The organism is Acinetobacter sp. DMC2 (assembly GCF_056314305.1).
On sequence record NZ_JBQUYP010000005.1, the window covers coordinates 115344 to 173014 of the forward strand.

Here is a 57671-nt window from a genome sequence, read left to right on the forward strand (position 1 = left end):
TCATCTACATCTGCTTTTGGCAGTTGAGACTTAGCAATCCAGATATTAGCGCCAACCAAGTTTTCTGCTCCAGTGCGATCACTCACACCTTTCAAAGCAACAACTAGACCTTTGCCATGTGGTTTCCAACGTTTTACATCTATTGTTTGCCAACCTGCCTTGGTCTCAATGTACCAAGGCAGGTAGTCAAACATGTTGCTCATAGGTTCTGTATTTGAATACACCCAGAGCCACCCATTCAATCCATAAGCTGAACGTAACTGTCCAATCTGAATACGATCTTCGGGAACATTCTGTGTTGATGTCATGGGCTACCTACTACAAAAAAATTATGCAGTAGCTTTTTTAGCTTGAGCAGCTAAAGAAGCAACACGTTCAGAAGGTTGAGCACCTTGAGAAACCCAGTGAGCAAAACGGTCTGCGTCTAAACGAAGTTTTTCTGCTTGACCTTGTGCAGTCGGGTTAAAGAAACCGATACGCTCGATGAAACGACCATCACGTGCATTGCGGCTGTCAGTCACAACGATTTGATAGAATGGACGTTTTTTTGCGCCGCCACGTGCTAAACGAATAACAACCATGATAAAAGCCTTATAATTCTTACGGATTATCCCTGCGCCGACCATCGGCAACACTTCAAACCCCTTTCATAGAGGGCGACATTCTACGTGATTTTCGCCCTGAAAGAAAGATTATTTTTTGAGTTATCCGCAGTTTTGAATTTAAAATTACTGTAGCCAATTTGATGCGGCAGATAATGAACAATCAGTTGCACCTTTTGCCCAAAATTTTTGTCCTTGATCATTAAGACAAATGATCCCATCATCAGCTTGAGAAGTAGTGGCAATAGGGGTAGCAGTTAACACCCAGCTTGAATCAGTTATGCTGACAAAAGCTAAGTTATATAAGGCTTGGCCTTGTTGAGGACTTACATTAGAGCCATAAATCGAATTAATAGTCGCATTTGATGGGTAACGATTGTGAACCATTTTTTCTGATTCTAATTTTTGGGCAATATTCATCATTTCAGATTGAACAGCTGTACGATGCCCTTTACGTAAATATTGCAAATATGGAGGTGTCGCTATAGCTGCTAAAATTGCAATTATCGCTACCACAATCATGATTTCTATTAAAGTAAAACCATTCTTCATTGCCAATTCTCACTATTTGTTTCACATACATTGCAAGTGACTGTCCCACCACAGTCATTATCAACAGCCGCAGCTGTTAAACTTTGGCAACGCAAACCTGAATTCTTAGCAATAAAGTTAATATTTCTTGGATCTGTAGTTGTCGCTTTAATGACCCATGTTTGCCCATTCGCCGCACCATTCGTCAATAAATTTCCTGTCGTCGTATCATCACTAATTTCAATCGTATAACCGCCCCGTGGCAACGTTACAGATGTGGTGGTAAATCCTCTATAGGTAAAGTTCTTGGATTTATGCCGTTCCAATTGTTCTGCCAATTTTAGAATTTCACCTTTAGCAGCAGAAGCCGTCGCTCTACGGCTATAACTTTGATATGAAGGGATAGCAATCGAAGCAAAAATAGCGACAATCACGATGACAACCATGAGCTCAATCAAGGTAACACCCTGATTAAACCGCAGAATATAATATTTATTCATCAGTCATCCCTTAACGATAACGCTCATACCAACGCGTAGGAACTAAATGACTCGTACATTGCCACTGTCCAGTCCCTTGCTCATTACCAGACAGCTTTAATTTCCCACAACTATTAGTCGCAGGTGGGTTATCCTCCGTTGGCACAAATGTTACGCCACGAATACCGGAGCCAATAACATTTTCATTACATTCAGAAACTCCTACTGGACAGGTATTCCCCGTTTGTGTTTCAAACCCACTGTGATTCTCTTTATTTTGATCGATTGACCCATCAGAATTAAGGCAGGCGCCAAATGGTAAACAGAACGTCTGCTGGTCAGTTTCACCTACTACACGTGGTAAACATGGGTCTGCCGCTACAATGCCTGTTCCCTGCGGGTCATAAACAGGCACAATTAAAGTCCCCGTAACGGCCATAGGTTCTTCAAAAGCTTTTAGCCCTCCTTTAATACGGAAACTATTATTAGCTTTCTCTGTGCCATCGCTCATACTAGAAAGTGAGCGATACCAACCACTTTGCCCCACCCCAGTGTTTGGAAAGAAAATCTGTGCTACTCGTGTTTCCCCAGACCGTAAAATTTGTGGATTTTTTCGAAGCGTCGATCGAGTAATATCTTTTGTTTCAAGTTGGTTATCAGTTAAAGACATCAGATTCTTTTTGATAAAGTCTTTATCGATAATCCCATAGACATTGTTTACAGGTCTTCCGCTTAATGCGGTGCTCGGTGACATTCCCTCACGGCCTGTAAGGGGGTAAACATCTAACGGTGTACTGCGGTCCCCTGAAGCAATGCCTACAGTAATAAAAGTGTGGATACCATAATCGTGAATTGTCACTGTTGGCGGTTCATAAAAACGCGGCGCATTCCCAGCGGTATAATCATTCGAAGCATCATAAGTTGAGTCATTTGTTGCCAAATTGGCTAATCGAACAACTCGAATACCGAAACTGCTATAAGTTGAATTTGTTTTTGTCTGGTTATTATTAAGATCGATACGGAAAATTTGCCCGCCTAAATCACCAAAATATAAATGGTCGACTAAACCATCAGCATCTCGATCTAAGGTACTAATGCGACTAACAATACTGTGCTTCATATTAGAGTTATCTATATTAGAGCCTGTGTCACTCGTCCACCATAAGCGCTCCCCAGTTTTAGCATCAATAATATAAACAGCATTCCCTTTTGCTTTTCCATTCGTAAAGCAAGAATTGCTCAAGGTAATATTCGGGTTTTCATAACATTGGTCGTAGCCACCACCAACAATCATAACGCGTTTAATAACTCCGTTATAACGTATATTTGCAAGTACAGGTTTAGACCAACTCTGCCCCATGCGACTATAATCAGTTTGATCTGCTCCTACTCTAAACAGGAGCTGAGGTGAGACAGGATTTAAGACATTTAAGCCATAATAGCTGCTGCCCCCCATTCGCATGCCACCATAAATATTCATTTGCTTTGCAGTTACTTTTGATACTGCTGAGCTACCGCTTCCCGTTGTAGTAATACTATATGCAGGGTCAGATACCCAAGCCCCATCCATACCGTGAGCAGGAGCTGAGGCATCACTTTGGCCAACCACTAAAGCTTTTGATGCAATTGGATCATTTAATATATCAGCCGGAACGAAAGCCATTTGTTCTACACCAGTTGAGGCATCCACAATATGTAAACCACCTTCCATCGTTCCATAGAGAATGGATTGTTCACGCGCAGATGTTAAATTCCCATTTTCATCTAATGTTCCATTATAGGTAAGCTGTACCGGTAAAGAATGAATACTACCGCCCATCGATAAATAGGGTTCATTCGATGTAACTAATGACGAAGGTAAAGTCGTAGCGCTAATATCAGTTGAGTAACCTAGATAATTTAATATTTTTAATTTCAAGCCAATCGGGAAAGCTTTTAAAATATCTTGTCCAGTTGATGCATTAAATTTTCCTAAAACATAACTTGCTGTATTAGCCACACTATCAAAAGGATTAGTTCCTTCTGGGGGAGCAGCTGGAATTTTTAGCAAATTAGTTCCAGAAGTCGATATTTTCGTTAAGCTACCATCCGATGCGACGGCGGAAACATCGGTAAATAAATTGCGGATTTTAGTTTGTACTGCGTAATAATATTTTGTGATATTTCCTTCTTCATCACGTGTTTCATTTTGTCCAGCAATTGGTAAAGGAACTTTTGCATATGAACCGCCAAAAAAGACTTTACCTCCATCATTATAAGTAGAGCTATTCCAATAATCTTTTGTTCCAGTTCTAAAAGCCCCACTTGCGTTGTAAACCAGCCCACCAGCATTAGCTTCAAAAGCGCCCGCATTTGTTCCCGATAAAACAACATGGTATTTTTTTAGGTTGCCTCGCCAAGTTAAATAAGCATTTGCTGGATTTGGCTCAAAAGCACGTAAGTAACCATATTCCTGTAAATTTTTAGGATTTAGTGCATCATAAGGAACAGAGATAGCTCCTGTGGTTAAGGGTTCTAAAGGAACTTTTCCGATGTTAGTAATAAATGCGATAACGCTGTCTGTTACACCTTGCGCACTTTGGGTAGGGAAAAAACCTCCATTTCCATAACCAGGTGCAGTGACCGCATTTGTGGTCTGATTCGGCGAACAATTATCATCACTTCTACGGTCAGATTGGGTTCTCGAACTCAAACGACAGGCATTTTTTACATCAGAAGAACTTAAACTAGAAAAGTCACTACCAAAACCCACAAATGCTGTTTGAATAGAAACTCCAGCTGGGTTTTTTGTTTTATCAAATAGTCGTTTTGCAAACTCCCCCATACAGGCCCAACCAGAGTCTGCTGTCGTGTTAGATAAACCTCCAGAACAATTAAAATCAGTTCCAAAAGTACTGCCTAAGGCCGTCGACATTACAGTTGCAGAACGCGTATTTGTTGTATTGTTCGGCTCACCATCTGATAAAAAGTAAATACCTTGCCCATCACAACTCTGGCGATTGGCCACCGCAGGCAAAGGAGATTGGTAAATAGCATTTAAGTTAGAGGCATTTCTATCTACAACAATATTCGGATTGCTGGCTGTATCGTTTGATTTTGATTTTGGGATACCGCTGTCTGCATTTGCTATCGCATAATTAAAAGTGGTGTAGTAATAAGTATAAGAATAGGTCCAGTCCGATGAAGTATCATAGGCTGTTGCTGTATCTACACCTGGATTAGAGGTTGACCAACTACTCCAATAATTTGTAGAGCGACAAGGCTGCCATAGATTTGCTGTATCAATTTGTGAGTCACGATAACTAGTGCAATATGAGTATTCCGTTCTATTATCAGATTTTCGCACACGCTTTATATAACTATCTTTTCGGATAGCATAATTCGCCTCTGAATAGGTTGTTGTACCCATCAAATAAGCAGCAGCTTCTGCATAAGCATGTGCCGAAGGTGTTGACCCGCCAGCAGTTAAATTTGCAACGGCCTGTTTTAATTTATAACGCTGAGAACCCACTGTATTTAAAGTACTTGCATCTCCTAAAGGAGCAGCAGCCACTAAAACTTGCCCACTTCGGCTATCACCATTTGCAGAGAAATTTCCCAAGCCCACACGAGTATCATTTAAAATAGGGTTATTGCTGGCTAAAAAAGCATTCATACCATTTTTAAGCATGGCCAACCGGTTTTCACCATAACTATTGTTGGTCATACTTCCTGATGTATCTAACATCATCACAATGGTTTTTTTACCCGCTGTAGGTGAAGCATAAATTTGTAAATCACTCGCCTGCACGACAGAGCTTGCCACCAACCATGTAAAAGTGACCGAGCTTGAACAGATGGCATACCATAAATTATTTGGCTTAAAATTCTTCAATTTTAGTTTCACGATATTCCCCGTTATGAACCTGGTGCCGTAATTTGAGTTAATTTATTGGTATAGTTAAATTCTTGAACTTGGGTGCTAAAAGGCACGTTATGATTTGCCAAACATTCCGCCAATGTTTGTTTAGTCGCTAAGGCGGTATCAAAATTGTCGCTAATTTTTGCCGAACTCGTGCTTAAGCAGTCAGCTTGTAAAGTTTCAATAGAACTAGAGGTGTATGCTGGCAAAAAAGCTGTTGTAATCACTCGAATACGTTGAGTAGACAGCATACTTTTAGGTAGTTGAGTACCTTCGGAAGTATTTGTTCCTCGAGGTAAATTTGAACCAGGAATATCGTTTGTAGCGTCTGTTGGAATACTTACAGCAACTTGCGTAACGACCGCTTGACGATTACTTCCATAGTCACTTGTTAAATCACAGAAACCTGCGACTCCGCCATCTTCGACTACCGCATTATTGGCACTTCCTGCACGAAGTAAACTTGCACCTCTGGTCTGAGCAAAATTTGTTGCTGTAGAAACAGGCTTATAACAAAAGTTGTATTCTGCACCAGGGTTACTTTCGTGTTCTTTGAGCGCCGCCCCAATCACATTAGTAATATTAGTTAGGGTAGTAGGATTCATCTGTACAATGAGCTCTAAAGGCGTGTCAGATGACTGAAAATTTAATTGGCTAACTTGGCTATTGGTAGCAACTTTTAAAGATACAATAGCCACTCTTATTGCTAAAACACCTACAGAAATAACAACTAATAAAGTAATAAGTACAACAATAAGAGTTGCCCCTTTTTCCTTAGATCTACTTTTCTGAATTAAATGGGTCATAGACTTTCCCCCATCGCATTGCGTAGAGCAATTGTTACGTTATAAGTGCGACGTAAGAATCGAGTTGTATTATCAGAAGCATGTACAGTTTGATCTAACATAAAAAAAGACTGGGCAGGATCTATTGCTCTGTTTTGGGCATTATTCGTGGAACGGGCTAGTACAGATATTTGTATTGAAAGAATTCGCGGTGCCATTACAGATGGTGTGGCATCTCTGGCAGCCTGTGCAGCAGCTCGATACTGGGGAATCGTATAGTAAGCAAAATTGCCAGCCGCATTTTTTGCACCGAATAACACATGAAAATGGTCAATACGCGGCAATACGATTTGGCCGGCGTCACCCAAGCCAGTAATAGTGGTAGGTTGAGCTGCGGCGGCTACAGCAGAGGGAGTATTTGCATCACATGCAAGTGCATAATCTTGCTGGGAGGTACCATTACTATCAAGACGTAAGAAATAACGCTCTACAATTAAATCTCCTGCAAGGACATTCACACCTTCACAATTAGTCATATTCGTAGGCGCAATAAATTGGATAGTCAGTTGATCACTTTGCACAGCAGCATTTGAACTATTCTGTATATTTGAAAGACCTTTCCAGTGATTACTCACAGTACTTACCGTATCGCTTGCACCACGACTTAGTAATGTGTCAGCAATATAAGTATTTGTTCCAACATTAGGGACAAAATTAACAGTGTTATTATTAGTTGCTGTTGAGCCAGTTAGCACAACCCCGCCCCAAGGCGTCGTATCGGTTAATATTGGGTTGGTTACATTTCCATAATTTAGAAGGCGTATATCACGGGCAATATATTCCAAACCAAAAATACCACTATCTTGTATTTCAGCATTTGCTTTTTGTAGGTGACTTGATAAAAGTCCACCAATAAATAATTGAGTTGCTGCAGCTACTAAAATTAGGCCTAAAGCCAATGCAACCATAAGCTCAATTAATGTAAAGCCTCGTTGTTTCCAGGATACAAATGAGTGAGCCATTAATATGCCTCCATCATCAAACAATTTGAATTATTGGCATAAACACCATCTGTACTCATACAGCTCGACACATCCGCGGTAGTGACTCCCCCATTTGTTGTAATTACTGGAGAGGTTTTTCCCCAAAAAACGAACAGACATTGCCTCTGCTGGGTCATTGTGCTTGTAACCCCAGGGCAATTTGTCATTGTGATTTTCATGCCAAGTTGATCAGCATTTCTCGCTGCTTGATACGCATCAAATTGAGCAAGTTGAGAAGGCGTACAAGCGGCATTGAAACACAACGAAGGGGCTGCAGTAGTAGATGAATAATTGCTATAACTACGAACAAATGCAGGATATTGACTAGCTTGAGAACTATTTACGCGAATATTTTCTGCTAATCCTCTCATAATCATAATGGCTTGAGATTTACTTAATGCTTCTGAAGAAGCATCCATAGCCCGAATTTGCAAAGCGACATATCCTAAAATTCCTATCGCAAGTAAAATTAAGGCGACCAATACTTCTAATAAACCAACCCCAGCTTGAGTTTTTTGCTTAGAGCCCCGCATTAACATGTCTCCTCAGCTTTAAAAATTAATGTGCCAAGCTTCGTTAAAATAATAATTTTCTTTTTATTTATTTTTGAATTACAAATAGATAAAAGCGCATCTTGAGTAATATTAGTTACTACTCCATTTGCATTAAAAGTTAAAGTCGTCGCTGTTGATGAGCTCTGTGTACCATTAGCAGCGATACTTTTAAGCTCAAGAGTGCTATTGGAAGCAGCTTTCCAATTAAAAGAAGTCGGTGTATTTGAGGCTGTTGAATTCAGATTAATGGATACATCTTGTCGACCAAGTATTGCTTGGCTCTTTGATTCTGACAAAGTATTGATTAGGTCTCTTTGATTTTCATCTAGTCGTTTACTTTCTAATAAATTCGACATAGACGGTGCAGCCATCATCGCGATGATGGCCATTACTATAATCGTCACCATAAGCTCAACCAAGGTGAACCCGTCTTGCGGAATAATTCCCCTCATCCCCAGAACCCCAAATAAACTTAAGAATTTTTTATTTATTATTTAAATTTTACGGTTTAGATTTACAAAACAAATACAAAGCAGATGAAGGGTATAAAAAAACAGATAACTGTCATATCAACAATTATCTGTTTACTATTTTAAAATCAGTATGTTAAATAAGTCACACTTTATGCTTGAGTCACATGAATACGTAATTCTTTAGGAAGACTAAAAGTTATATTCTCTTCACGCCCATCTAATTCTTTAGGTGCTTGCGCGCCCCAGTCTTGTAAACGTTGAATTACTTGCTTAATTAGAATTTCTGGTGCTGAAGCACCCGCTGTCACACCAATTTTGCACGTATCATTGAACCATGACTGTTCTAACTGATCAGCATTATCTACAAGGTAAGCTGCCTTGCCCATACGCTCGGCAAGCTCGCGTAAACGATTTGAATTTGATGAGTTAGGTGAGCCTACAACCAATACCACATCACACTGTTCTGCTAAGTCACGTACAGCATCTTGTCTGTTTTGAGTGGCGTAGCAAATATCATCTTTACGCGGACCTTGAATATGAGGAAATTTTGCACGCAAAGCATCAATAACTTTAGCAGTATCATCAATAGATAAAGTTGTTTGAGTTACAAATGCAAGTTTTTCAGGATGTCTTACTGCAAGCGCAGCAACATCAGCTTCATCTTCAACTAGATAAATGTCACCACCTTTCAATTTGTCATATTGCCCCATTGTTCCTTCAACTTCAGGGTGCCCTTCATGACCAATTAAAATGGCTTCAGTACCTTCTCGTGCATATTTAGTCACTTCAATATGAACTTTAGTAACTAAAGGACAAGTTGCATCAAATACTTTTAAACCTCGGCGCTCCGCTTCTTGCTGAACAGCTTTTGAAACACCATGAGCACTGAAAATTACAATTGAGTCATCCGGAACCTGATCTAGTTCATCAACAAAAACCGCCCCTCTTTGACGTAAGTCATCAACAACAAATTTATTGTGTACAACTTCATGACGTACATAAATAGGAGGGTTAAAACATTCTAAAGCCCGATTGACGATTGCTATGGCTCGATCAACACCGGCACAAAAACCACGCGGATTAGCTAACACAATTTCCATAACAGCCTCAAAATTAATAAAACAGGGGAATTTCTCTTGAATATTTGCAATTAAAACTATTCAGTTTAAACGCACGGTACACTACAATAGCGAAGATATTTTATCATATCAGGAAAAATATCATGTCGGGTCTATTGTTTGTCGTTTCTGCTGCATCAGGAACGGGCAAAACATCTTTGGTGAAAGCCCTGCTTGACCGTGTGAGCAATTTACATGTTTCAGTCTCACATACTACCCGAGGTCAACGTCCCGGTGAATTAGATGGTGTTCACTATCACTTCACTACAAAAGATGAATTTCTAGACCAAGTCAACCATGACGGTTTTATTGAATACGCTGAAGTATTTGGTAATTACTATGGCACTTCTCAAGCAACTGTAAAACAACAGTTAGCTCAAGGACACGATGTTCTACTTGAAATTGATTGGCAAGGTGCAGAGCAAGTACGCAAACTTTTTCCTGAATCCAAGCAAATATTTATTTTACCGCCAACACAGTTTGACCTTCGTCAGCGTTTATCTAACCGCGGCACAGACTCAGTTGAAGTCATTGAACATCGTTTAAGCTGTGCAGTTGAAGATATGCAGCATTACACGAACTTTGATTACATCATTATTAATGATGACTTTAATAAAGCCTTACATGAGATTGAAGCTGTAATTACAGCAAACCGTCTAGTGCTCTCTCAGCAAGCGAAACGTTATCAAACATTAATTCAAGACTTGATTACTCCTCAACCAAAACAGGAATAACTTGAGTCTAGATCGAAAGCCTTTTATACTGTTTAGTCTGTTCAAATTCACCATTCCAAAACGAGAACTTTTATGGCACGCGTCACCGTTGAAGATTGTTTAGATCATGTAGACAACCGTTTTGAGCTTGTGCTCGTTGCAAGTAAACGTGCTCGTCAATTGGCACGTCAAGGCATGGAGCCAACTGTAGAATGGGATAACGACAAACCGACTGTAGTTTCTTTGCGCGAAATCGCGGCAGGGCACGTTACGAAAGAAATTCTTAAGCAACGTGAACAAGATTATCAAACTTCTAGTCTTGATCTTGCTCTTTCTACAAACAGCTTGAATTTAGAAGGTTTTTCTTTCTAATTAATTCTGTTTCATAAAAAAACCATCGTTTTTCTGCGGTGGTTTTTTATTTGGCTTTGTCTTGAATTTAAAGATATTGAAAAAAGCAATTATTTTCATTGAAAAAAAAATACACTTTTTCAAATGAAAAAATTGACAAGTTCCGCAATATGCTTTTCATTAAGAAGTAGATAGATTTAGTTTTTCAGTATTAGGAAAAAGGGTGATTTATGCCAGGCGAAGAGGTCAGCCAAGCCAAGCAACAGCTTAAATTGATTATCGACCCTTACTTATCGGTAAGTGAAGTCGAGAAAGTGCTTGCTGCCTGTGATTTTGCCGATCTAGCGCATACTGGCATTACACGTAAAAGTGGTGAACCCTACATTCTGCATCCAATTGCTGTCAGCTGTATTCTTGCGAACATGCGTTTAGATGTTGAAACCTTAATGGCAGCCCTTTTGCATGATGTTATTGAAGATACTCAATATACAAAAGAAGATATTACTGAAAAGTTTGGCCTGACAGTTGCCGAGCTGGTTGACGGCGTAACCAAACTTAGCCAATCAAGTGATAAAGAATATAACAAAGCCGCCTCATTCCGAAAAATCTTGCAAGCGACCCTACAGGACCCACGTGTCATTATTATTAAATTAGCTGACCGCTATCATAATATGACAACTTTAGGTGCTTTGCGTCCAGATAAACGTGCCCGTATTGCTCAAGAAACTCTTGATATCTTTGTGCCAATGGCAAGATTAGTCGGCATGAATGAAATGGGTGATAATCTAGAAAATCTTTGTTATCAAAATCTTGATCTTGATATGTTTGATAACGTGCAAAATGCACTACGTCAAACCAAACCAGAGCGATGTAAATATCAAAGTATCTGGGAACAAAACCTTGCTGAACTTCTTCATAATTATCATATTCAAGGCCGCATTAAAAAGAAAAATAACAATATCGAATTATTACGCCATTTCGTTAAAAATGAGATGGATTTACAAGAGCTTACCCATAGCCATGCTTTTGAAATCGTTTTACAATCAATTGCCGACTGTGACCGCCTAGTTGATGCTTTAAGAGAAAACTTTCAGGTCATTCAATATCAGGACCATATCCGTCGTCCGCTACCGGGTGGCAACCAGTCTTTATTAATTAAGCTCAAAGGCGAAAAAACTACACTATCTCTTACCATTCAAACTGAGCTTATGCGTAAAGCTGCTCGTTTTGGAGTAGTGCTTGGTGAAAATGCACCGCAAACTTGTCGTTCAGCCATTCAAGCTTCAATGCAAAATCTGAATACGCTGATCGATGGAGAATGTGCAAAAACGACCTTCAATGATTTATTAGATTACTTACATCAAGAAAAAATTTGGGTTTACACTCCACATGGCCAGCTCCATGAGTTACCACAAGGTGCTACCGTAGTTGATTTTGCTTATTCAGCCAGTTTATTTTTAGGAAACCATGCCGTTGGTGCAAAAGTAGATGGCGAGATTAAACCACTGTCGACACCATTAATCAGCGGTCAGGTTATTGAAGTGATTACGGATGTTTTAGCAACACCAAATCCAGACTGGTTAAGTTTCATTAATACGCAAAAAGCTCGCCGTGCTTTACAGCATGTCCTTAAAGATCAAGATATTGAAGAACAACGTTTAGTCGGTGCGCAAGCACTTTCTCGAGCACTGAAACTCTTTAACCGTTCGATTAACGATCTCTCTGAATCCGACTGGTTAGATTTACTTCAATGGCGCCACATTGATAATAAAAATACATTGTTTGAACAAATTGCAGTTGGCGACCTACTACCTCAACTTGTAGCTAATCACTTATTTGCTCATGACAAGCATCCACAAGTGGAAAATTCAGATCGACTCATTCAAAGCACCGAAGGTATCGATGTTAAATATGCGCATTGCTGTAATCCAGTTTTGGGCGACCCAATTCAAGGACATTTAACACGTCGTGGGTTAATTGTGCATCGTATCCGTTGCCATAACTTGCTACATGAACAACATCTACATCCTGAAAATATTATGCCGCTTCAATGGAAAGCAGATGACGTAGACGATGTTCGTTTTACAGCCTACCTCGCTATAGAAATGGCAATGAATGATGAGCAGGTATCAGACCTGATCTATCAATGTCGTAAAAATAATGCAGGGGTAGAAATGGTTCACTCAAATGAGCAAAGAACTTTCGTTAATATTGTAGTGAATAACCGTAAGCACATTGCAAAAGTCATCCGTGACTTACGCATGCATTATGGTTTTCCACGTATTGAGCGTTTGGATGCGCCTAATCCACAGATGGAAATTTCAAAAGTAAGCTAAGTCTTTACAAGGGCTATTGGTCAGATTTATGTTTCTTTAACAAAATCAAACTTTCCAAATCCGCTTAATCAATTAAATCGATGATACTTTTGTCCAAAGCGATCATCGATTATGATGAAATGAGATTTAATCAAGGAGAACCAAATGTCCCGCCAAGTAATTCATACTGAAAATGCCCCTGCTGCTATCGGCACATACTCTCAAGCCATTTTAGTAGATAATACATTATATCTTTCAGGGCAAATTGGTTTAGACCCATACAGTATGGAACTTGTAGAAGGTATTGAAGCTCAAATTCGCCGTGTATTTGATAATTTAAAAGCAGTTTGTGAAGCTGCCGGCGGTTCTCTAGCAGACATTGCCAAGCTCAATATTTTTCTAACTGATTTATCAAACTTCCAACTTGTAAACCAAATTATGGGTGAATATTTTGCGCAACCGTATCCTGCACGTGCAGCACTTGGTGTAGCAAGTTTACCAAAAGGTGCTTTAGTTGAAATGGATGGTATTGTAGTTATTAATCAATAAGATATAAAAATATATTGAATATTTTTTGTTAAATTATTAACTCTAAATCATGAACCACCTTTGTATAAAATCTGAACATAACTCAGATTTCCGCTCAGGTGGTATTTTTTTATCCAAATTCCCAATAATAATAAATGAGATTTTAAATGAATTTCATTGACAAACGATAATAATTATCAATAATATCAATTATCGCATTTATATTTGGGGATCACTCCCATGTACGTTTGCTTGTGTCGTGGCATTACCGATCAAGATATTAAAGACGCTGTTGAAAATGGCGCAGAAAGCTATCGCGAAATTCGTGATTTGCTTGATCTTGGTACTTGCTGTGGACGCTGTGCACCAGAAGCACGTGCTATTATTAATGAAGAATTAGCAGAAATCGCTGCTCGTATTTCTGTAGCTGCGTAAAAGATTTATAAAAATTTAATAGTATTTATTAGCTCCTCCACCGCTTTTTGCGGAACGTTAATAGTTCCTCATTCAAGCGGTTTTTTTTGGTTGGAAACTCTCCTTTCCTAATATTGTGTTGTTTTTGATTGCGATTTTCATTTGCTGTTCTATAAATTACTCGCCATATCACTGTTTGTTCACTAGAATGGTTTTATAGATTGCCTTAATTGAATTAAGGCAGAAATTGTTTTGGAGTAGCTACAATGAAAGGCAATCGTGATGTCATTAATCAGCTCAACCAAGTGCTGTATCATCATCTAACTGCAATTAATCAATATTTTTTACATTCACGCATGTTTAATGATTGGGGAATTGAGCAGCTTGGCTCTGCTGAATACAAAGAATCCATTCGTCAAATGAAGCATGCAGACAAAATTATTGAACGTATTTTATTCTTGGAAGGTTTACCTAATCTTCAGCACTTAGGCAAACTTTATATTGGTCAACATACAGAAGAAGTTCTGCAATGTGACATTCGTAAAGTGAAAGAAAATATAGAAGCGATTCAAAAAGCAGTTGCACTCGCTGAAACAGAACAAGACTATGTGACGCGTGATCTTGTTCAAGAAATTTTAGAAAAAGAAGAAGAATATTGGGACTGGTTAGATACCCAAATTGACCTTATCGTTAGCGTTGGCATTGAAAATTACATCCAGAGTCAGATGTAATTTCTCATAAAAAAATCCCCTTGCATGCAAGGGGATTTTTTTATTACTTTTCTTTTAATAACTCTGGTAGCGTTATTTTTTGCTTATAGAGATGCTTTAAAATTAATAATTGCTGCTCTGCTTGCTCTGGTTTTCCATTATAAGCCAGCAATTTTGCATTTTTACGTAAATTATATGGAGTTGCTTTATTCTTTACTGAGTTACCCCACTGGACTAGCTCAGCTTCAGATAATTTAGTTTTTGGATCAAGTTCAATCCATTTTAAACGCTCTTGAAACTGCGTTAAAACAAAAATTTTACTGCTTCCCATGAACTCTGCATTTGGTTTTTTATTCTTATAAAGTAAATTACTATTCAGAACATACACATTGTAATCACGTAAAATCGCAATAATAAGCAGTAAACTAGCTACACATATTAAGCGAAAAAGTTGCTTATTAAGTATAACTCCCTTGAGTACTGGAGTCTGCGCCTGAACGATACCGAGCAAGAAACCAGAGGTAAGTAAGAAATAAGCATAGCGCTGTGGGAACTCAAACATGGCATGAATAAACACCGCACATACCATCATAATCGCTATAATTGAGATGGTTTCTTTAGCCTGTTGATTTAACCAAAGGAACCAACACGCAAAGTAAGCAATAATTACAGCTGCTAATGGAATACCATTCCAAACAATTAAATCAAGCAGTACATTATGGGCACTATTAAACCATACATGTACGGTTCCATATTGAATACTATCGACTACAGCGACACTTGTCTGACTCCATCCATACCCTGCCCATGGCTGCTGTGCTATGGCATGTAATATTTGTATCCACATGCCTACACGCTCATGCCCCGAACCTGCACGAGCAACAAATGTACTTGTTTCGGTAATCTGTGTATTTGTAGAGAACTCAATGAATTGAGTAATATAAGGTAAGATGAATCCAGCAATTAAGAAAAATATTAAGCACCACAAGAAACCTTGAGCAAATCCAAATCTTTTTTGCTTTCTAAACTGCTTGATCACCCAATACATAAGTAAAAATGGAAAAACTATCCATGAGGTTCTGGATTGACTCAATGCAACTGTAAATAAAATAATGAGTGTTGAAGGTAGTAACAACCAGATTGTTACTTTATTCTTTTCATATAAATACAAACATCCTAATAATCCAATGATTAAAAAGGTTGCCATATTATTAGGTTGGCCAAAATTACCGTAAGGGCGATTACCCAGCAACTTAAGCACATAAGGAATATGAGACTCGATATTCAACCATTGGCAAATTGCAATAAAGCTAGTGACAAGCGATACAATAATTACAAGTAGGCTAAAACCAGAAAAGATTTGATCTCGCTTTTGTTGATCTAAAGACAGGTTATAACCAGCCAAAACCATAAACCAAAAACCTAACAGGTAAAATAAACTCAATAAGGCTGTGCTCAGATCAAAAACTAAACCAAAACCCCACTGCACTATTGGAATCAAAGTAAATGGCAGCAATAATAACTGTGCTCTAGGAATTTTAATATTTTGCTGAATTAGAGCGGCTAATACACATAATCCAGCCCCAAAAGTACTCACTTCACTCGAAAACATGACCCAAGGGCTGTAGTGAAATGGAGACAACCATGCAAAACCTAACAGGATTGCAGCGAGGAATAGGAAGAATACTTGCATAGTAAAAGGTTAGAGGTTAAAACTTGAAAGAATTATACATGGAAGAGAGTAGGAAGAATTCGCTTCCATTTATATCTTTCCGTTCCGTTTAGAAACTTGTTCATATCACAATAAACTTAAATGTTTTTTATCATTGGATTTATTTTATAAAACTTCGATACATACAATTTAGAGTAGCACCTATGTTCTAAAAGATACAAAAGAAAATATCTAATAATCAATAAAGATGAACTCAATTGAGTGCATTTTTTCTTGAACAGCAACTTATGACGCAGCATTTAATGCTATAAAAACACTACATGACTTCGCAGCATATTTTCCATCGACAGTTGTTTCACAAGTCTACCATCTTCTGCATGGTTTAATTGAACTTTTTTACCTTTGATCCCTGATTTACCAGTGTCACATTGCAGTAAGCCTTAAATGTTCTCCATCCGAATTTTCCAAAGAACTTTAAAATACAAAAATTCAGTTTTCACATAAGAATATAATTTTAGATTGGTTATGATTAACCAATCTAAAATTTAAAATAATTAACTAAAATTTAATTATTATCTAGATCCATTTCTAAAATTTTAAATCGACTATCACCATAATCTGAGCCTTATCAATATTCATTAATACCACCATATTCTGTGTTGTAGCCCGTAAAGGAAGCCATCCTTGAACGTTGGGGTATTTTGCAAGTAAATCATCAATTTCTTTCTTTTGGTTTTTTTTATATAATTCATTAATATTATGAATATTTTTTTTAATATTTACATGTTCATCTTTAAGTAAAATATATTTTTCAGGTTGTTGAATAAATGAAATAGCTTTAGCCTTTTCTTTATGTAAATTCATTTCATTAAGATTCATTGTTTTGACCGCAGCAATTTCAGGTCCAAACATAGGTATTTTTTGAAACTTAGGTAGAGCCTTCCCCATATCATCCTTAATAATTTCAACTCTTTGAACCAAATCAATATTACCTTGATTATATACAAGCCAAACAGGTCTACCTTGTGATAAGTTATAAAATCCAAATAAAAATGCGACAATTTGGAAAAAAATTATCACTGACAAATCAAATCTCAATGTTTTTTTTTCAACCTTATAAATAATAAAACATAAGATTGGCCCAATAATTAAATCTATTATCACTATCATTATTACAATATTAGTAACACCTAAAGCCTGAGCTAATGGATATGGATACCATATCTTAAAAACCAAAAAAAGTAATAATAGAGCACTAACCAAAGAACAAGAAAAATGAACCAAAAAAAATTTTAATCGACTAGACATATAAACCTTAAATATTTCATAATTTAAAATTGACGCTATAAAAACAAAACCAGCTTAATAGCTGGTTTTGTTTATTTCTAGTTCCAAATTATGGACAAGATGCTGGACGATATTTTGATAAAACAGTTGTAGAACAAGACCATGTACCATCAACCGCACGCGTCCAAGTTAAAGTGTTTTGGTTCGCTGTCTGTAAATCACCCGCTGCACCGTTACCAAATGTAGCAACAATTGTGTTAGCTGCAGCCGTAACTAATGGTGAAGTAACCTGCGCTACACCTGTACCTGCAGCAACTGCTGTAGAACCATCCTGTTTAGCTCCGGTCTGAAGGTTAGAACCAGTTGCATCTAATTGGCACTCATTACCAGCCTGACCAAGTGTTAACTTGCCATTCAACAAACAGTTATCAACTGCTGTTTTCATGTTACCTGCTTCACCCATAACACGTGTTACTTGTGAACGTGCAATATAATTTTGATAAGAAGGAATCGCAATTGCCGCCAAAATACCGATAATCGCAACCACGATCATGAGTTCAATTAATGTAAAACCTTTTTGTGCATTCATAGCCTTTTCCCCAAAGATTGTATGTATGTTTTTATATAAGCCTTTTCAGCTATCAACTATATAGCAGCAACCATGCCAACTTTTATTTTACTTATAAAACAAAAACTTATATTAATTTTAAAATTTACTTAATCTAAAGTCACTGTAAATAACTGACAAAAATCGTCACATAACTTTTGGTTATCACAGATCACATATCAAAAAAAGTAAACAAAACTTATCAAACTTTATATTTTTTTTGTGAGCAAATTCTCTTTAAAAAATAAATAAATAGGTGACATTTTTTGTCAGCCACCTTAAGAAATAAAATTTTAAAATTATGAGATATAGAACTTTTAGAAAATAACTTAATTAATAATAATTGGAGCATTTCCCAATTCATTGGATTGATCTGGCATATTTTCATCATAAAAATGTGACAATACCTCTCCAATTTGCTGCACACCCATCACGACAGCTTGTTGATATTGTTTTTGTTTAAGTTTTTGAACGATAGACTCACAAATCTGCTGCCAGACCTGATCGTTAGTCGCATTTCTAATACCACGGTCAAATATAACTTCTACAGTACGTTCACATAAATTTAGGTATAACAATACGCCGCTATTTAATGCAGTATCCCAAACGCCCAACTCTGCAAATAGCTGCTGTGCTCTTAAACGCGTGTTTTGTCTATAGGCTTGTGAACATGGAATATGGCCTTCAATTACCACCTGTATCTCACCAACATGTCCATGTTCTGCTCGCTGTACAGCATCTGCGATAGCTTGCTTATCTTGTTTTGAAAAATAACGGCTACTGGCCGGAAAATAACATAAATGTTTAAACCAACGTTTTAGACTTGGCTCTACAGATTCCTCAATTTTTGGTTGAGTAATAATTTGTGTTGTTTCTGATGTTGTTACCATGAGCCTGAAGCACCTCCACCGCCAAAACGACCTCCGCCGCCACCATAGCCTCCGCCACCTCCGCCGAAGCCTCCTCCACGTCCACCGCCACCAGAACCACTTAAAATGGCCTGTAAAATAAGTTGGGCAATTGATGTAATAAGTAAAAAGAAAATACCAAAACCAAGTAGTAAGCTAGTGACTAGCCCCGCCCCATTTACAAATCCTGCTACCGCAGCAGCAACTCCTGCTGTAGATGCACTAAGCGGACGACCAACAATAAACGAACCCACAATTCCAGCAACAAGAATAAATAAAGCGATTGTCAGCGTTGTCTGCTTGGCTTGCTGTTCTTCTGCAGCTTGATGCTGACGTTCTTTTAAATCTTGGGCAGCTTGCTGTGCTACTTCTGGATCTAAATTTAAAATTCTTCCAATTTCATCAAGTCCTGCATTTAAACCTTGTGCATATTGGGCTTGTTTAAAATAAGGTGTAATTTGGTTTCTAATAATTCGACTTGCCACAATATCAGGCAACACACCTTCTAAACCATATCCCGTTAAAATTTGTATGCGACGATCATTTACCGCAACTGCAATGAGTAATCCATTGTCACGTTTAGCTGAACCTAATTGCCACTGCTCACCCACTCGTAATGCATAATCAAATATATCTTCTTGGCCCGTAGTTGGGACAATAACGACACCAATTTGCGCTTTACCTTGTTGGTATAAACTTAGAATTTTTTGGTCGAGCTGCTGTTTCTCAGCCTCACTTAAAATGTTAGCTTGATCAATAACAGGCTGATTTAAAGTTGGCAAACCACGAATTGATTCACCGTCTACCATATCGTTAGCGACTTTAGGCGAAGCAGCAACACTTGAAGCAGCTTGCCCCTCTAGTTTAGTTGCAGCAGCTTGATTTTGCTGTTTTTGAATGATTTTGCCCGCTACTATTGTGTCGGTTTCATCAGTAGCAGTTGCAATATTACTTTCACTCCATGCCGTATTCTGAAAAAGAACACCACAACAGAGCAAAATTAAGGTCGCAATAAAGACCTTAATTTGCTTAGACTGAAGCAATATAGTATTTCTCATACGGCACTCCCTTTGATTTATAAAATTAATCAAAAGAAACTTTTGGAGCCTGTTGTGCAGAAGCTTCTGCAGAGAAATTGGCTTTTGGATGCATACCAATTACTTTTGCGGTCACTGCTTGCGGGAACTGGCGTACATATCCGTTGTAATCTTGCACTGTTGTAATATAACGATTACGTGCAACTGCGATACGATTTTCTGTACCCTCAAGCTGAACTTGTAATTCTTGGAATTGAGTATTGGCTTTCAAATCTGGGTAGTTTTCAGACACAGCAATAAGTCGAGATAATGCCCCTGTTAATTGACTTTGAGCCTGTTGATATTTTTCAAGCAAAGCTGGATCTTCTAGAACTTCTTTATCAACTTTTAAACCTGCAACATTCGAGCGTGCCTGTGTTACTTCGGTTAATACTTGCTCTTCATGTTTAGCATAACCTTTTACCACATTGACAAGGTTTGGCACCAAATCTGAACGACGTTGGTATTGGTTTTGTACTTCAGACCACGCTGCTGTCACAGCCTCATCTTTTACTTGTAGAGTATTATAGCCACATCCCGAAAACAGTAAGGTGCTGGCAAGTGTTGTTGCGATCGCTAATTGTTTCAACGTTTTCATCGTCACATTATCCTCAAGTTTTTCTTTATATTTTTGACCTCTTTACCCGATTGTATGATGAATTTGGCATTATTGTGTTGCTTTTATTTTATTGATTTTTAAAAACCGGATTTTTAAATCCGGTTTTCTATTAATTTAATCTTTGATCTTTTTCTTGTTGAAAACTTGTCATTTGATATTCTTCTGCTAAAGAACTTTTCCAGTAATCGACCATCTTGTCGTAATCTTTTTGACTAGGATGAAAATCTTTTTTGTAATATGCAAAGTATTCAGGCATTAATTGGACAAGCATCTTTATCAGCAAATATGACCCAAATAAATTACCTCCGATTTTAGGTAAGCTATTCCACTTATCTTGCCAAAATAAACGCGTTGTCCCATAAAAAGCCAGACTCGCAAACCCAGTCGTGACGCTACGCATGAGTAAACGACGAATACGGTCATCTCCATATACATGTTGATAGACATCGAATGCGACTGAACGATGCTCAATTTCTTCAATCGCATGCCATACCCAAAGTTTTAGCGCATCTTGATCTAACGTTTTTAACAACTCTGGATGTTGTAAAACATATGCTCCAAGGAGAGCTGTAAAATGTTCAAAAGCACAGGTAAGAGCTAATTGCAGCTTAGGTGGAATCGTTCTTAAGTATTTATCGCGCTCATTTAACCAGTTTTGAAAACTATCCAGATTATAATCATCACGGCGCCAAGCTTCATTAAACTCGCCATGCGCTTTGGAATGCATAGCCTCTTGTCCAATGAAAGCAGCAATTTGCGCTTGTAATTGAGGGTCTGAAACTTTATCACGCACATTACGTACGCTATTTACAAAAAATTGCTCACCTACTGGAAACGTCGATGAAAGTGCAGTTAAAAAATGAGACATGAGGGGTGAATTTGCAAAATAGTGACGCTTGATCGCCTTTGGATTAAATTCAAGACGACGCACTGTAATACCCAACGCTTTTCGACGATTTAAATATGATTTTTCTGCCGTCATACCTGCGATGTTCATACTCAACACCTATTGTATTGAAGAAGGAAGTTTTGAGTATGTCGTGAGCTTAAAAAGCTAAAAAGGGCAAAAAAGCTTATTATATTTGCCAAAAACATCAAAGTGACTAATGGTAGACAATAAAAAAGCCTACTTGAAGTAGGCTTTTTGAGTGTTTTAACACATTAATTTATTAAACACCTAGGTAATCCAAAATGCCTTCAGCAGCTTGACGGCCTTCCCAAATCGCAGTCACGACTAGGTCTGAGCCACGCACCATATCACCACCAGCAAAGATTTTCGGGTTTGATGTCTGGAATTTGAATTCTTGTTTTTCAGCTGCGACAACACGACCTGAACCATCAAGATTAATATTCGCGTTACCAAACCAATCCGCTGGGCTTGGGCGGAAACCGAATGCAAGTAAAACAGCATCGGCTGGTAATACTTCTTCAGAACCTGGAACTGGTTCAGGACTACGACGGCCACGACTATCTGGTTCACCCATTTGTGTCGTTACCACTTTTACGCCTGTCACTTTGCCATTTTCACCAACGATTTCGATCGGTTGACGATTGAATAGGAATTTTACACCCTCTTCATAGGCATTTTTTACTTCACGTGCAGAACCCGGCATGTTGCTTTCATCACGACGATATGCACACGTTACATCATGAGCGCCTTGACGTAATGAAGTACGGTTACAGTCCATCGCTGTATCACCACCACCAAGTACAATCACCTTTTTACCATCTAAGCTGATGTACTCACTTGGATCTTTTTCCCAACCTTGGCAGCGGTTCACGTTAGAGATTAGGAAATCAAGAGCATCATAAACGCCATTAAGATCTTCACCTGGGAAACCACCCTTCATGTAGGTATAAGTTCCCATACCCATGAACACCGCATCATATTCTGCAAGTAATTCATCAATGGTTACATCTGTACCAATTTCAGTATTCAAACGGAATTCGATGCCCATACCTGTGAAAATTTCACGGCGGCGTTTCATCACATCTTTTTCCATTTTAAATTCTGGAATACCAAATGTAAGTAAGCCACCAATTTCAGGACGCTTATCGAATACAACTGGTTTAACACCACCTCGAGCTAGAATATCTGCACAGCCTAAACCAGCAGGGCCAGCACCAATAATGGCAACTTTTTTGTCAGTCCATTTCACGCCTGACATATCTGGACGCCAGCCCAAAGCAAAGGCTGTATCGTTGATATATTTTTCAGCATTACCAATTGTTACTGCACCAAAACCATCGTTTAAGGTACAAGCACCTTCACACAAACGGTCTTGTGGACATACGCGACCACATACCTCAGGTAGTGTATTCGTTTGATGACAAAGCTCAGCAGCTTGGAAAATTTGGCCTTCAGCAATAAGTTTTAACCAGTTTGGAATGTAGTTATGTACAGGACATTTCCATTCGCAATATGGGTTACCACAACCTAAACAACGGTGAGTCTGATTAGTGACAGTTTCCGATGTAAAAGGCTTATAAATTTCCACAAATTCTGCTTTGCGGACAGTAATATCTTTTTTCTCTGGATCTTGGCGTGCTACATCCAGAAATTGAAAGTCATTATTTAGGCGTTCTGCCATGTCTCTCTCCGTGGGTAGGCGCGGTTTTCACTGTTGTCCGCACCTGCCTATGTCGTTGCAGTCGTGGAATTATTGTGGATCAGCTTGTGTTGTTTTCAAAAGCGTTTGTAAATTAGCAGCCTTTGGTTTCACAAGCCAGAATTTACGGCTGTAGAAATCGAACTCATTGCGGATCTTATAAGCCCAGGCACTACCTGTTTCTTTAATATGCTCATCGATAATACGCAACAAGAACTCTTTATGATCTTCCATAGATTCTGTTGAAATACGATTTAAATCAATCAATTCGTGGTTGTAGTAATCTACGAAGTCATTGTCAAGGTCAAGTACATAAGCAAAACCACCGGTCATGCCTGCGCCAAAGTTATGGCCTACTTTACCAAGTACAGTCACAACACCACCTGTCATATATTCACAGCAGTGATCGCCAGCACCTTCAATTACAGCAAATGCACCAGAGTTACGAACTGCAAAACGCTCACCCGCTGTACCCGCTGCAAAAAGCTTACCGCCAGTTGCGCCATACAAACAGGTATTACCAATAATTGCTGTGTTTTGAGTTTGGAAAGGTGAACCTTTTGGTGGGAAGATTGAGATACGACCACCTGCCATACCTTTACCCACATAGTCGTTTGCATCACCTTCAAGACGGATGTGTAAACCACCCGCGTTCCATACACCAAGTGACTGACCAGCTGTACCAGTTAAGTTCATCACAACTGGGTGTACTTCCATGCCTAAATTGCCATAGCGACGAGCAATTTCACCTGACACACGAGCACCGATTGAACGATCACAGTTCACAACATTGAAGTTGAACTGACCACCTGCACTTGATTCAATTGCAGGAAGCATTTCAGCAACCATTTTCTCAGCTAACACACCTTTATCAAATGGTGCGTTCCCTTGTACTTCACAATACTGTGCTTTACCGTCAGCAGATGGATGAGAAGTTAACAATGCACTTAAATCAAGATGAGCATGTTTTTCAGTTTCACCCGGCAATACTTCGAGTAAATCAACACGACCGATTAAGTCTTTCAATGAAGACACACCTAATGCTGCCAACCATTCACGTGTTTCTTCCGCAATGAAGTGGAAGAAATTGATGAGCATTTCTGGCTCGCCAATGTAGTGCTCTTGACGTAAGTGATCTTGTTGTGTTGCAACACCAGTCGCACAGTTGTTTAGGTGGCAAATACGTAGATATTTACAACCTAGTGCAATCATTGGTGTTGAACCGAAACCAAAGCTCTCAGCACCTAAAATTGCTGCCTTGATCACATCAAGACCAGTTTTTAAGCCACCATCTGTTTGTACACGTACTTTGCCACGTAAGTCATTTACACGAAGTGCTTGATGCGCCTCACTTAAACCTAACTCCCATGGAGAGCCCGCATGGTGAATTGATGAAAGTGGAGATGCAGCTGTACCACCGTCATAACCAGAAATAGTAATAAAGTCTGCATATGCCTTCGCAACACCAGCTGCAATCGTACCTACACCTGGTTCAGATACCAGTTTTACTGAAACCATTGCTTGCGGGTTAACTTGTTTCAAGTCAAAAATTAACTGAGACAAATCTTCAATTGAGTAAATATCGTGGTGTGGTGGAGGTGAAATCAGTGTTACACCCGGCACTGAGTAACGTAAACGTGCAATTAAACCATTTACTTTACCGCCCGGTAACTGACCGCCTTCACCTGGTTTTGCACCTTGAGCAACTTTAATTTGCAATACTTCAGCAGAAGTTAGATATGCAGGCGTTACACCAAAACGACCAGATGCGATCTGTTTGATTTTCGAGTTACGAATTGTGCCGTAGCGAACTGGATCCTCACCACCCTCACCAGAGTTTGAACGACCGCCAATCGTGTTCATCGCAATTGCAATCGCTTCATGCGCTTCTGGAGAAAGAGCACCTAAAGACATCCCTGCCGAGTCAAAACGAGGCAAGATCTCTTCAACTGATTCAACTTGCTCAACTGGAATCGAATTCGTTGTTTTTAACTTGAATAAGTCACGAATAGTCGCTACTGGACGATTATTCACCAGCTCCGCATATTCTTTAAAGTGTTCGTATTTACCAGAGCGAACCGCTTTGTGTAATGAGTTAATCACATCTGGGTTAAACGCGTGATACTCTTTATCAAACACAAATTTAAGCAGACCACCTTGATCAATTGGTTTACGATTTGACCATGCTGTAGCAGCTAATTTTTTCTGGTCTTTTTCAAGATCAGCAAATGTTGCACCCTGAATACGACTTGGAACACCCAAGAAGCACTGATCTACAACTTCAGATGATAAACCCACTGCTTCAAAAAGCTGACCACCACGATACGAAGCAACTGTAGAGATACCCATTTTTGAAAGAACTTTTAATAAGCCTTTCTCAATACCTTTACGGAAGTTCGCTTGAGCATGGATTGGATCACCTAAAAGCTCACCTTTCGCAATCAAATCATTAATTACGTCATATGCAAGGTATGGATAAACTGCTGTAGCACCAAAACCAAGTAATACCGCAAATTGGTGCGGATCACGTGCAAAACCAGTTTCAACCAAGATGTTTGCATCAGTACGCAAACCAGTCTTAATGAGGTAATGGTGTACCGCACCTGTTGCAAGTGCTGCATTTGCAGGTAAGAAACCTTGGCGAATATTTTTGTCAGTTAAAATAATTAAGGTTTTACCATCACGAACAGCTTGTGCTGCTTCTTCACAAATGCGTGTAATCGCAGCTTGCAAACCTTCTTCTTCAGCATAGTTTAAATTGATGTCAACAGACTCATAGCCTGCACGATCAATAGTACGAATTTGCTGTATTTTTGAGTTAGACAGAACAGGACTCGAAATAATGAGTCGATCTGCGTGCTCTGGCCCCTGCTCAAATACATTCTGCTCACGGCCTAAACAGGTTTCGAGCGACATTACAATCGATTCACGTAACGGGTCAATTGGCGGGTTTGTTACTTGCGCAAATTGTTGACGGAAATAATCAGTCACATGGCGTACTTGACGAGACAATACAGCCATTGGCGTATCATCACCCATTGAACCTACAGCTTCCTGACCACTTTCAGCAATCGGACGCAACAACTGGTCGCGCTCTTCAAATGTCACCATAAACATTTTTTGAGCTGCTTTTAAAGCATCACCAGTTAAGCCTTGATCAACTAATTGTTCTTCAAGTTCAGGATTAGCATTTAAGCGAATTGCATGATCACGCAACCATTCACGGTACGGACGCATGTTTTTAAGATGTGTATTTACATCTTTTGTATCAAGTACTTTGCCAGTTAAAGTATCAACTACTAAAATTTGGCCAGGGCCTACGCGACCTTTAGAAATAACATCTTCAGGTTCATAACCCCACACACCAATTTCAGATGCCAAGGTAATGTAATCATTTTTGGTAATGACCCAACGTGCAGGACGTAAACCATTACGGTCAAGCATACAAATGGCATGACGACCATCTTGAATTACTAAGCCTGCTGGACCATCCCAAGCTTCCATATGCTTAGAGTTGAACTCATAGAATGCACGTAAGTCTGCATCCAAAGTTTCAACGTTTTGCCAAGCTGGTGGCACAAGCATACGCAATGCACGGAATAAATCCATACCGCCACCAACCAAGATTTCAAGCATGTTATCTAAGCTTGAAGAATCTGAACCAGTACGGTTCACAATTGGGTTAAGCTCAGTTAGGCCTGGTAACAATGGATTTTCAAATTTAGGCGTACGTGCCAATGCCCAGTTACGGTTTGCTGTAATAGTGTTGATTTCACCATTATGCGCAAGGTAACGGAATGGTTGAGCCAAAGGCCAACGCGGTAAAGTGTTGGTCGAGAAACGTTGGTGGAACACCACGATATGTGATTTTAAACGTTCGTCTGCCAAATCTGTATAGAACTCAGCAATTGCAGCCGGCATCATTAAGCCTTTATAGCTGATCACTGTCGAACAAAGTGTAGTCACATAGAATGACGGATCATTTTGTAATTGTTGTTCTGCACGACGACGTGCCAAAAATAGTTTACGGTTAAACTCAACTTCAGTTACACCCATTGGACAGTTCACAATGACCTGTTCAAAAGCAGGTAAAGATTGAAGTGCAATTTCACCTAGTGCATCGTTATTTGTAGGGACAACACGCCAAGCCAATACGCGTAAGCCATCAGCCTCAATTTCTTTAGTTAAAATATTTTTAGAGTGCTGTGCTAATGCCGGATCGACATTTAAAAATACCGTTCCTACAGCAAAAACTTCGCTAAGTGTAATATCGCTTAGTTTTTTTGCTTCATCACGGAAAAATTGCTTTGGCATCGCCAATAATAAGCCGCAACCATCTCCCGTCTTGCCATCTGCGGCAATACCACCACGGTGCGTCATGCAACTTAAACTGTGAATCGCGGTTTCTACAAGATGATGACTTGATTCACCCTTCATATGGGCAATCAGTCCAAAACCACAGTTATCCTTAAACTCATCAGGTTGATATAAACCTTGAGCGGGAGCTACAGTATTAGGCGATGGCATGTGCATAGCGTACCCTTCTTTCAATAAGGCTCTTTCGAGCGTCAAACAAACAACTTATTTCTGCGATATTGCCTACGGACGATAGTTAGCTCAATGTTTCGCAAAAAAAAATTTTGGGCTGATAAGCCAATATACGCTGTTCCATTTTTACGTACACTGGTTTTTGCTAGAAAAATGTTTTGACTTATTTCGCACTCTTTTAAAGCAGCTCGACCCCACGACTCTGCATAGACTTCACTCTTTAGAGCGCCAAAATAGTTAGCAGTACATTAATAAGCACAAGAATAAAGCAAAAACTATGCCAATATAATTTTCTTAGCTTAAGTGTTTATATTTCTTAAAAATAGATCAGTTTTATTCAGGCTATCATTTTAATAAATGACCAAATATGCACCACACTTGATCAAAAATTATATATATCTTTTGTTATTGCACTATATTTGTGCACATTATTCTTATCCTTAGTTCCCTCTTGTGCCCTCATTTGTTGCATTTTTAGAAGGGGCTTCAGTTTCACGATTTTGTTGAACCTTTTTAGAGGCATCTGTAGAATTGGACTGGTGTACATCCACAACATTACCCTCAGCATCCCGACGAATAATAGTTGTCCGAGTTGTAGAATTCGTTGTTGGAGCAGTCACTTTCGGCTGCGTACTTATCGCACCGTTTACACCTGCACCCATGAGCAAAGACTCATCAATTTTAGGCAATGCGGCTGGACGTAATCGCACTTCATAAGTTTGACTCATCCCACCTTTCATTTCGTCCGCCCCTAAATCATTTACTAATGATGCATAGGTTGAAAATTGTTGTGGTTGAGGTTTGATTGACTCAGGCAAATCAAGATTCAGTTGAGTTAATTCTTGAATCGCATCTTCAGAACGTTTAAATACACCATAGCTCAATACATATTGTTCAGATTGCTTATCTCCGCTTAAACGGAAATAGATAAATTTATTACGATCAGTACGATTTTTTAAAAAGTTTTTAATAATATCTTCGTCAGATGCACGAAATAGCTCAAGCGTCCACTGTTTCTTGTTTTCGTTAATAAATTTTGTACCGCGGAACTCTGCCTCATGCTGACCTGAAGCAACCGTACGAGTCGTTAAATCAAGAGGCCTAACTTCATCAGCTAAAGCCCCTAAATTAGCAGTTGTTGCTACTTTTTCTGGTTGAATTTGCACTGGCGTATCTGAATCAGCCGATTTTTCAACTTCAACCAGCTTCTTACTATCGGTCATGACCCAGAAAAGAAAAGCGAGAAACAAGCAGACGATACCACCCACCAACCAGATATATTGTTGAACATTCTGCCAAAGTGTACGTGATACAGTCATGTGTTACCTTAATTTATTATCCGTGTTGATTTGCCAAAATAGCTTGTTTCATGAGTTCAACATCAAAGTCTTTAGTAATTACTGCTCGTCCAAGTTGCTTTAACAACACTAAGCGTAATTGACCATTGAGGACTTTTTTATCATGAGCCATATATCCAAGGAATTCATCCAATGGAATTTTCGGACATGATATCGGCAAATTAGCGCGTTGAATAATTTTTTTTGTACGCTCTACATCATCGCTTGAAATCCAACCTAAACGTTGTGATAAATCCGCTGCCATGACCATGCCTGTAGCTACTGCTTCACCATGCAACCAATTTCCATAACCTAAGTAAGATTCAATCGCATGACCAAAAGTATGACCTAAGTTGAGTAAGGCTCTTTCGCCTTGCTCTTTTTCATCGTTTGCAACAATACGGGCTTTATGAGCACATGAACGGTAAACAGCTTCTGCTAAAAGGTCAGCATCTCGTCCAATTAACCCATCCATATTTTGCTCTAACCAAACAAGAAAGTCAGCATCACCTAACAAGGCATATTTAATGACTTCTGATAATCCAGCAGACAACTCTCGATCCGGCAAAGTATTGAGTTGAGCCATATCAGCCAAAACAACTTGAGGTTGCTGAAATGCACCAAGCATGTTTTTACCCAGTGGGTGATTAATACCAGTTTTACCGCCTACACTTGAATCTACTTGTGAAAGAAGCGTAGTTGGAACCTGAACAAAATAAACACCACGCTGAAAACATGCTGATGCAAAGCCAGCCATATCACCAATAACACCGCCACCTAAAGCTAAAACCGTACAATCTCGGTTAAAACCAGCTTCAAGGAGTGCATCAAAAATTAAATTTAAATGTTGAATATCTTTATATTTTTCACCATCGGGCAAAATACAAGTCGCTACAGTTTTACCCAAACTTTTTAATGCTTCTTGATAGTTAGATAAATATAAAGGTGCGACCGTTTCGTTACTCACAATCATGACCTGTTGACCATGAATATAAGGTTCAAGCAACTGTTTAGGATCAAGTTGACTGCCAATAAAAATAGGATAACGGCGTTCGCCTAATTCAACATGTAAAGTTTGCATGAGTTTATTAAACCACGAGTAAGTTTGGCTATTTTAGCGTGTTAGACAAAATAAGTTGCAGAATCTTTTGAGCAAGATCGCGTGCAGCACCCTGATTGGTTTCAATCGTGTAATGAGCAACTTCACGATATAAAGGATCGCGTATTTTTAACAAATCTCGCAATTTTTGTTCAGGGTTTTCAACTTGTAATAGAGGTCTGTTTTTATCGCGATAAGTTCGTTGTAATTGTAATTCCACAGGAGTGTAAAGATAAACGACAATACCACGTTGCTTTAGAAACTCACGATTGGGTGCTTGAGTAATCGCACCACCGCCTGTTGCTAAAACCAAAGCCTTACGGGAAGTTAACTCATTCAACACTATAGTTTCACGAGCACGAAATCCGAATTCCCCTTCTTTTTCAAAAATCCAAGGAATAGTAGCCCCTGTTTTGCGTTCAATTTCATGATCACTATCTAAAAATTCACGCCCTAATATTTCGGCTAAATGACGTCCAACGGTTGTTTTTCCTGCCCCCATGGGCCCCACCAAATAAATATTTGGCAGGGTTTCAAACGCTTTGCTTGGCAAGGCGCCACCTATTTCAATTGCTTTCATTAAAAAATATATTAATGATTTCTCACCAAAGTGTCATTAACAATTCGTGGCGTAACGAAAATCAGTAATTCTTGTTTATCATCAGATTTCACATCTTTTCTAAATAAATGTCCAAGTACGGGAATATCACCAAAGAAAGGAACCTTGGTTTGTGAGTTAATTGTCGTCTGCTCAAATACCCCTCCTAAAATGACTGTTTCACCGTTATTAACCAATACATTGGTGTTAATCTGATTTTTATTTAAAATTAACTCTCCATTAGGAGCAGCACCAGCAACGGAATCTTTCGAAATATCTAATTTCATTTGAATCTTACCGTCAGGCGTAATACTTGGTGTTACGTTTAGGCTTAGCAGCGCATCTTTAAATGATGTACTTGCTGTAGCACCCGCAGCGGAATTAGTCGTGGTCTGATAAGGGACCTGCTGACCTGTTGCAACTTTCGCTGGTTGTTTATCTGCTGTCATCACTTTAGGTGTAGAAATAACCTCACCGTAACCATCGGCTTGTAACGCTGAAAGTTCAAGATCAAGCATAAAATCAGACATGCTAATCAAACCAAAAGCAATACTTCCAGCTGGGTTGGTTACCCCTAAATCGACGTTTAAGTTATCTGGACGTTCAATCGTGTATTTATATCCTCCCGTAGTCTCATCTTTTTTGGGTTCTCGTAAATTCCATAAAGTTGTTTCACTACCACCAACCAGCAAGTTATTATTATTGGTAATTCCTTGAGATAGTATTCCCCACTTAACGCCAAGCTCTTTGGTAAAAGAAGTAGATGCTCTAACAATACGTGCCTCAACCATCACTTGCTTAACTTGCACATCCAGTAAATCAATCATTTTACGAATTTGATCAATCGACTGAGCCGTATCATTAACAATTAAAGTATTGGTACGATCATCTTGAGTAATTGTTCCACGTGGACTCAATAAACTTCCTACGTTATTTCCTAAACTATCGACACCCGTATTTAAGTTAGTAGAGGTTGAAGTACCGCCACCTGAAGTATGCTGCAAACCATTGCTATTATTTGAACCTTGAGTAATTAAACCCATAATATCGCCAGCTTTAGCGTATTTAAGTTGAATATATTCGGTTTGTAATGGAGCAAGTTTGACACTTTGTGCGACAGCTTTTGCTTCTTCTTCTTCAGCCTTAATCAATTCTGTAACAGGAGCAATCCAAATAACATTACCATTTCTACGTTTATCCAGATTTTTGGTTTTTAAAATAATATCAAGGGCCTGATCCCACGGAACATCTTTTAAGCGCAAAGTGATATTACCCTGAACACTATCGGCAGCTACCATATTAAGGCCAGTAAAATCGGCAAGTAACTGTAAAACGCGACGGACTTCAATATCTTGGAAATCAAGAGAAAGCTTATTACCAGAGTAATTAGGTGTCTTATATAAAGAAGTTACGTTTTTATCCTGCGGACGCTTTAAGCTAATAGTGAGTTTATTTTCGGCCTGATAAGCCATATATTCATAACTACCAGTAGATTGAATCGTAATAACGCCATTGCCTTTTTCATTATAAGATTCAATTGTCGAAACAGGCGTAGCAAAATCATTTACATTTAAGCGTTTAGCTAAGTGTGTAGGAATTTTAGAGCCTAACGTTCTCACCACGACCTTGCTGCCTTGTTGTTGAACATCAACAGGGGTATTACTTCCCAGCAAGTCAATAACAATAAGACCTTCACCTTGACTACCGCGCTGGAAACCAATATTTGAAACACCTTGGGGTTGCACGACACTTGTTGGTACGGGTTTGGTTACAGCTTGAGCTGAATTAATCTTTAGAATAAAAGTATTGCCTTCAATACGCGTTGTAAACGCACCTGCCTCTTTTAAATTTACAGTTAAACGTGAGCGCTGATCATCAGAACTTACATCAACTGAGCTTGCTTCATTTGTACCAATTGCCACTTTTGACTGTGTTAAAGTCTGCTGAGCTTTATTAAAATCTAAAATCAAACGTGAAGGATTTTCAAGTTGATATGCCTGTGGTTGTGGTGGCAAACCATTAAACATAACTCGAATTTCTGTACCCTGACCTGCAATTTGCGTTGGTACAATATTGGTCATGCTGACCTGTGCAGAGGCAACCTGCATAAGTGCAATGGCTACAGCCCCCATAGAAAACTGACGGAATACGTGATTCATTGTCTGACCATCCCCAATTAAATAATCTTTAAAAATACTTTTTCTTTGTTATTCCCTAAATTTTAGGGTGCGGGTCCAATTAACACTAAGGTTCTTGGTCTCTCCACATAGCCTTCGCGCCCATCAGGGACAATCTCCACCAGATCAATCTGGGTTGGACCAATATGGGTAATACGCCCTTGGTTCATCCCGATATAGTTCCCCACCTGTACCCGTTCAATTTGCTGATCGGGTGATTGGATAAGAGCCAATACTTGCCCACGGTTATTACGCATGCTTCCTTTCATGTTTAAGGATTCTAATGCATAACTTTCTAGAGGCTGAGGTGCACGTGAGAAATTTGGATATACCCGTTTTCCTGCCATAATTTTGAGCTCAGCAGCAAGTGAGCTTGGTAAAAATGGACTCTTTAGCTGATGAGCCGCATAGTTAAATTGTGGCACAGGCGTGAAAACAGGTGCTGGATCTATCGGCTGTGGTGGCTGATTACGTATATTTGCCATTTGCTGATTTACAGCATCAATTCTCGAGTCACATCCAACTAAAACTAAACATGCCAAAATAGAAAAAGAAATTTGCTTAAGTTTCATTGTAATGCTCCTATTTCGACTGTTTATTAGCAGTAGAGGAAACAGGTGCTACAGAAGCCGAAGCGTTGTTTTCCGGATGTTCAGCATTTTCTACGGCGCCCATATAGCGATAAGTTTTTGCTTTAATAGAATAATTAAGTACAGGAATATCTGACTTACTATCTTTAACAGGTGCAGCTTCTACAACAAAGTCATGCATCGTCACAATACGTGGTAATGCCGCAATACTACTAACAAAAGCACCAAAAGCGTGATAATCGCCAGTTGCTTCCATCGTAATAGGCTGCTCAATAAAGATTTCCTGCTTCACTTCATCTTCTAAACGGATATTTTTAAACTTCAGACCAGAGCTCACACCAGTTAAGTTAATATCCTCAACCAAGCTTGGAATCTCGGTTTCTTTTGGGAGTTGTTCTAACTGCTGATTAAAGTTTGCTTGCATCTCTTGAAGTTGAAGTTGATATTGCTGCAAGTTACGTAATTTTGAATCCTTTTCGCGAAACTCATTCAACAAACTACTTTCTTGCGCCTGTGCATTATCAATTGCTTGTAACTTTGGCTGAATAACAACAAAGTATCCTAAAGCCAATACAGCAAAGAAAATAAAAACCCAGCACGTAATTTTCACAGATAATGGCCAGCTACCATAACTGTTCATATCTAGGGTGTTAAATTGCTGAAGAAATTTTTCTAAAGTAATCTGTTTTTTCTTAGATGGAGCTTGTTCTAACGACAACTCATGAAGTTCATCCGGACTCATTTAACCGCCCCCTTATCCGCACTTACAGACGTATTGGCGGTATCATCTGTTGTAGTCACCCCCATTTCTCCTAAATCAACAGTCACAACAAAACTGCCATAACTATCTTCTACTCTAGGAAGCAGCGAACTTGCCGTCTTATCTTTTTTCTCTTCGGTCGCCAAGAAAGAGTTCATAAAAGCATTGCGATACCATGGTGATGCCTCGAGATTACGTAATAACTCCGCGACCGTATTTGGACTTTCTGCTTTACCTTCAATGGTAAATTTATCTCCAGTTCTGCTAAATTTAGTCAAATACATCGCTGCCGGAGTCACCCGCACCAATTCATCCACCAAACGCACAACAACAGGACGTTGACTTTGTAACCCCTGAATAAGTTTCATACGTTCGATAATGGCATCGCGCTGTTCTTGTAAGCCATTTAAGGTTTTAAGCTGTTGATCTAGACTCTGGTTTGTACTGGTGATGAGTTGATTAGCTTGTTCTTGATCATCTAATTTTTGATTTAAATAAAACCACCCAGAAGATACAGTGGTAATCCCCAGCACAACGACCCCAAAACAGAAAATAATAAATTGTTTTTTGCGCTGTTCCCTAAGCCCATCACGCCAAGGGAGTAAATTAATTGTTGCCATTAATCAAAACTCCTTAAAGCCAAACCACATGCCACCATTAACGATGAGGCATCATTTTCAAGTTTTTGAACGTTGACTTGAGGAGAAAAACCCATTTGTAAAAACGGATTAGCAATGGTCACACGGTAACCAAGTTTTTGCTGCAACAATTTGGCAAGCCCAGGAATATTGGCGTTCCCACCTGCTAGTAAAATATGGTCTATTTCATTGAACTGTGATGAAGAAAAGAAAAATTGTAGAGATCTGGCAGCTTGCTGCACAACGGCATCTAAAAATGGCTCTAAGACTTCGATGTCATAGTCATCGGGTAAAGAGCGTTCTTTTTTAGCTCGTCCCGCTTCTTCCAATGACAAACCATAACGGCTTTGAATTTCCAGAGTAAGCTGCTTGCCGCCGAAGACTTGTTCACGGGTATAAATGATTTTGCCACTTTGCATAACCGATAATGTAGTCATGGTATGGCCGATATCTAAAATACCAATGGTATTTGCACCCATGGGTAAGCTATCAGCAAATACACTAAAAGCACGTTCGACAGCATAACTTTCGACATCAGCAAGCTTAGGCGTTAGATCAACCAGTTCCAGCACTTCTACTCGTGTTTCAACATTTTCTGTTCTTGTTGCAACTAGAAGTACATTTACACGGTTTGGATTAGGCAGTCGATCTGGTAAAACCTCAAAATCAAGACTCACTTCATCCAAAGGGAACGGTATATACTGCTCCGCATCTAAACGAATCTGAACTTCTCGTTCATCATCATTCATATCTGCATCCATTTCGATGGTTTTATGAATAACCGTCGATGTTGGAACAGCAATTGCAGCGTTACTGGTTTGGGGATTTGCTAAATTCATCGCCCGTTCCAAAGCTTCTGCTACTGCCTCTGGATTCAAGATATTTTTTTCAACTACACTGCTCTCGGGTAAAGGCATCAAAGCATAGCTTTCCACCCAATATTTACCGTTCTTAACAGAGAGCTCTAACAACTTAACAGAAGTCGAACTAATATCGACACCCATTAACCCCTTATTCGGTTTACGATATAACCTGAGCACACTATTGTCCTATTATTTTTTTATCCCCAAAAAAAATTACAAACCAATAATCTAGGTCTTTATTTTTACACGGATACAATATCTCATCTAACAATCCGCATGTCTAAAGGCTATACTGACCACAATTAGTTTGTATTCGATCTTATTAAAGCTTACTTATCATGAAAAAGCTATCCAGTTTGGGCTTCGTGCGTCCAATTTTTTTGATCATTATTATTATCTTAGTCTCACTTCCGATGGGCTTTTATGGCATGTATCTCTATATCGCCCCATCACTCCCTGAAATGAGTTCACTAAAAAAAGCTCCGCTTTTAAAACCTCTACAGGTCTATACCTCGGATAATCAACTGATTGCTGAGTATGGTGGTAAGCTTTCTATTCCAGTTGAATACAAACAAATTCCTCCTGCTTTTATTCATGCATTTTTAGCAGCAGAAGATTCTTCTTTCTTTGAACATAGCGGGATCAGTTTTAAAGGTTTAGGGCGTGCTTTAAGTGAAAGTGTGACTGGTTCTGATGTGCAAACTGGTGGTTCAACCATTACCATGCAGGTTGCAAAGAACTATTATTTAAGTCCAGAAAGAACCTTAAAACGCAAAATAACCGAGATCTTTTTAGCTCGAAAGATTGAGCAAAATTTATCTAAAGAAGAAATTCTCAGTCTTTATGTGAATAAAATCTTCCTAGGAAAAAATGCCTACGGTATCGCGGCAGCAGCCAAAATTTATTACAACAAAAGTATTAATGAGCTCAGCATTGCTCAAATGGCAATGATTGCAGGTTTGCCAAAAGCACCTTCTAAATACAATCCTGTGGTTAATCCTGAACGCGCACTTGAACGTCGCAACTGGATTTTAGGCCGTATGTTACAGCTGGGTTATATCTCTCAAGGAGAATATCAAAAAGCTGTAGCTGAACCGATTAATCTAAACATGCCCAATCGGGATTTAAACAATATTCACCCGTATGCGGGCGAAATGGTTCGTTCAGAGCTTGTAAAGCATTTTGGTGAGCAAGCTATTGATTCTGGCTATAAAGTCTATACAACCATCAACGCTAAACGCCAAGCGATTGCAGAGAAATCTGTACAAGATGGTCTTGAAGCTTACGATCGTCGTCATGGCTGGCGCGGTGCGGAAGCACACGATAAACCATTAAATGAATTTAGAGCATATGCCAATACCTACCCGGCACAAGTTACCAAGGTAAATAGCAGCTCTTTTGAAGCACTAATGCAAGATGGTACCACCGTTACTGTACAGTGGTCAGGCATGTCATGGGCTCGTCCCTATCGCAATGCGAATAGTGTAGGTGGTGCTCCTTCACGTGCATCTCAAATTGTTCAAGTTAAAGATATTGTTCGCTTACGTCCAAATGATGCAAAAACAGCATGGTCTTTAGTTCAGGTTCCAAAAGTTCAAGGTCAACTTATTGCGATTAACCCGAATGATGGTTCAATTGAAGCAATTGTAGGTGGTTATAACTTCTATCAATCGAAATTTAACCGTGCCTTACAAGGCTGGCGCCAACCTGGTTCAACGATCAAACCATTTGTCTATGCATTGGCACTTGAACGCGGTATGACACCGTACAGCATGGTGAATGATAGTCCTATCACAATTGGTAAGTGGACACCGAGAAACTCAGACGGTCGTTATTTAGGGATGATCCCTCTACGCCGTGCTTTGTATTTGTCTCGTAATACTGTATCAGTACGCCTTTTACAAACTGTGGGAATTGAACGTACTCGCCAATTATTCATGGATTTTGGTTTACAAGAAGATCAAATTCCACGTAACTACACCATTGCTCTAGGTACACCTCAAGTTTTACCAATTCAAATGGCAACTGGATACGCAACTTTTGCAAATGGTGGTTATCGCGTTCAACCACACTTTATTCAGCGTATTGAAGATGCATACGGTAAAGTGATTTATCAAGCTAAGCCAGAATATGCATGTATTCCATGTATTAATGCGCCAGACACAACTGATGACGAGCAGAAGACTACGACAACAGATGATGAAGTAATTGAGGTTACTAACAAAGACGTAGAGCAGAAAGAAAAGGTAGCTAAGCAACTTAATCTTAAACAAACTGATAAAGCGAATAGCGAATATCGCCAAGCTCAACGTATTTTAAAATCAAGCTCTGCTTACGATATGGCGAACATTTTACGTGATGTAATTGAGCATGGTACAGGCCGTGCCGCACTTAAAATTGGCCGTAGTGATTTAGGCGGTAAAACAGGTACAACCAACGATGCAAAAGACGCATGGTTTGCAGGCTTTAACGGCAAATTAGTGACTGTAACATGGGTTGGATTCGACCAACCGACAACATTAGGTCGACGTGAGTATGGTGGTATTGCTGCATTACCAATCTGGATTAACTTTATGGGTCAAGCATTGCAAGGTACGCCAGCATCTTGGGTTCGTTTAGATAAAGATGCTCAAGGTCCTATTTCACGTGACAAACAACAAATTACTACTGAGACTGAGGTAGGCGATAAGAAAACTTATCGTGCAGCTCCACCATTAGCACGCCCGCTATATCGCCCAGCACCGCCCCAACCAAAACTAAGCAATGACAATGACTTTTCCGATTTACCAGGTGAGGAAATTGTTATTCCATCAAAAGCTGCACCTCCTGCCATGAAACCTTCACAGGGAGCAGCGCCGAAGCGTGAGAAAGATGAACTAGAAAATCTGATTAATCAGATTGAATAGCACAAAAAGAAGCCATCATCAGATGGCTTCTTTTTGTGCGCTCTTAAAAATAAATCATCAGATGGCTTCTTTTTTTGCGCTCTTAAAAATAGATCGTATGATGACTTTTTTTACGCTTTTAAAAATGTACGGTTAGCTAGCTGTTTTATTACGTTTCTGAAAAACATAGATTTGAAAAGATGCCGTTACCTCCAATTGCGACTGCTGCTCTAACTGCAAACGACGCTCAGGAGATGCTTTATAAGCATAAGGTGTCATAGCAATCAGATTTTTTAAAGCCTGTTGGTCAAGCACAAAAGGAGCATTAATAATTTGCTCTTGTTTGAGCTCAAACAAATCTTGCAACTGCTCTACAAACTTTTCTGGTGTATGAGGGTTAACCTGTTCAAATAAAGCTTCACGCATTGCATATAAATGCTCAGATGCAGGAGTGACAACAATTAAATATCCATCATCTTTTAAAACTCGAGCAATTTCTGCTTGTGGAATTGGGCTAAACAAACTGGTACATGCATCCATGCTGTGATCAAGCACAGGCAAAGTCGCACCAGTTCCCACAACCCAAGTCACCTCAGCATTAAGCTTTGCTGCGCGCTGTACCGCATTTTTTGCAATATCAACACCAACACATTGCTCAACGACTTGCTGCATAGCACTGGTGTAATAGCCTTCACCACACCCAATATCAAGTACGGTTTTTACATCTAATTGTTTTAATAAAGCGACTACAGCATGTTGTAAAGGCTGATAATAACCACCTTGTAAAAAAGCTCTTCGTGCATCGACAGACTCTGGGGTATCTCCAGGGTTTTTACTATGTTTATGTTGCACAACATGTAAGTTCACATAACCTTGTTTAGCGACATCATAACTATGCCCTTGTCCACATCGCCAAGTTTTTTCATTTAAATCGAGAGACTGACGACACACAGGACACATTAAAATTTGCTTAGTCACTTTTAATTATTCTCTTGTTCTTTATGTTGTAAATAAGATTTTGCATGCATTCCCACAAATGTACGCCCTGCATTTGTTCCCTTAATCCATTCATCTACATGAAATAAATCAAATAGCCCCACTTTGACTAAAGTTGGAATAGCAATCTTTAATTCTTCCTCAATCTGGCCTCTTTGGCCTGCATTATATAATTCAATATTATGCAGCATTGTAGCGACAGTTCCTGTTTGCACCTGACTTCCATCTTTAAGCACAACTTGAGGTAATACTTCGCCCTCTCCAACTACTTTCTGATTAATTACAGATAATTGGTCTAGACCAGCAACTTTTGTCATTCATCTCTCCAATAAAAAAAGCCAGTAGAACTGGCTTTATATTGACACTAAAATAAGATCTATCGCAATTTTAAAGTCATTAGACCTAAAACTACTAATATAATTGTAATAATCCAAAAACGAATCACAACTTGGGTTTCTTTCCAGCCCTGCTTTTCATAATGATGATGTAGCGGCGCCATTAAGAACACGCGTTTATTACGCATCCGCAGCGACCCAATTTGCAAGAATACAGATACAGCCTCCATTACAAACACACCACCCATAATCGCAAATACGATTTCTTGGCGTACCATAACAGCAATTGTTCCAAGCATCGCGCCTAAAGCTAATGCGCCAACATCACCCATAAAGATTTGAGCTGGGTGTGCGTTATACCAAAGAAATGCCAAACCCGCACCAATCATCGCAGAGCAGATTACAACAAGCTCAGAGGTATATTTCACATATGGAATATGCAAATAGTTAGCAAAACGAATGTCACCTGACAAGTAAGCAAATACACCTAAGCCCGTAGCTACCATGACAACAGGCATGATTGCCAAACCATCTAAACCATCAGTTAAGTTAACGGCGTTAGAGGCACCATTAATAACTAGATAGGTAAATACAATAAATGCCAAGCCTAAAGGAACCATAGAGAGTGGAATTGAAAGATTCTTAAAGAATGGAATCAATAAATCCAGCATGTTTGCAGTATGTTCAGCATTCGACTGTTGGGTTGCAATTAAATATAAAGCAATACCCGCCCCAAGCGATGCAACAGAAGTCCAGAAAAACTTCTTACGAGCAGGTAAACCTGCATTATCTTTATAGCGGATTTTAATCCAATCATCTGCCCAGCCAACAGCACCGAATACAACCATTACACCAAGCACAATCCACACATAAGGGTTAGATAAATCAGCCCAGAGTAAAGTACTAATACCAATTGAAAGCAGAATTAAAATCCCACCCATGGTTGGTGTACCCATCTTTTTAGCATGATTTTCAGGAGCAAATGAACTTACTGCCTGACCGTATTTTAACGCTTGTAATTTACGAATCATGATCGGTCCGAGGACCAAACCAATGGTCAGTGAAGTTAATACACTGAGTAAAGAACGTAATGTTAAATAACGAACGACCTGAAACGAACTGTGATAGCCCGCAAGTTGTTCAAACAACCATAACAGCATTTAAAGTTTCTCCATCAAATCAGCCATCAACGTTTCCATATGAGTAAAGCGAGAACCTTTAAACAGGAAACTCATGGACTGTGGTTGATGTGTTTGGATTAGATTGATTAGAAATGGAAGCGCCTCAGCTTGTGTCTGAAATGCTTTCACTTTATTGGAATGAGAGTCTGCACCCTCGAGAGCGGCTGGAGCAAACTGCCCAACTGCAATAATATGATCTAAATGAAGCTCAGCAAGATCACGACCTAAATCGTAGTGTTCTTGCCAACTGCTATCACCTAACTCACCAATATCCCCCATGACCATCACTTTTACGCCTTGTTGTTGCAACAACACTTGTGCAGCAGCGCGCATTGAAGTCGGATTGGCATTGTAAGTATCATCAATAAATAAGTAAGGTGACTTTTGAATAAAGTTAAGACGACCTTTGGCCCCCTGAGCTTGTTCTAAGCCTTGGACAATATCTTCTAGTCCAATACCAATTGCTAAAGCAAAAGCTACAGCCGCAGTCGCATTTTGAACATTATGCTCACCTGCAAAAGGGAGTTTAACGGCACTGACGCCTTGCGGTGTGTGTAACGTAAAATTTGTTGATTGAGGCAATAATTCAATATCTGTTGCATACACATCTCCACCTACACCAAATGTGGAAATACGATGTGCTTTTGCGGCGTCAAGAATCTCAGCAGTGAAATCATCTTGTTGCGGCACGATTGCAACGCCATTTGGCAAAATATGACGATAAATTTCCGATTTAGCTCGGCAAATACCTTCACGCCCACCAAATTCGCCCAGATGAGCTGTACCAATATTTAAAATGCCTGCAACATGGGGCTGAACTAATTTAGAAGTATAGTCAATTTCACCTTGATGGCTTGCACCCAACTCCATCACCGCATATTGATGTTCCTTACGAAGCTCTAGCAGCATCATGGGTACACCAAGGTCATTATTTAAATTACCACGGGTGATTAATGTCGGAGCTAAGCGCGATAATATACTTCCCAACATTTCTTTAGTGGTGGTTTTACCGCTACTGCCTGTTAAAGCAATCACTTTTAATTGGGTATTTTGCTCACGACGATAAGCGCCGAGTCGCCCCAAAGCCAAGCGAGTATCGGCAACAACTAACTGTGCAATATCTACATCTAAAGGGCGGTCAACAATGGCGATTTGACAACCATTCGCGGCAACCTGAGTTACAAAGTCGTGTGCATCAAAACGCTCACCTTTTAGTGCTAAAAAGGCATCCCCAGTTTCCGCATGACGAGAGTCAGTCAAAATACGTTTAATTTCAGTTTGAGGGATCTGGTCTTTATGCCAATAACCCTGCGTTGCCTGTTGTAATTGTTGAGCTGTCCACGGTTCCAAAGGCACGGTACTGGTGGTTGAAGTATGCATAAATAATCCTATTGTGCAGGGTAAGCAGCGTCTACAGTATGGTGTTGCGCAGCAATTGCTGATTGTACTTCGACAACATCATCAAACCAGTGGCGCACACCATTAATTTCTTGATAATTTTCATGACCTTTACCAGCAATAACCACAATATCACCAGCTTGAGCTTGCTGTGCAACAAATTTAATTGCTTCACGGCGATCATGAATTTCCTGCATGCGATGCCCAGAGAAATCAATTCCTTGCTTCATATCAGCAAAAATTTGTTCAGGGTCTTCAGTTCTTGGATTATCCGAAGTCAGAATAATCGGATTCGCCCCATCCAAAGCGGCTTGAGTCATGAGTGGACGTTTACCACGGTCACGATCCCCACCACATCCGAATACTGCCCAAAGCTGATTAGATACATGACGTTTTAAGGTTTTAAGCACCTGAATTAAAGCATCAGGTGTGTGCGCATAATCCACAACAAATAAACGTTCGCCATCACGAATGACCTGCATTCGTCCCGGCGCACCAATGAGTTTGGGAACAAAAGCGACTAAAGCGTCTAAATCAAAACCTGCTTGTTCAGCAGCAATAAGTGCTGCTATCAGGTTTTCGACATTGAAATGCCCTAATAATGGACTTTGAACAGCAAAAGAACCTTGCGAGCTAACTAAATTAAAAGTCGCCCCAGCTAAAGAGTAACTTAAGTCACTAATATAATAATCAGCCGTATTTTGGGTAAGTGAATACGTCAGAATCTTTGGCTGTGCAGGATTTTGTTTTGCCGCATTTATCATAAGAGCAGCATGTTCATCATCAAGATTAATAACAGCTACTTTTAAAGAATTAAAACGGAATAAGAGAGCCTTTGCTTCTGCATAGGCTTCTAAAGTGCCATGATAATCCAGATGATCACGACTCAAATTACTATAAACAGCAATTTCAATCGCACAACCATTTAAACGACCTTGCTCTAAACCATGTGAGCTTGCTTCCAAAGAAGCGAAAGTCGCACCTTGCTTAGCATAAGCATGTAATGCATTTTGTAGTTGTAAAGCATCGAGCGTAGTATGAGTTGATGGTGTCAGATCAGGCAAAATACCATTACCAGTTGTGCCCATCACCGCACAGCGCTGTTGTTGTGAACTAATTAATTCAGCTACTAGACGCGATATTGTGGTTTTACCATTAGTGCCTGTTACTGCAACAATACGTGCTGGTTTAACAGGATCAATATATTGCAAATAACGCTCTTGCCACTCACCCATGCGCTGACGTACATCAGGACATACCCATTCATTTGCCACACCCAGCTCAGTCTCGCTAATGATCGCCAGTGCTCCATTAGTTAAAGCGGACTCAGCAAAAGCACGCGTTTTTTCAGGTTGGCTATAACTAGTCAAAGCAATAAAAATTTGGCCTGACTCAACCTTACGGCTGTCTAGACTAAAGCCATGAAAAGGCTGCTGAGACCACTGTGCATTAATCTTGACTGGATTAATTTCTTGAAAAGAAACAGACATAGCTTACCTGCGAATAGGATTTACTGAAGTATCAAGGGGTTTATCAAGCGGCACATTCATTAAACGTAATGATTCTTGCATAATGCGTGCAAAAACAGGGGCCGCAACTAAACCACCGTAATAACGGCCTTGTGGGTTTTCAACAACGACAATAACAGCTAAACGTGGGTCACTAATTGGCGCAACACCAGCAAATAAAGCACGGTATTCATTATTTGAATAACCTTTACCGTCTGCACGAAGTTTGTGAGCTGTACCTGTTTTACCACCAACGCGATAACCCGGAATATTAGCTTGCTTTGCAGTACCACCAGGCATCGTAACTTGCTCTAGCATAAGCAAAACCTGATCAGCAATTTTTGGAGCAAGAACTTGCTCACCTTTAGGTGCTTGATCGAGCTTATGCAAGCTTAGAGGCATTTTTACACCATGATTTGCAAGCATTGCATAGCCTTGTGCCAACTGAAGAATAGTTGCGTTTAGGCCATAACCATAAGCCATGGTACCAATTTGAGAAGAGTTCAATTTACTTACTGGAAGCACTAAACCTGAACTTTCCCCCGGAAACTTCACAGCCGAGCGTTTACCAAAACCGGCACGATTAAAGAAGCTTGGTAGTGTTTCTTTTGGAAGTGACAATGCAATTTTTGCAGAACCCACGTTTGAAGATTTGATAATGACGCCACTAACAGTTAAAGCACCATAGTTGTGGGTATCACGAATCGTATGCCAACCTAAACGCATTGAACCTGGAGAAGTATTTACAATCGTGTTAGGCGTATATTGCCCAGTTTCTAATGCAGAAGAAATTGTAAATGGCTTCATGGTTGAACCTGGTTCAAACATATCAATCGCACCACGGTTACGCATGGCATCTTTATTAGACAAACCGTTTTTATCATTCGGGTTATATGATGGCCAGCTGGTCATTGCCAGAATTTCACCAGTCTTGACATCTACAGCAATTGCCGTTGCCGAACGGGCATTATTTGCAACACCAGCTGCAGTCAACTCTCTATACATAATGTATTGCAAACGAGAGTCGATACTTAAAGTGATATTTTCGCCTGGCTCACCCTCACGGATAACCTCTGAAACTTTTAAGCGGTTTCCGCGCTTATCACGAATAATTTTTTGCTCACCATCCACACCCGACAGCTGTTTATTGAGCTGCATTTCTAAGCCTTCAATCCCTTGGCCTTCACTGTTGGTTAAACCAATAATCTGGGCATTTGGCTGTGGTTGAGGATAATAGCGCTTATATGTTTTCTCGGCATAGACGCCTTGAAAGTTACCCTTCGTAATAAGGTCTGCCTGTTGCGGTGGTATTTCTTTTTTCAGAACCAGATAACGAGAACGAGGTCGTGCATTCATCTGCTTTTTAAGATCGGCACGGTCTAAACCAACGACATCCGCCAACTCATCAAGATTTAAGTTTTTATCGGGTAATTGTCGTTTTAATTTACGATTGTTCGGATCTTTCTTTAATTCCGCTGTAATTTGGTCATATAAATGCTTTGTATCGAAATAATCACGCGGATCCATTACGATTTTCATGATCGGTGTACTAATTGCCAAAGGCACACCATGGCGGTCACTAATCACGCCACGCATAGCTTCCACACGCTCAGTACGCAAAATATTGGCATTGGCCTTGTTTTGTAAAAAATCCTTATTAATTACCTGTACATAAAATGCACGTGCAATTAAAACAACAAAACAGAGTAACACTACTGCCCAGAGCAGATAAAACCGCCACATATCAAAGGCAAGAGTTGGTTTTTCCGAAATAGACTGCTGTTTTTTCCGTGTTTGTTTTGTTCGCTTATCTACCATACAGCAAGGCCTTACTTATTTTGCTCTGAGGTCATTGGTAAAGAAATTACCACCGTTTCTGCAGCCGGTGGAGAAAACATCCGTAGCTGAGTTACAGCACGTGTACCAATCTGTGCCGTTGCACCAAAGGTTTGTTGCTCAATGAGCAAACGCCCCCATTCAGCATTGAGATCATCACGTTCACGCATATAAGAGCTAAGCTCTCTATAATCATGACGATATTCAAATACTTGAAATACCACCATCATGGCACTTATAAAAACAAGTGCCACCAAGACTGTATACACCACAACTTTTTTCACCACTTTGTTTTCTGTGGTTGCGATTTCATCACTGCTTTTCATTACGCGCCTTTTTCTTCCAAGCGTTCAGCAACCCGAAGCCATGCACTACGTGACCGAGGGTTCGCTTTTACTTCTTCTTCACTCGCACGAACCCGTGAAATTTTCTTTAATCTTCTTGTATCTACCCGCTGCTCTGGCATTCCCCAACCGAAATCTTCTGCTAACGTAGATTCTTTTTGAATAAACTGCTTAATTAGTCGGTCTTCAAGAGAATGGAAACTAATAACAGACAAACGTCCTTCCGGTTTGAGTAAGTCTACAGCTTGCGGCAAAAACACTTCAATATCTTCGAGCTCTTTATTAATAGCAATACGAATAGCCTGAAATGTACGTGTCGCTGGATGTTTATGTTTTTCCCATTTTGGATGAGCTGTTTTTACAAGTTCCGCCAATTGAGCTGTTGTATCTAGTTTTCCAGCATTTTTAATGGCTTTAGCAATACGTCGACTATAACGCTCTTCACCATATTGATAAATAATATTTGCTAATTGTTCTTCTTCAATTTCAAGTAACCACTCAGCAGCAGTTAAACCCTTAGAATTATCCATTCGCATGTCCAACGGACCATCTTGCATGAAACTAAAACCACGTTCTGCCTGATCAAGTTGAGGAGATGACACTCCCAGATCAGCCATAATGCCATCAACACTCATCACGCCAATTTCCTGCATCTTCTCTTTGATATCAGCAAAACTCGCATGAATTATTGTAAATCTTGGATCTTCTTGTGCCAAAGCAGCAGCAACTTCCAGTGCTTGAGGGTCTTTATCAAATGCATATACTCGTGCATTTTCATCAAGTTTAGAGAGCAATAAACGTGTATGCCCACCTCTTCCGAAGGTTGCATCGATATACACCCCTGTTGTGCGATCTGCCAATAAGCTCTCAACGGTCTCAAAAAGTAAGACAGAAATATGCGACATAGGTGTTAAATCATTGCGTAAAAATGTAACTGCACATTATCACCTTGTTTATGATCAACACCAAACGGCTTTTTGTAGGAAAATATTAATTTTTCATAGATAAAACCGTTTTGTTAGCATTTTTTAAGCAAAAACAGAAAGCAAGCTCACTTTTTTTAAGTTTGCTTGCTTTCTCTATAACTATTTAGTTTTTAAGTTTTCTATTTGGTTACTGTTTTTAAAACATTTTATTTACTGCTTCCCATCGTAAATTTGATCAAAAATGGCCCCATTTGCAAAATGAGTTTTTTGAGCTTTAGCCCAGCCACCAAAAACATCATTAATAGTAAATAATTTAATTTTTGGGAATTGTGCTGCATATTTAGCAGCCACTTGTGCATTACGTGGTCGGAAATAATGTTTAGCCGCCAACTCTTGCCCCAACGGTGAATATAAGAAGTTCAAATAGCCTTTTGCTAAAGTTCGATTGCCATCTTTATCTACGGTTTTATCTACAATTGCGACAGAAGGCTCTGCCAAAATTGAAATTGATGGGTAAACAATCTCATATTTATCTTTATCAGGTCCTTTAGTCGCCAATAAAGCTTCGTTTTCCCATGATAATAAGACGTCACCAATTCCACGTTCAGCAAATGTTGTAAGTGAACCACGTGCTCCTGAATCAAGCACTTTCACATTGTGATAAAGCTTTTTAACGAGCTCACGAGCTTTAGTATCATTTCCACCCGGCTGTTTTAAAGCATACCCCCATGCCGACAAATAGATCCAACGCGGTGCGCCTCCTGTTTTAGGATTAGGGGTGATAATTTCCACACCTGGTTTTGTTAAGTCATTCCAGTCACGTATATTTTTTGGATTACCTTTTCGTACTAAAAACACAACCGTAGACGTATAAGGGGCAGAATTATTTGGAAATTCTTTTTGCCAATTTGGTTGGATAAAACCTGCTTTCACAATCTCATCAATATCATTCGCTAATGCTAACGTTACAACATCGGCTTCAAGACCCGTAGCTACTGCCCGAGCTTGTTTACCAGACCCACCATGCGACTGTTTAAACTCAACATCCTGACCTGTACGCTGTTTCCAGAACTTCCCAAAAGCCTGATTATATTCTTGATAAAATTCTCGGGTCGGATCATAAGAAACGTTTAAAAAAGAAGTAGCGGCCTGAGCTGCTGTTGCCATTCCCAAGTACACCGCGACAGCCATTATTGATATTTTTTTCATTTACAAAATCCATCATTGGTTTTAGTTTTACTATATTTTTAATTTTATAATTTACAATCAATTACTTATATTAATATATTTTTTATTAATCTCTTTAAAATATATAGATTAAGATGTTTAACTCATTTCATTTTTGAAATTTTTTGTAATTATTCTTACAACTTAATGAGGACCTTCACTTTATCTACACATTATTTTGTTAAATAATGAAGCGTAAAGGATACATACGACCTACATTTGGGTCGAGTAGATCAAAATATAGATAATTTTTGTAAAAAGTGTGACACAGTTCCACTTTTTTATTAAGATTTATGTTTAAATCGTAGCATTACCGTAATTTTACATTTCGTTAAACTCAAAAAATAGATGAAATGTAATGAACAGAGGGGATGATTAATAATGAAAATTCATTATGGAAAAGCGTTAAGCTTAAGTTTGGTGCTGGGTTTAGCATCACAGTTTTCTGCAGCAGCAGTACTTAAAGATACCCCAAATAAAACCGGGTCAGATAAGCAGACTTCGCTTATTGAAAAAGCTTTAGATCAACAGAAACGTAATCCTATTGTATTACCTTCTACAGATGATGAGCTTAAAGTACTCAACACTATTCGCGTTACACCGACTCAAAATTTTCTTGCCGCTCAGCATGAACGTTTTTCACGTTTTGTTCAGGCAATCTTTCAGCCGCATGCTTCTTAAAATCTGAAACACCCCCTCTTCGTTTCAGTTTTAGCCCAGACTGACGTTAAATAAAACGTCAGAATACTGGGCTTTTTCGTTATAATAGTTTCAATTTTTATTTTGACCCATTACCTATGAAAGTTCGTACTCGTATTGCACCTTCTCCTACCGGTTTTCCTCATGTCGGCACTGCCTACATTGCTTTATTTAACATGTGTTTTGCGAAACAACATGGTGGAGAATTTATTTTAAGAATTGAAGATACTGACCAACTTCGCTCTACACCAGAATCTGAAAAAATGATTTTGGATTCATTGCGTTGGTTAGGTTTAAACTGGTCTGAAGGTCCAGATGTAGGTGGTCCTCATGCACCATATCGCCAATCTGAACGTATGGGAATTTATCAGCAATACGCATTAGAACTTGTTGAAAAAGGTCATGCTTTTTATTGTTTCGCTACTGCTGAAGAACTAGACCAGATGCGTGCTGAACAACAAGCACGCGGTGAAACACCAAAATATGACGGTCGCGGGTTAAAACTTTCTCAAGAAGAAGTAACTCGTCGCTTAGAAGCTGGCGAACCCCACGTCATCCGTATGAAAGTACCTGAAGAAGGTATTTGTAAATTTAATGACTTATTACGCGGGGAAGTTGAAATTCCTTGGGCACAAGTCGACATGCAAGTTCTTCTTAAAAATGATGGCTTACCGACTTATCATTTAGCGAATGTGGTTGATGACCATTTAATGGAAATCACTCATGTATTACGTGGTGAAGAATGGCTTCCATCTGCACCGAAGCATCAGTTGCTTTACCAATATTTTGGTTGGGAAATGCCGACACTTTGTCACATGCCATTGCTGCGTAACCCAGATAAATCAAAATTATCTAAACGTAAGAATCCAACATCAATTAACTACTATCGCGATATCGGCGTTTTACCAGAAGCCTTATTAAACTATTTAGGCCGTATGGGCTGGTCAATGCCAGATGAGCGTGAAGTGTTTACGCTACAAGACATGATGGATAGCTTTGATATTCAACGTGTTTCACTAGGTGGGCCAATTTTTGATGTTGAAAAACTGAATTGGTTAAATGGTCAATGGATCAAAGGTTTAACACCTGGCCAATTATTAGACCGTTTATTAACATGGAAAAGTGATCGCAGCACTTTAGAAGATATTGCAGCTGCCATTCAACCACGTATTAATTTACTTTCAGAAGCTGTGAATTGGGCTGGTTTCTATTTTAACCATATGCCACAAATTACTGCTGAAATGTTTGAAAGCAAAAAATTGACTCAAGAACAGGTTCGTCAAAGTCTGCAATTTGCAATTTGGCGTCTTGAAGGCCAGTTTACTTGGAATAACGACACTGTTAGCCAGACCCTCATGGATCTTGCGAACCAGATGGAGATTAAATTACGCGATTTCATGCCAGCGTTCTTTATCGCAATTGCAGGCTCAACTAGTTCAACACCTGTAATGCAGTCGATGGTGACCCTTGGGCCTGATTTAACTTTTGCTCGTTTACGCCGTGCCTTAGAAGTTGTGGGTGGACCAAGCAAGAAAGAAGTTAAAAATTGGGAAAAACTCAATGAGAGCTTAAAATTGCCTAAAAATGAAGCAACTAGCGAAGCTTAATTCATTTTTTTGTTGACGTGTGAGCGCATCCCCCCTAATATTGCGCTCACACAAACTGGGGTCATAGCTCAGTTGGTAGAGCGCTACAATGGCATTGTAGAGGTCAGCGGTTCGATCCCGCTTGACTCCACCACGCTCCTTTGTGTTTGCCTCATCAAGTCCCTATCGTCTAGAGGCCTAGGACATCGCCCTTTCACGGCGGTAACCGGGGTTCGAATCCCCGTAGGGACGCCATATTCTGCTTTAAAAATTATAAAAAGACTCTATCGTCACCTTACTGATTATTCTTTATCTCTTTCTAGATTGCACATTTGTCTATTTTATCTAAAATAGCGTCTTTCTTAATTCTCTCAATGTGTAATATGCAGCCATCTGACAATCAACTAGATGCTCATCAGCATCAGAACAGTACTGCACCTTTAAAAAGAGCCATGAGTACTCGTCATCTTGTGATGTTATCACTAGGCGGAGCTATCGGAACTGGTCTCTTTTTAGGTTCAGGGGAAGTCATTTCACAAACTGGAGCTATTGGCGCAATTATTGCCTACATTCTTGGTGGCGCGATCGCTTATATGGTCATGCTTTGCCTAGGAGAGCTTGCTGTACACATGCCTGTTTCAGGCTCTTTTGGTGCTTATGCCAAAAAATATATTAGTCCTAGTACTGGCTATATGATTTCTTGGATGTACTGGCTTACCTGGACGGCAACACTTGGAACTGAGTTCACAGCTGCGGCTTTACTCATGCAGGAATGGTTCCCACATATTTCAATGTGGATCTGGACAATTGTTTTTGCAATCACTATTTTTGGCTTAAATATTAGTTCAACTCGCATTTTTGCTGAGTCTGAGTTCTGGTTAGCTCTTGTTAAAGTCATTACCGTGATTGCTTTTATTGTGCTCGGCCTGCTAGCAATTTTTGGTTTAATTCCTTTTCATGGCAGTCAAACTGCACCGCTATTTAGTAATCTTACAGCCCAAGGCTGGTTCCCACATGGTTTAATTCCTATTTTCACCACCATGCTGATTGTTAACTTTGCTTTCTCAGGCACAGAATTAATTGGCGTAGCAGCAGGTGAAACCAAAGATCCAGCTCAGAATGTACCCAAAGCAATTAATGCTGCGATTTGGCGTCTTCTTATTTTCTTTGTCGGGACCATTATTGTTATTAGCGCTTTGCTTCCTTTTCAGCTTGCTGGTTTAGGCGGTGAAAGCGTAAGTAGTAGTCCTTTTGTTACTGTATTTAATTATATTGGCATTCCATATGCGGATGACATTATTCGATTTGTAATTATTACAGCTCTGCTTTCAGCAGCAAACTCAGGACTTTATGCCGCTTCACGTATGATGTGGTCACTGTCGGAACAAAAATTACTACCCAGCGTATTTGCTACACTCTCAAAAAGTGGAACACCAATTGTAGCTCTAGTGGTAACGATGTTCGGTGCAATTCCGGGTTTATTGTCAGAGCAATTTGCACCAGAGACTATTTTTAAGAATCTACTCGGTGTAGCTGCTTTTACCATGGTTATTGTCTGGATGAGCATTTGTTTAAGTCAGTTCAATTTCCGCCGCCAATGGTACAAATCTGGTCATACTGTTAAAGACTTGCAATATGCCGCTCCATTATTTCCTATCGTTCCAATTTTAGGTTTTATTTTCTGCTTTATTACTTGCTTAAGTATGGCTGCAGACCCTGAAATGCGTGCTGGTTTTGTGGGCTGTCTGATTTTTACAGCTTTATGTTATGTCAGCTATTTTATTTTTTACCGCAATAAAGTCTAAATCGTTTTGATTGATTTAAAGTGTAGCAAAAAGCTACACTTTTTTTTACCTAGATACTGGCTTTATAGAATCTACCGTTGTAGATTAAAATTTATATTAAAAACAATTCTTTGCCTACAATGAAAATTATATTTATCCATGGGATGAATCAACAGAATTACACAGCACATCGTTTAAAGGAGCATTGGCTAAAAGTATTTAAACTGGGCTTAAAACAATTACATTGTAGAGTTAATTTAAGAGATCTACATATACATATGCCATTTTATGGCGATTTAATGACGAAATATCAATTATCTAATCAATTAGACCTCAACACCTTACTTCCAAAATCTTTTAACTTTCACTTACCTATCCACTTAAACCAGCAATCCTCTACACCTAAGGAACACACTCCTTTTGTACCCCATCTTCCTCTTTCTCCTGACCAACCTGCAGAAAGTTTATCAGAACGCTTATATCTGACTTCACAGTTAGTAAAAGATCGTGTTCTTAAAGAAATGGTTGTGCTTTTAAATAACTTTCCCAAACTACATGAGAGCTTAATTCAACAATTCTTGATTGAAACATACATGTACTTATCTAATCCTGATTTTATGTACGAAGTTCACCAAAGAATTTTAAAACAAATGCATGATGATGAAGATTGCATTGTAGTCGCACACTCTTTAGGTTCTGTGATCGCATTTCACTTGCTATCAGATCCCTCTTATCATTTTGCAGTACAACGCTTTGTTACCTTAGCTTCACCACTTTCTTTTCGGGTGATTCAAAGTAAACTTCCTATTCCGATTGAACGACCAAAATGCCTCAATGGTGATTGGTATAATTTCTACTCAAAAGATGATTTTTTAACTGCTTTTCCGTTAAGTGAAGCACCTTTTAATTTTACTCCGCCCATCATTAATCAAGAGATTTTTACTTTTGCCAACCAGCCGCATGAGATTTTAGGGTATCTACAACATCCGTCCGTTATAAAGGCAATTATTGAGCCTTTTCAGAAAAATGAAGGATAAATGTATATATTTTCTACAATTAGAGTTATTTTTAATCGGTTGACTCTTTTTTTTAATATTTCTTCAGAAAACTATTTGACACTTTTATTAAATCGACCTAATATACGCCCACCTCTGAAACGTCCCTATCGTCTAGAGGCCTAGGACATCGCCCTTTCACGGCGGTAACCGGGGTTCGAATCCCCGTAGGGACGCCAATAATTTTTCAGATGTATGCCTCACATATTGTCCCTATCGTCTAGAGGCCTAGGACATCGCCCTTTCACGGCGGTAACCGGGGTTCGAATCCCCGTAGGGACGCCAAATTCTAAAAAGCCACTGCAAACGTCAGTGGCTTTTTTCTTGCCTAAAAAATAAAAAGCCAATCAATGATCAGCTTTTCCTACGCTCTATGAGCTTGCAATTCCCACTTGTACTTCGAGGCGACCCGACTGTACCCGTAGTCCTCTAATTTCAAATTGATCTACCAATTGCTGGACCAACTCTCGACTTTCTCTCAAAATATTCAAACCAGGTAAAATGCTAAAATCAGTCAAGCTCAAAAGCTTTTCAACCATCCAAGAGCGGTTATTAATAAAGTCAATAAATCCTGCCTGCTCTAGGTCAATAAACCACATACGATGACCATCACGTTGGATACCCGGAATATCACCAATCAAATGATTAATAAGTGAGGGAATGGGTAACATATTTACGACTTCAAAACCAACCCGACCAATACGGCGCACAGCCCAATTTGACAGTGTTCCTCCATGACGAATCTGGACATCAAGACTTTCATCCATTTGACGTAGGCGCAAAAATTTTTCCTGCCCAATACGACATTCCAATACTTTAAAATCTAAACTTAAACGGTACATGAACCGATGATAATGCCCATCAATTTCGACTTGAAAACTATCATTCCCACATTTAATTTTAATATCATCAATTTCAGAGCGATCAATGCGCTTACGAATTTGATTATTTAATAACATTTCAGGTAAGTACAACGTTAAGGTACTCTTCCCCAAAAATGTACGCGCCATTATCAATGCGACTTGGCGTGCGGTTTCACTGGTTTCAGACACCATATCTCTTACAGTGCCGGCCGCCAGATTTGTCATTCCAACAACTCCACGTCTGGTGTGGGTAGTCACTTGATCGAGCGCGTCTAAAGCCGCGTCAGCAACCTCTGCAATATTACGTGTGGTGTCGCTAGCAAACCCGACTGCATCTTGGGCATGTTGCAATGTCTTATGCAGTAATCGACGAGATAATGACGGTTTTGCGGTATCTGGGGTAGCTAAAACCGATGCTGTCGTTGTAGGCTGCGACTTATTGTCATCTTGTTGACCCAAGTCCCTCTCTCCTTTTTATATTTATTCCACGTCCTATTTACGAGTATTTAAGCTCATTTATAGTGCTAATCACACTTCATTTTTCTGTAGATTAGCATGCTCTACAATATTATTTTAATTTTTATGTGTACGGATAAATCATCAGTTTTTTATATTTCTTTGTTTATTCATAAGTAATTTTTTGCTAACTCACAGCGCTTCATCGATATCTTACAAATTTTTTTCTTTTCCGACATTTCCGTTAGAATAGATTCAAACTAAATGTGGAGTTCTCATGCAATATCGTTGCCCTCAATGTCAGAGTGTTAAAATTATGCCTGTAAGCCAAGGCATTAACAGCGTAAAACCAGCAGTTCCTAAAAGCCTTGCTATCTTGATTCCTGCACTTTTTGTACTTTTGCTCTTGGTTGTGATTAGCATTTTTATGTGGATTTTTGGCAATGGTGCAGGTAGCACTCTTCAAATTGCAACAGTAGTTGTTTTTGTTGTGACTGTAGGAGCAGGTTTTATGTTTTGGCGTGATTTGCCAGACTTTAAACTGTCTATGCAAGCATTTATGCAGTCACAAAAACATTGGAAATGCCGTGACTGCAATCACGAATGGGAAATTTAAAAAAAGTGTTCACATCAGCTTAATGCTGATGTGAATGTTCTTTGTCATTGTCATCATGCTCGTGTGAAGCATGTTGAGCAATATGCTGACAATTAATCTCAGCATCGTCTTCAATTTGCAATGTCACTTCGCCAATACCATGTTCATGAGAAAGCATTTCAACAGCATCTTGATAGAGCTTGGTACGGTCCGCTTGAGGCGCAAATAAGTGCACCGTTAAATGGATATTTTTAGAAGTAATCGCCCATACTTTAAGTTGGTGAATACTCTCCACACCGTTTAAAGAAAGCAGATCTGTACGTAACTTCTCAATATCCACTTCTTCTGGCACGCCTTCGAGCAAAATATTAATACTTTGTTTAAGTAAAACCCATGTTCTTGGTAATACCCAAAAGCCAATCAATACTGCAATAATTGTATCGACCCAGTACCAGTTGGTGAAGTAAATGATGAGTGCCCCAATAATAACGCCGACTGAGCCTAGCGCATCACTCAATACCTCTAGATAAGCACCTTTAACATTTAGGCTATTATTAGCACTCGACATGAGAATTTTCATTGAGATGAGATTAATCACCAAACCAATGGTCGCCACAATGAGCATTCCCATACTTTGAATTTCAGGTGGCTTAGAGAAGCGGATATAGGCCTCATATAAAATATAAATTGCCACCACAAAAAGCATGAGTGCATTAAATAAAGCAGCCAGAATTTCAAAGCGCTGATAACCGAAAGTGCGTTTATTATCGGCAGGACGTTTGGAAATTTGAATGGCGACCAAAGCAATTGCCAAAGCAGCTGCATCTGTAAACATATGCGCAGCGTCAGAAAGCAATGCCAAACTTTGTGTGATTAAACCTGCAATGACCTCAACAATTAAAAACGTTGTCGTAAGCGCTAAAGCAATCGTTAATTTCTTAGCATTACCTTCAGTCACTACAGCATGACTATGATCATGACCATGATGTCCACCCATTTTGCGGACTCCTTTTTATTTATCTTTATGGTGAGTTAAAAGTAACGATGAAGACACCATTACCTTTAACTCTTTCAAACACTTTTTTGAGTTGACTCTGTCATCAAAAAAGATATCTCAAATCGATGACATTATGAATGCTCAACACTTTTCGTCTTGCCTTCATTCATCCATCGATAAATGACCGGTAATAAAACCAGCGTTAATATCGTAGATGAAATAATGCCACCGATTACTACAGTTGCCAAAGGTCGCTGTACTTCTGCACCAGTTCCAGTTGCCAAAGCCATTGGAATAAAGCCAAGAGATGCGACACAAGCCGTCATGAGTACAGGTCTTAAACGTAAGATTGCTCCATTCCATGTTGCAGTTTGAATATCAAATTTTTCTCTAAGCTCTTTAATAAAGCTCAGCATCACCAGACCATTCAAAACAGCGACACCCGACAAAGCAATAAACCCGACACCAGCCGACATAGACAGCGGAATATCTCTTAGCCAAAGGGCAATAAGACCACCTGACAAAGCAAACGGCACGCCACTAAAGACCAACAGGCTTTCTTTAACATTATGAAATACAGCCATGAGTAAAATAAAAATCATAGCAAGCGCCAATGGAACAACAATTTTCATTCGGGCAGCAGCTGAGGCTAAATTTTCAAATTGACCACCATATTCCAACCAATAACCTGCTGGCAGTTGTTCTTTTGCGAGTGTCGCTCTTAATTCTTGAACAAATGATCCTAAGTCACGGCCTTCTACATTTGCAGTAATAATGACACGACGCTTACCATTTTCACGCCCCACCTGATTTAAACCTGAGGTACGTTCAACTTTAGCGATATCTTGAAGCTGGATCAGTCCACCATTTGGTAGCTGAATCGGAAGTTGAGCTAAGTTTTGGATGGTACGCTGCTGGTCTTCTAGGCGAATTTCAAAATCAAATCGTCTATCCCCTTGTAAAATCTGCCCAACATTTTGTCCACCAACACTTGCTGCCACAATATCTTGAATAGCTTTTGCAGATAATCCGTATTGCGCAGCCAGAGGTCGGTTAATTTCAACACTCAGCACCGGTAAACCGCTCGTTTGTTCT

At 39.4% G+C, this 57671-nt stretch carries 51 protein-coding genes, 4 tRNA genes and 1 pseudogene (2 of these 56 cut by a window edge); 17 read left to right on the plus strand and 39 right to left on the minus strand.

The window, feature by feature from the left end:
• From rimM to ispH, 10 genes are all read right to left on the minus strand, one after another.
• Nucleotides 1-308 carry the 5' portion of a ribosome maturation factor RimM gene (gene rimM, locus ACT53H_RS11880; RefSeq protein ID WP_004789777.1) on the minus strand. Its footprint begins 241 nt before the window's first position, so only the first 308 of its 549 coding nucleotides appear in the window; it begins with the start codon at nt 306-308; its stop codon lies beyond the left edge, outside the window.
• 21 nt (nt 309-329) lie between these two features.
• Complete coding sequence (rpsP, locus tag ACT53H_RS11885; protein WP_000260334.1) at nt 330-581, minus strand: 30S ribosomal protein S16; 252 nt, start codon at nt 579-581, stop codon at nt 330-332.
• Nucleotides 582-728: 147 nt separating this feature from the next.
• Nucleotides 729-1154, minus strand: coding sequence for a type IV pilin protein (locus tag ACT53H_RS11890; protein WP_476009276.1), 426 nt, complete (start codon nt 1152-1154; stop codon nt 729-731).
• Complete coding sequence (locus tag ACT53H_RS11895; protein WP_476009277.1) at nt 1151-1633, minus strand: type IV pilin protein; 483 nt, start codon at nt 1631-1633, stop codon at nt 1151-1153. The genes ACT53H_RS11890 and ACT53H_RS11895 overlap by 4 nt, the downstream gene beginning before the upstream one ends.
• A 10-nt stretch (nt 1634-1643) precedes the next feature.
• Nucleotides 1644-5498: a PilC/PilY family type IV pilus protein gene (locus ACT53H_RS11900; protein ID WP_476009278.1), complete on the minus strand. Its 3855-nt coding sequence runs from the start codon at nt 5496-5498 to the stop codon at nt 1644-1646.
• 11 nt (nt 5499-5509) lie between these two features.
• On the minus strand, nt 5510-6319 hold the full coding sequence (locus ACT53H_RS11905; protein WP_476009279.1) for a pilus assembly PilX family protein: 810 nt from the start codon (nt 6317-6319) through the stop codon (nt 5510-5512).
• The gene (locus ACT53H_RS11910) at nt 6316-7320 is read right to left on the minus strand and encodes a PilW family protein (RefSeq protein ID WP_476009280.1); all 1005 of its coding nucleotides are present in this window, start codon (nt 7318-7320) and stop codon (nt 6316-6318) included. The genes ACT53H_RS11905 and ACT53H_RS11910 overlap by 4 nt, the downstream gene beginning before the upstream one ends.
• On the minus strand, nt 7320-7880 hold the full coding sequence (pilV, locus tag ACT53H_RS11915) for a type IV pilus modification protein PilV (RefSeq protein WP_081399447.1): 561 nt from the start codon (nt 7878-7880) through the stop codon (nt 7320-7322). The genes ACT53H_RS11910 and pilV overlap by 1 nt, the downstream gene beginning before the upstream one ends.
• Nucleotides 7874-8347 carry a pilus assembly FimT family protein gene (locus ACT53H_RS11920; RefSeq protein WP_174729123.1) on the minus strand — a complete coding sequence of 158 codons (474 nt, stop codon included), beginning with the start codon at nt 8345-8347 and terminating at the stop codon, nt 7874-7876. The genes pilV and ACT53H_RS11920 overlap by 7 nt, the downstream gene beginning before the upstream one ends.
• 170 nt (nt 8348-8517) lie before the next feature.
• Entirely contained in the window at nt 8518-9468 is a 951-nt protein-coding gene (gene ispH / locus ACT53H_RS11925; protein ID WP_003653781.1) for a 4-hydroxy-3-methylbut-2-enyl diphosphate reductase, read from the minus strand.
• Between the two features lie 122 nt (nt 9469-9590).
• Here ispH and gmk point away from each other — a divergent pair, with 122 nt between their 5' ends.
• From gmk to bfr, 7 genes and pseudogenes are all read left to right on the plus strand, one after another.
• Nucleotides 9591-10220 (plus strand): guanylate kinase, encoded by a 630-nt coding sequence (gene gmk / locus ACT53H_RS11930; RefSeq protein WP_004789787.1) that lies wholly within the window; start codon nt 9591-9593, stop codon nt 10218-10220.
• A gap of 72 nt (nt 10221-10292) precedes the next feature.
• Nucleotides 10293-10571, plus strand: a complete 279-nt coding sequence (rpoZ, locus tag ACT53H_RS11935) for a DNA-directed RNA polymerase subunit omega (protein WP_002116990.1) — start codon at nt 10293-10295, stop codon at nt 10569-10571.
• A gap of 80 nt (nt 10572-10651) precedes the next feature.
• Nucleotides 10652-10741 (plus strand): annotated as a pseudogene (locus tag ACT53H_RS11940) (hypothetical protein); the annotation flags it as partial.
• A 39-nt stretch (nt 10742-10780) separates the two neighbouring features.
• Nucleotides 10781-12886: a RelA/SpoT family protein gene (locus ACT53H_RS11945; RefSeq protein ID WP_476009281.1), complete on the plus strand. Its 2106-nt coding sequence runs from the start codon at nt 10781-10783 to the stop codon at nt 12884-12886.
• A 144-nt stretch (nt 12887-13030) separates the two neighbouring features.
• Entirely contained in the window at nt 13031-13414 is a 384-nt protein-coding gene (locus tag ACT53H_RS11950) for a RidA family protein (protein ID WP_004789789.1), read from the plus strand.
• A gap of 219 nt (nt 13415-13633) precedes the next feature.
• The gene (locus ACT53H_RS11955; protein ID WP_004789790.1) at nt 13634-13828 is read left to right on the plus strand and encodes a bacterioferritin-associated ferredoxin; all 195 of its coding nucleotides are present in this window, start codon (nt 13634-13636) and stop codon (nt 13826-13828) included.
• 245 nt (nt 13829-14073) lie between these two features.
• Nucleotides 14074-14538: a heteropolymeric bacterioferritin subunit Bfr gene (gene bfr, locus ACT53H_RS11960; RefSeq protein WP_443270317.1), complete on the plus strand. Its 465-nt coding sequence runs from the start codon at nt 14074-14076 to the stop codon at nt 14536-14538.
• 43 nt (nt 14539-14581) lie between these two features.
• Here bfr and ACT53H_RS11965 read toward each other — a convergent pair whose 3' ends face one another.
• From ACT53H_RS11965 to ACT53H_RS12045, 17 genes are all read right to left on the minus strand, one after another.
• Nucleotides 14582-16210 carry a PglL family O-oligosaccharyltransferase gene (locus ACT53H_RS11965; protein WP_476009282.1) on the minus strand — a complete coding sequence of 543 codons (1629 nt, stop codon included), beginning with the start codon at nt 16208-16210 and terminating at the stop codon, nt 14582-14584.
• Between the two features lie 567 nt (nt 16211-16777).
• Nucleotides 16778-17497 carry a TfpX/TfpZ family type IV pilin accessory protein gene (tfpZ, locus tag ACT53H_RS11970; protein WP_476009283.1) on the minus strand — a complete coding sequence of 240 codons (720 nt, stop codon included), beginning with the start codon at nt 17495-17497 and terminating at the stop codon, nt 16778-16780.
• Nucleotides 17498-17585: 88 nt separating this feature from the next.
• Complete coding sequence (locus ACT53H_RS11975; RefSeq protein WP_476009284.1) at nt 17586-18065, minus strand: pilin; 480 nt, start codon at nt 18063-18065, stop codon at nt 17586-17588.
• Nucleotides 18066-18412: 347 nt separating this feature from the next.
• Nucleotides 18413-18973, minus strand: a complete 561-nt coding sequence (locus ACT53H_RS11980; RefSeq protein ID WP_476009285.1) for a TPM domain-containing protein — start codon at nt 18971-18973, stop codon at nt 18413-18415.
• Complete coding sequence (locus tag ACT53H_RS11985; protein ID WP_476009286.1) at nt 18967-20049, minus strand: TPM domain-containing protein; 1083 nt, start codon at nt 20047-20049, stop codon at nt 18967-18969. The genes ACT53H_RS11980 and ACT53H_RS11985 overlap by 7 nt, the downstream gene beginning before the upstream one ends.
• A 25-nt stretch (nt 20050-20074) precedes the next feature.
• Nucleotides 20075-20665, minus strand: a complete 591-nt coding sequence (locus tag ACT53H_RS11990; RefSeq protein WP_003653797.1) for a LemA family protein — start codon at nt 20663-20665, stop codon at nt 20075-20077.
• A 130-nt stretch (nt 20666-20795) separates the two neighbouring features.
• The gene (locus ACT53H_RS11995) at nt 20796-21683 is read right to left on the minus strand and encodes a metal-dependent hydrolase (protein WP_174727853.1); all 888 of its coding nucleotides are present in this window, start codon (nt 21681-21683) and stop codon (nt 20796-20798) included.
• A 172-nt stretch (nt 21684-21855) separates the two neighbouring features.
• Nucleotides 21856-23277 carry an FAD-dependent oxidoreductase gene (locus ACT53H_RS12000; protein ID WP_004789801.1) on the minus strand — a complete coding sequence of 474 codons (1422 nt, stop codon included), beginning with the start codon at nt 23275-23277 and terminating at the stop codon, nt 21856-21858.
• A gap of 69 nt (nt 23278-23346) precedes the next feature.
• Entirely contained in the window at nt 23347-27822 is a 4476-nt protein-coding gene (gene gltB, locus ACT53H_RS12005) for a glutamate synthase large subunit (RefSeq protein ID WP_312823191.1), read from the minus strand.
• A 461-nt stretch (nt 27823-28283) separates the two neighbouring features.
• Complete coding sequence (locus ACT53H_RS12010; RefSeq protein WP_151963856.1) at nt 28284-29162, minus strand: hypothetical protein; 879 nt, start codon at nt 29160-29162, stop codon at nt 28284-28286.
• Nucleotides 29163-29178: 16 nt separating this feature from the next.
• The gene (gene aroB, locus ACT53H_RS12015) at nt 29179-30261 is read right to left on the minus strand and encodes a 3-dehydroquinate synthase (RefSeq protein ID WP_004789806.1); all 1083 of its coding nucleotides are present in this window, start codon (nt 30259-30261) and stop codon (nt 29179-29181) included.
• A 28-nt stretch (nt 30262-30289) separates the two neighbouring features.
• On the minus strand, nt 30290-30859 hold the full coding sequence (gene aroK, locus ACT53H_RS12020; protein WP_004789808.1) for a shikimate kinase AroK: 570 nt from the start codon (nt 30857-30859) through the stop codon (nt 30290-30292).
• 11 nt (nt 30860-30870) lie between these two features.
• Entirely contained in the window at nt 30871-33036 is a 2166-nt protein-coding gene (locus tag ACT53H_RS12025; RefSeq protein ID WP_476009287.1) for a type IV pilus secretin PilQ, read from the minus strand.
• Between the two features lie 62 nt (nt 33037-33098).
• Nucleotides 33099-33626 carry a pilus assembly protein PilP gene (locus ACT53H_RS12030; RefSeq protein WP_004789813.1) on the minus strand — a complete coding sequence of 176 codons (528 nt, stop codon included), beginning with the start codon at nt 33624-33626 and terminating at the stop codon, nt 33099-33101.
• 10 nt (nt 33627-33636) lie between these two features.
• The gene (locus ACT53H_RS12035; protein ID WP_476009288.1) at nt 33637-34386 is read right to left on the minus strand and encodes a type IV pilus inner membrane component PilO; all 750 of its coding nucleotides are present in this window, start codon (nt 34384-34386) and stop codon (nt 33637-33639) included.
• Nucleotides 34383-35024 (minus strand): PilN domain-containing protein, encoded by a 642-nt coding sequence (locus ACT53H_RS12040; protein WP_013196695.1) that lies wholly within the window; start codon nt 35022-35024, stop codon nt 34383-34385. Before ACT53H_RS12040 ends, ACT53H_RS12035 begins: the two co-directional genes overlap by 4 nt.
• Complete coding sequence (locus ACT53H_RS12045; protein ID WP_174727834.1) at nt 35024-36082, minus strand: pilus assembly protein PilM; 1059 nt, start codon at nt 36080-36082, stop codon at nt 35024-35026. Before ACT53H_RS12045 ends, ACT53H_RS12040 begins: the two co-directional genes overlap by 1 nt.
• Before the next feature lie 161 nt (nt 36083-36243).
• On the opposite strand from ACT53H_RS12045, the gene ponA reads away from it, so the two are divergent.
• A complete protein-coding gene (gene ponA / locus ACT53H_RS12050) occupies nt 36244-38811 on the plus strand; it encodes a penicillin-binding protein PBP1a (protein ID WP_476009289.1) in 2568 nt (855 codons plus the stop codon).
• Between the two features lie 132 nt (nt 38812-38943).
• On the opposite strand, the gene ACT53H_RS12055 is transcribed toward ponA, so the two are convergent.
• From ACT53H_RS12055 to ACT53H_RS12095, 9 genes are all read right to left on the minus strand, one after another.
• Nucleotides 38944-39768, minus strand: a complete 825-nt coding sequence (locus ACT53H_RS12055; RefSeq protein WP_004789825.1) for a putative RNA methyltransferase — start codon at nt 39766-39768, stop codon at nt 38944-38946.
• A gap of 2 nt (nt 39769-39770) precedes the next feature.
• Nucleotides 39771-40103: a DUF7709 family protein gene (locus tag ACT53H_RS12060; RefSeq protein ID WP_174727825.1), complete on the minus strand. Its 333-nt coding sequence runs from the start codon at nt 40101-40103 to the stop codon at nt 39771-39773.
• Between the two features lie 59 nt (nt 40104-40162).
• Nucleotides 40163-41281, minus strand: a complete 1119-nt coding sequence (gene mraY, locus ACT53H_RS12065; RefSeq protein WP_004789827.1) for a phospho-N-acetylmuramoyl-pentapeptide-transferase — start codon at nt 41279-41281, stop codon at nt 40163-40165.
• Entirely contained in the window at nt 41282-42682 is a 1401-nt protein-coding gene (locus ACT53H_RS12070; RefSeq protein ID WP_004789830.1) for a UDP-N-acetylmuramoyl-tripeptide--D-alanyl-D-alanine ligase, read from the minus strand.
• Between the two features lie 8 nt (nt 42683-42690).
• A complete protein-coding gene (locus tag ACT53H_RS12075) occupies nt 42691-44190 on the minus strand; it encodes a UDP-N-acetylmuramoyl-L-alanyl-D-glutamate--2,6-diaminopimelate ligase (RefSeq protein WP_151963846.1) in 1500 nt (499 codons plus the stop codon).
• Between the two features lie 3 nt (nt 44191-44193).
• Nucleotides 44194-46026, minus strand: a complete 1833-nt coding sequence (gene ftsI / locus ACT53H_RS12080) for a penicillin-binding protein PBP3 (RefSeq protein WP_004789833.1) — start codon at nt 46024-46026, stop codon at nt 44194-44196.
• An 11-nt stretch (nt 46027-46037) separates the two neighbouring features.
• On the minus strand, nt 46038-46370 hold the full coding sequence (ftsL, locus tag ACT53H_RS12085) for a cell division protein FtsL (protein ID WP_004789835.1): 333 nt from the start codon (nt 46368-46370) through the stop codon (nt 46038-46040).
• Complete coding sequence (rsmH, locus tag ACT53H_RS12090) at nt 46370-47293, minus strand: 16S rRNA (cytosine(1402)-N(4))-methyltransferase RsmH (protein WP_005300940.1); 924 nt, start codon at nt 47291-47293, stop codon at nt 46370-46372. Before rsmH ends, ftsL begins: the two co-directional genes overlap by 1 nt.
• A gap of 231 nt (nt 47294-47524) precedes the next feature.
• Nucleotides 47525-48523 (minus strand): sulfate ABC transporter substrate-binding protein, encoded by a 999-nt coding sequence (locus ACT53H_RS12095; RefSeq protein WP_476009290.1) that lies wholly within the window; start codon nt 48521-48523, stop codon nt 47525-47527.
• A gap of 399 nt (nt 48524-48922) precedes the next feature.
• On the opposite strand from ACT53H_RS12095, the gene ACT53H_RS12100 reads away from it, so the two are divergent.
• From ACT53H_RS12100 to ACT53H_RS12135, 8 genes are all read left to right on the plus strand, one after another.
• Entirely contained in the window at nt 48923-49222 is a 300-nt protein-coding gene (locus ACT53H_RS12100) for a hypothetical protein (protein WP_005038248.1), read from the plus strand.
• Nucleotides 49223-49338: 116 nt separating this feature from the next.
• Nucleotides 49339-50847: a glutamate--tRNA ligase gene (gene gltX, locus ACT53H_RS12105; RefSeq protein ID WP_476009291.1), complete on the plus strand. Its 1509-nt coding sequence runs from the start codon at nt 49339-49341 to the stop codon at nt 50845-50847.
• A 57-nt stretch (nt 50848-50904) separates the two neighbouring features.
• Nucleotides 50905-50980 (plus strand) — tRNA-Ala (locus ACT53H_RS12110).
• A gap of 25 nt (nt 50981-51005) precedes the next feature.
• Nucleotides 51006-51081 (plus strand) — tRNA-Glu (locus tag ACT53H_RS12115).
• Between the two features lie 128 nt (nt 51082-51209).
• The gene (locus tag ACT53H_RS12120; RefSeq protein ID WP_004789844.1) at nt 51210-52631 is read left to right on the plus strand and encodes an amino acid permease; all 1422 of its coding nucleotides are present in this window, start codon (nt 51210-51212) and stop codon (nt 52629-52631) included.
• A 119-nt stretch (nt 52632-52750) separates the two neighbouring features.
• Nucleotides 52751-53647, plus strand: coding sequence for a lipase family protein (locus ACT53H_RS12125; RefSeq protein WP_174738986.1), 897 nt, complete (start codon nt 52751-52753; stop codon nt 53645-53647).
• A gap of 121 nt (nt 53648-53768) precedes the next feature.
• Nucleotides 53769-53844: transfer RNA gene (locus ACT53H_RS12130), tRNA-Glu, on the plus strand.
• Between the two features lie 30 nt (nt 53845-53874).
• Nucleotides 53875-53950 (plus strand) — tRNA-Glu (locus tag ACT53H_RS12135).
• Between the two features lie 86 nt (nt 53951-54036).
• On the opposite strand, the gene ACT53H_RS12140 is transcribed toward ACT53H_RS12135, so the two are convergent.
• Nucleotides 54037-54987, minus strand: coding sequence for a hypothetical protein (locus tag ACT53H_RS12140; protein WP_005300925.1), 951 nt, complete (start codon nt 54985-54987; stop codon nt 54037-54039).
• Nucleotides 54988-55261: 274 nt separating this feature from the next.
• On the opposite strand from ACT53H_RS12140, the gene ACT53H_RS12145 reads away from it, so the two are divergent.
• On the plus strand, nt 55262-55600 hold the full coding sequence (locus ACT53H_RS12145) for a hypothetical protein (RefSeq protein ID WP_004789850.1): 339 nt from the start codon (nt 55262-55264) through the stop codon (nt 55598-55600).
• A gap of 19 nt (nt 55601-55619) precedes the next feature.
• Here ACT53H_RS12145 and ACT53H_RS12150 read toward each other — a convergent pair whose 3' ends face one another.
• Entirely contained in the window at nt 55620-56576 is a 957-nt protein-coding gene (locus tag ACT53H_RS12150) for a cation diffusion facilitator family transporter (RefSeq protein ID WP_174731007.1), read from the minus strand.
• 131 nt (nt 56577-56707) lie between these two features.
• Nucleotides 56708-57671, minus strand: partial view of an efflux RND transporter permease subunit gene (locus ACT53H_RS12155; RefSeq protein ID WP_476009292.1) — the 3' portion only. 2195 nt of this gene lie beyond the right edge of the window; only the last 964 of its 3159 coding nucleotides appear in the window; the start codon falls outside the window, past its right edge — the gene reads right to left on this strand; the stop codon is at nt 56708-56710.

Excerpts from the sequence above, each read along its gene's own strand:
- ACT53H_RS12025 (WP_476009287.1), bottom strand. The coding sequence starts at position 33,036 with ATGAATCACGTATTCCGTCAGTTTTCTATGGGGGCTGTAGCCATTGCA.
- aroB (WP_004789806.1), bottom strand. The coding sequence starts at position 30,261 with ATGCAAACTTTACATGTTGAATTAGGCGAACGCCGTTATCCTATTTTT.
- ACT53H_RS12010 (WP_151963856.1), bottom strand. The coding sequence starts at position 29,162 with ATGACTGTATCACGTACACTTTGGCAGAATGTTCAACAATATATCTGG.
- ACT53H_RS11890 (WP_476009276.1), bottom strand. The coding sequence starts at position 1,154 with ATGAAGAATGGTTTTACTTTAATAGAAATCATGATTGTGGTAGCGATA.
- tfpZ (WP_476009283.1), bottom strand. The coding sequence starts at position 17,497 with ATGTCTAGTCGATTAAAATTTTTTTTGGTTCATTTTTCTTGTTCTTTG.
- ACT53H_RS11995 (WP_174727853.1), bottom strand. The coding sequence starts at position 21,683 with ATGAACATCGCAGGTATGACGGCAGAAAAATCATATTTAAATCGTCGA.
- ACT53H_RS12070 (WP_004789830.1), bottom strand. The coding sequence starts at position 42,682 with ATGCATACTTCAACCACCAGTACCGTGCCTTTGGAACCGTGGACAGCT.
- ispH (WP_003653781.1), bottom strand. The coding sequence starts at position 9,468 with ATGGAAATTGTGTTAGCTAATCCGCGTGGTTTTTGTGCCGGTGTTGAT.
- ACT53H_RS11965 (WP_476009282.1), bottom strand. The coding sequence starts at position 16,210 with ATGCAAGTATTCTTCCTATTCCTCGCTGCAATCCTGTTAGGTTTTGCA.
- rpoZ (WP_002116990.1), top strand. The coding sequence starts at position 10,293 with ATGGCACGCGTCACCGTTGAAGATTGTTTAGATCATGTAGACAACCGT.
- ftsI (WP_004789833.1), bottom strand. The coding sequence starts at position 46,026 with ATGGTAGATAAGCGAACAAAACAAACACGGAAAAAACAGCAGTCTATT.
- gltX (WP_476009291.1), top strand. The coding sequence starts at position 49,339 with ATGAAAGTTCGTACTCGTATTGCACCTTCTCCTACCGGTTTTCCTCAT.
- gmk (WP_004789787.1), top strand. The coding sequence starts at position 9,591 with ATGTCGGGTCTATTGTTTGTCGTTTCTGCTGCATCAGGAACGGGCAAA.
- ACT53H_RS12095 (WP_476009290.1), bottom strand. The coding sequence starts at position 48,523 with ATGAAAAAAATATCAATAATGGCTGTCGCGGTGTACTTGGGAATGGCA.
- rpsP (WP_000260334.1), bottom strand. The coding sequence starts at position 581 with ATGGTTGTTATTCGTTTAGCACGTGGCGGCGCAAAAAAACGTCCATTC.
- ACT53H_RS11975 (WP_476009284.1), bottom strand. The coding sequence starts at position 18,065 with ATGAATGCACAAAAAGGTTTTACATTAATTGAACTCATGATCGTGGTT.
- ACT53H_RS11905 (WP_476009279.1), bottom strand. The coding sequence starts at position 6,319 with ATGACCCATTTAATTCAGAAAAGTAGATCTAAGGAAAAAGGGGCAACT.
- ACT53H_RS12100 (WP_005038248.1), top strand. The coding sequence starts at position 48,923 with ATGAAAATTCATTATGGAAAAGCGTTAAGCTTAAGTTTGGTGCTGGGT.
- ACT53H_RS12035 (WP_476009288.1), bottom strand. The coding sequence starts at position 34,386 with ATGAGTCCGGATGAACTTCATGAGTTGTCGTTAGAACAAGCTCCATCT.
- ACT53H_RS12000 (WP_004789801.1), bottom strand. The coding sequence starts at position 23,277 with ATGGCAGAACGCCTAAATAATGACTTTCAATTTCTGGATGTAGCACGC.
- ACT53H_RS11985 (WP_476009286.1), bottom strand. The coding sequence starts at position 20,049 with ATGAGAAATACTATATTGCTTCAGTCTAAGCAAATTAAGGTCTTTATT.
- ACT53H_RS11910 (WP_476009280.1), bottom strand. The coding sequence starts at position 7,320 with ATGGCTCACTCATTTGTATCCTGGAAACAACGAGGCTTTACATTAATT.
- aroK (WP_004789808.1), bottom strand. The coding sequence starts at position 30,859 with ATGAAAGCAATTGAAATAGGTGGCGCCTTGCCAAGCAAAGCGTTTGAA.
- ACT53H_RS12125 (WP_174738986.1), top strand. The coding sequence starts at position 52,751 with ATGAAAATTATATTTATCCATGGGATGAATCAACAGAATTACACAGCA.
- ftsL (WP_004789835.1), bottom strand. The coding sequence starts at position 46,370 with ATGAAAAGCAGTGATGAAATCGCAACCACAGAAAACAAAGTGGTGAAA.
- rsmH (WP_005300940.1), bottom strand. The coding sequence starts at position 47,293 with ATGTCGCATATTTCTGTCTTACTTTTTGAGACCGTTGAGAGCTTATTG.
- bfr (WP_443270317.1), top strand. The coding sequence starts at position 14,074 with ATGAAAGGCAATCGTGATGTCATTAATCAGCTCAACCAAGTGCTGTAT.
- ponA (WP_476009289.1), top strand. The coding sequence starts at position 36,244 with ATGAAAAAGCTATCCAGTTTGGGCTTCGTGCGTCCAATTTTTTTGATC.
- ACT53H_RS12145 (WP_004789850.1), top strand. The coding sequence starts at position 55,262 with ATGCAATATCGTTGCCCTCAATGTCAGAGTGTTAAAATTATGCCTGTA.
- ACT53H_RS12060 (WP_174727825.1), bottom strand. The coding sequence starts at position 40,103 with ATGACAAAAGTTGCTGGTCTAGACCAATTATCTGTAATTAATCAGAAA.
- ACT53H_RS11895 (WP_476009277.1), bottom strand. The coding sequence starts at position 1,633 with ATGAATAAATATTATATTCTGCGGTTTAATCAGGGTGTTACCTTGATT.
- ACT53H_RS12075 (WP_151963846.1), bottom strand. The coding sequence starts at position 44,190 with ATGTCTGTTTCTTTTCAAGAAATTAATCCAGTCAAGATTAATGCACAG.
- ACT53H_RS11920 (WP_174729123.1), bottom strand. The coding sequence starts at position 8,347 with ATGAGGGGAATTATTCCGCAAGACGGGTTCACCTTGGTTGAGCTTATG.
- ACT53H_RS12030 (WP_004789813.1), bottom strand. The coding sequence starts at position 33,626 with ATGAAACTTAAGCAAATTTCTTTTTCTATTTTGGCATGTTTAGTTTTA.
- ACT53H_RS12150 (WP_174731007.1), bottom strand. The coding sequence starts at position 56,576 with ATGGGTGGACATCATGGTCATGATCATAGTCATGCTGTAGTGACTGAA.
- ACT53H_RS11945 (WP_476009281.1), top strand. The coding sequence starts at position 10,781 with ATGCCAGGCGAAGAGGTCAGCCAAGCCAAGCAACAGCTTAAATTGATT.
- ACT53H_RS12120 (WP_004789844.1), top strand. The coding sequence starts at position 51,210 with ATGCAGCCATCTGACAATCAACTAGATGCTCATCAGCATCAGAACAGT.
- ACT53H_RS12040 (WP_013196695.1), bottom strand. The coding sequence starts at position 35,024 with ATGGCAACAATTAATTTACTCCCTTGGCGTGATGGGCTTAGGGAACAG.
- mraY (WP_004789827.1), bottom strand. The coding sequence starts at position 41,281 with ATGCTGTTATGGTTGTTTGAACAACTTGCGGGCTATCACAGTTCGTTT.
- ACT53H_RS11950 (WP_004789789.1), top strand. The coding sequence starts at position 13,031 with ATGTCCCGCCAAGTAATTCATACTGAAAATGCCCCTGCTGCTATCGGC.
- gltB (WP_312823191.1), bottom strand. The coding sequence starts at position 27,822 with ATGCCATCGCCTAATACTGTAGCTCCCGCTCAAGGTTTATATCAACCT.
- ACT53H_RS11955 (WP_004789790.1), top strand. The coding sequence starts at position 13,634 with ATGTACGTTTGCTTGTGTCGTGGCATTACCGATCAAGATATTAAAGAC.
- pilV (WP_081399447.1), bottom strand. The coding sequence starts at position 7,880 with ATGTTAATGCGGGGCTCTAAGCAAAAAACTCAAGCTGGGGTTGGTTTA.
- ACT53H_RS11980 (WP_476009285.1), bottom strand. The coding sequence starts at position 18,973 with ATGGTAACAACATCAGAAACAACACAAATTATTACTCAACCAAAAATT.
- ACT53H_RS11990 (WP_003653797.1), bottom strand. The coding sequence starts at position 20,665 with ATGAAAACGTTGAAACAATTAGCGATCGCAACAACACTTGCCAGCACC.